Here is a 56,877-nt window from a genome sequence, read left to right as displayed (position 1 = left end):
GGCGGCCTGCAACCGGAGCTGACCCTGCTGCTGGATCTGCCGGTGCGTTGCGGCCTCATGCGCGCTGGCGAGCGCAACCGTCAGGAAGGTCTGGTAGTTTCAGAAGGCCGTTTTGACGCTGAGAGCCTTGATTTTCACGAGCGGGTGCGCCAGGGCTACAGGGTCCTGGCCGAGGAAGAACCCGAGCGCTTCGCCATTATTGACGCCTCGCAGCCGCCCGAAGACGTGGTTTTGCAGTGCCGCTCCGCCATCGAGTCCCACTTGCGGCAGCGCGGTTGGGGATTGGAATAGTTTTTTGCGGCGGGAGCCGCGTTCCGGGCCTTTGCAATTTTGCCGGTTCAGCCTGCCATGCAGGCTTTTGGCGCGCTCCATGCGCCACCAAGGAGAATATATGTACGAATGTTATACAGTTGAAGTTGAAGGCGCGGGCGTGCGCTTTGCCCCCCGTGAAGGCAAGGAACTGGCTTATCTGCCGGGGCAGCCGCCCAAGGGCTACACCCTCATCAACGTCATCGGCGATCCCGGTTTGCTGCACTGCGCCGTTTTTCGCAAGGATGGCGGTGCGGGCGGCTTTTTTGCCCTGCACGATACTGAAGGCGTGCTTTTCATGGCCGTGGCCGAAAGTAATCTGGCCTACGGCATGGGCCTTGCGCACATGGGCCGTATGGTGACCTATGCCCGTTACGGGGCAGATATTTTTGAAGAACTTGGCGAAGGTGATGACTGAAAAAACATTGCCGCCTCTGGTGGCGGCCCGCAGTCTTGGTGTGGTGTTTTTTCCTGCCTTTGACTGGGCCATTTCTGCGACACACCCGGAGCGGGAAGAGCGCCTGCTCTACACACGCGACCAGCTGCTAGAAGAAGGGCTGTTCGACATTCCCGGCATTACGGAATACCGCCCCGCCTTTGCCACGCATGCCCAGCTTGAGCGCGCGCACTTCTGCCTGCCCTCGGCTGCCGCAGTGAGTACGGATTCGCATCTGGCTTCGGCGGGCGGGGCTATCCGCGCGGCCCGGCTGGTGCTTGAGGGGCGTGAAAAGCGGGCCTTTGCTCTGGTACGGCCTCCGGGCCACCACGCCATGCGCGTGGTGCACGGCAACCGTGGCTTCTGCAATATCAATAACGAAGCCGTCATGGTGGAGTATATCCGCGATCATTACCCCCGCCCTGATGGCCGCCCCCTGCGCATCGCCATTGTGGATACGGATGTGCACCACGGCGACGGCAGCCAGGATATTTTTTGGAACGACCCGCATACCCTGTTCATTTCCCTGCATCAGGACGGGCGCACCCTGTACCCCGGATCGGGTTTTCCGCAGGAATGCGGAGGCCCCGGCGCGCTTGGGCGCACCATCAACATCCCTCTGCCGCCCGAAACTTCGGACGAGGGCTATCTGTACGCCATAGAGCATGCTGTGCTGCCCATTCTGGAAGATTTCAAGCCTGACCTGATCATCAATTCCGCCGGCCAGGACAATCACTTCACAGATCCCCTTGCCAACATGAAGCTTTCGGCACAGGGCTATGCGGCGCTCAATGCGGCCCTGCAGCCCCATATCGCCGTGCTTGAAGGCGGTTACTCCATACGCGGGGCATTGCCCTACGTGAATCTGGGCATCTGCCTTGCCCTTGCCGGGCTGGACGCCTCGGATATCCGCGAGCCGGGCTGGACGCCGGAAGCCACGCGTCAGCGGCCGCAAGTGCGGGAATACATAGCAAAATTGTGCGCGCAGATCCGCGATGTGTATTTTCATCCCCCGGCGCAGCCCACGGAAGGCGAGGAAGAAAACGGCTGGTGGGTGCGCCGCAAGCACATCTTTTACGATACGGACAACCTGCGCGAAGGGCAGACGGAAGCCTGGCGGCTGTGCAGCGATTGCTCGGGGCTGGGGCGCATTGAGACTGCCTCGGAACGGGTGCCCCGCTCCCTGTGCATACTGGTGCCGCGCCACGCCTGCCCGCAGTGCAGGAGCCAGGGGCTGGAGCTTGCCGCGCAGGCGCGCAAAAGCGGGCGTTACGCCCATGTGCGCCTGCTGGATGGCGATGTGGCAGATCCGGGCCCTGCGGCCAAAAATGAGAAATAAGGCAGAGTTGACGGTTTTTGCTCCGCGACCTGTTGACGCCGGAACTTTCCTGGGCCATAAGGCCCATTCCGCGCGTGGCGTAACGGCCCTGTCACGCCGCGCGGGCATCATGTTTTCCGGCCCGGGGCATGCGGCCCGGCAACCCTGCGCCCACGGGCGCAATATATGAAAATGGCGGCGCGGCCATGCCGCGCAGTGGTATACCTCTTCCACCACGGAGAAGGAACATGTCTCATATTCTGATTATTGGCGCGGGCGGCGTAGGCAGCGTTGTGGTGCACAAGTGTGCGCAAGTACTCAAGGAAGGCGGATTTTCAAAGGTAACGCTGGCAAGCCGCACCCTTTCCCGCTGCGATGCCATTGCGCAGAGCGTCAAGACGCGCCTTGGCGTCGAGGTTTCCACCGCTCAGGTGGACGCGGACAACGTGCCCGAGCTGTGTTCCCTCATCCGGCAGGTCAAGCCCGATGTGGTCTGCAACGTGGCCCTGCCGTACCAAGATCTGCACATCATGGATGCCTGCCTTGAATGCGGCGTGCACTACGTGGACACCGCCAACTACGAGCCTCTGGACACCGCCAAGTTTGAATACAAGTGGCAGTGGGCCTATCAGGACCGCTTCCGCGAGGCGGGGTTGACGGCTCTGCTCGGTTCCGGCTTTGACCCCGGCGTCACCAACGTGTACGCGGCCTGGGCGCTCAAGCATCAGCTGGACGAAGTGCATGTGCTTGACATCATCGACTGCAATGCGGGCGATCATGGCCAGCCCTTTGCCACCAACTTCAATCCTGAAATCAACATCCGCGAGGTCACGGCGCGCGGGCGCTACTGGGAACGCGGCGAGTGGGTGGAAACCGACCCCCTGTCCTGGTCCATGAATTTTGATTTCCCTGACGGCATCGGCTCCAAAAAGTGCTTCCTCATGTATCATGAAGAACTGGAATCACTGGTGCAGAACCTCAAGGGCATTCGACGCGCCCGTTTCTGGATGACGTTTTCCGAGAACTATCTCAACCACCTCAAGGTGCTTGGCAACGTGGGCATGACCCGCATCGACCCTGTGAAATTTCAGGGGCAGGACATTGTGCCCATCCAGTTTCTTGCCAAGCTGCTGCCCGACCCGGCCTCCCTCGGCCCCCTGACCAAGGGCAAGACCTGCATTGGCGACCTCATGCGCGGCGTCAAGGACGGCAAGGAAAAGACCGTCTACGTGTACAACATCTGCGATCACGAAGAATGCTACGCCGAAGTGGGTTCCCAGGCCATTTCGTACACCACGGGCGTGCCCGCCATGATCGGTACAAAGATGGTGGCTCAGGGCTTGTGGCGCAAGCCCGGCGTGTGGAACATGGAACAGTTTGATCCCGATCCTTTCATGAAGGATCTCAATGTGTACGGCCTGCCCTGGCAGTGCCTGGACGTGACCGGCAAATTTTAGTCAACAAGCTGGTTTGATTGTTGCAAAGACTCCGGTGTCTGCTCTGGCAGGCCCGGAGTCTTTGTTTGCTGACGGGGCCGCGCTGCTTGTCAGCTTGTGGGGATGCAGGTAAAAAAAATCGGGCACGCGAAGCTGCGCCACGTAATGTCAGTTGCAGCTGGCACACATGCAGGGTGAATAGTATAAGGCATATTCAGTGATAATAAGAGCTGCCTGTATTCTTTTTTTGAGTATATCGTGCGCGGGCATGCTCTATGCTGTTTGCTATTCGTCCAGAATAGCGCGTTCAAACGGGTATGCGGCCTTTTTGTTTTTATTCATGACTATTTTCATGTATACGGTCGGGTACATTTTCGAGCTTGCATCAAGCACGCCTGAAACAATCTATCTTTCCTTAAAAATTGAATACCTTGGGGCACCGCTCATTGCAGTGTTCTGGTTTCTTTTTGCTGTTTATTACAATAATTATTCAATAAAGAGCAAGGCTGTGATGTCTTTGCTGTTTATCGTGCCGTTGGCGACAATAGTGATGCTCTATACCAATGAGTATCACCACTTTCATTATAAGACGTTTGCAGTGGATGCCAGCGGACCCTTCCCCGTGGCGGTGACACAGAAGGGCTGGTGGTACTATGTGGATTTTGTTTACAAGATGCTGGTTGCCTTTGCCGGACTGGCTTTATTTGCCTTTTCCTACGGCAAGGCAACGGGCTATCGCAGGCGGCAGGCTAAAACCATCTTTATAGGCGCGCTGAGCCTCTGGATAGGCAATTTTGTGCAGACTCTTGGTTTTGCCCCCTACGGCATTGACATTGAGCCCTTCATTCTCTCGGCGGCCCTGCCCTTGAGCGGCTTTGCCATGTCCCGTCTGCGCATGTTCGACCTCGTGCCCATAGCGCGCGACAATGTCTTCAAGACCATGAGCGCCAGCGTGCTGGTGCTGGACGGCAAACTGCGGGTGGTGGATTTCAACGACAGTGCCGTGTCCATTCTTCCGGCTCTGTCAGAGGATGCCGTGGGGCTGGCGGTCAGGGATGTGTTTCCTGAACAATGTTCGCTTGATGTGGCGGCGCTTGTGCAGAATGAGGAAATGGAGATTGCTCTGCCAGTGGGGGGCGGCCTGCGCTTTTACAAGGTCTCATGCGCCAGGGTTGGCGAGTCAGAAAAAGATTCCGGCCTCATTGTATCCTTGTATGACATGACAGAGAGCAAGGAACTGCTGGAAAAAATGCAGCGCATTGCGTCGCAGGACGCGCTGACACAGGTGTTCAGCCGCTGGTTTTTTATGGAGGCCTTTCAGCGCGAGATTGACCGTTGCCGGGAAGCTGGCGGCAAGCTTGGTTTTATGCTGCTGGACATCGATCATTTCAAACGCGTCAACGATGAGTACGGGCATCTGGCGGGCGACAAAGTCCTGCGCGGCGTCACGGCTGCTCTGAAAGACTCGCTTGGGCATAACGCCCTGCTTGGTCGCTATGGTGGCGAGGAATTTTCTGTGCTGCTGCCAGGTATGGGGCAGGATGAGGCCGTGGGTCTCGCTGAGCGGCTGCGGCAGGTTGCGGCCATGATGGAGGTATCATTTAACGGCACGCCCATAAATGTGACCATTAGCGTTGGCGTTGCCGCCGCAGTCTTTGAACCGGGCACTCCGATGGGCATGGAGAGCACGCAAATCTGCGATGCCCTCATTCTGGCGGCAGATACAGCCTTGTACCGCGCCAAGCAGGAGGGGCGCAACAGGGTGTGCTCTGTTGGCCTTGGGTTCGGTGCAGACGCGTCCGTCTGATCAATCCGCAGCTTACCGAATCACAAGCAATAAAGAATAAAAAACGCCCGCAAGTTCAACTTGCGGGCAGTTATGGTTTTGTGAGGTTTTCGCACCGTAGGTTTCCATTGCAAATCACGGCAATGGACGGAATACCGCGCACGAATCAACCCTGATGCCAGGGGACTCCGTTAGGCGTATTTGCGGCTGATTTCGTCCCCGGCTTTTTCCACTTCTTCGCGCATCTTGGCCCGGGCTTCAACAATGCGTTCGTTGAGCGCAGGGTCGGACACGGCCAGAATCTGGGCGGCGAGCCATGCGGCATTGCGTGCGCCGGCCTTGTCGGTGGCAACGGTGGCGACCGGGAATCCGGGAGGCATCTGCACAGTGGCAAACAGCGCGTCCATACCGCACAGGGCGGCGCTGGAAACCGGGATGCCGATTACTGGGCGCGTGGTGCGGGCGGCAACTGCCCCAGCCAGATGCGCGGCCATGCCTGCGGCACAAATGAACACGCGCGTGCCTTCGGCTTCGTACTGGCTCACCAGTTTCTCGGTGCGTTCAGGCGTGCGATGCGCAGAGCTCACGGTGATAGCGCAGCTCACGCCAAGGCTTTTCAGAACATCCACGCAGGGGCTGACCTTTTCTTCGTCAGACTTTGACCCCATCAAAATGACTACTTGCGGCATAGTCTTACCTTCCTGTGGTGCGGCGCAGCGCGCCGGAATATCCATGCAAAATCAGTTTGTTGCTATTTCCCGGCCAGGCGACGGATGCCCTTTTCGCCAATATCGGTGCGATGGAAACCATCCTGCATGCGCACTTTGGCCACCCCGGCATAGGCGGCCTTTTGCGCTGCGGCCAGGCTATCGCCCAGTGCGGTGACGCACAAAACACGCCCGCCGTTGGAAACGAGCGATCCGTCCTTAACGGCAGTGCCGCTGTGAAAAACCTTTACGCCGGGTACGCTGTCCGCATCTTCGATGCCTTCAATGGACAAACCCTTGGCGTAGGAGCCGGGATACCCCTTGGCGGTGATCACAACGCCAAGCGCCGTCTGGCTGGTCTGGCCGAGTCTTGCCGGGTCAAGCTTGCCGCGTACGGCGTCCAGCATGATGGCAGGCAGGTCGCCGTCAAGGCGCATGAGCAGGGGCTGACATTCCGGGTCGCCAAAGCGCACGTTGTATTCCAGCACCTTGGGGCCGTCGGCGGTCATCATCAGGCCAGCGTACAGCACGCCCACAAAGGGGTGTCCGTCCTTGGCAAGCTCGCGCAGGATGGGCCGCACCGTGAGGTCGGCCATTTCCTCAAGCATGCTGTCGGGCAGCACCGGGGCGGGGCTGTAAGCGCCCATGCCGCCAGTATTGGGGCCTTCATCGTTGTCGAACACGCGCTTGTGATCCTGCGCAGAGGGCAGAGGAACAGCCCGGGTGCCATCGCATACGCAGAGGAAGGAGGCTTCCTCGCCTACAAGGCACTCTTCCACCACTACAAGGTTGCCAGCGTCGCCAAAGGCGCGCTCTGTCATGATTTCGTCAATGGCGTCGAGGGCTTCCTGCACGGTCTGGGCGATGATGACGCCCTTGCCCGCGGCGAGGCCGTCCGCCTTGATGACCAGAGGAGCGCCCACTTTGTTGATATGGTCGCGGGCCGCCTGCGCATCGCTGAACACGGCGCAGTGGGCGGTGGGCACCTTGGCGCGGTTCATGATTTCCTTGGCAAAGGCCTTGCTGCCTTCAAGGCGCGCGCCATAGGCATCCGGCCCGAAGCTGGGAATACCGGCTTCGCGCATGCGGTCAACAATGCCCAGCGTCAGGGGCAGTTCGGGGCCTGGAATCACCAGGTCGATGTGCTCCTTGCGCGCAAAGGCCAGCAAACCGTCCAGGTCGTCCACTGCCACAGGCACGTTAATGGCCCCTTCGCTGCTGGTGCCGCCGTTGCCGGGCGCAACAAAAATGGCGCTGACTTCGGGGCTTTGCAGAATTTTCCAAACCAGGGCGTGTTCGCGGCCACCGGAGCCGATCACAAGGATGCGCATGCTGTCTCCTTACTCCAAAAACTTGTCCGTTTCAGTAAACTGGTTATAAAGCGGTAAAACCCATGTGGGTTTTACCGCTTTAATATTGGCTATTGCCAGAGCCGCGGCAAGGCCGTTGCTCCATATCCGCAGCTCAGCGCCGCAGATAAAAACGGCCCCTCGCGCTGGCGAAGGGCCGCTTACCCCGCTAGTTGGGGCTTATTTCAAAGTCGCTCAAGTCCGCAGGCACGTTGGGGTTGGTAGCAGAAACGTCCAGGGGATAGGCGGTAATCATGCACTGGCGACTGCCGATGCCGAGATCGGGTGAGGTGTTCAGGCCCACCACCAGATCAAGGATGCCATCGTTGTTCACGTCAGCCAGGTCGATTTCTGCAACAGAACCACGGATGCGGCGGGTCTTCCACTTGAGGCCAAGGCCCACGCCGTCCCAGTACAGGGCATGAACTTCGCCCTGAGGGAAGAAGCGGTAGCGGTCAAAGAACTGCGCCGCAGTGGATATGGGCTTGTTGACCAGCAGCGTGTAGTCGCCGGTATTGCCGATGTCGGCAGCGATGAGGCGCATGGGGGCATAGTACTTGCTGGGCAACTGGTAGGCTTTATCCACGCCCAGGCCCGGCATGCCCTTGTAGTGATCCATGCCCGTGGCAGAGCCGGAATAACGTTCCATGGTGGTGTGAACCAGGGTGTTGCCGTGGCCCTGGAAGAGCTTGATGCGCTCGTCGTCGGTCAGCATAACAAGCTGTTCACCCTTGCCGCTCTTTCCGGCGGGCAGCCACACGCAGTTGAACACGGTGGCGCCGGTGGGCAGGTCAAGACGGGTGCCAAGCGTAAACTTGCCGTCCTGCTTGGTCATGATGCGCACGCCGGGGGCAAAGAGCTTGAGCGAATCCCACGCCTGACCCACGAGAGTGGGGCTGTAGGTGGGGGGCACGCGCATGACGCTCACATAGTAAGGAATGCGCTCGGCAATGGTGGTGAACTTGTTGCCCTTGAAGCTGTAAATGAAGGAGTAGGGGCGGTTGCTCGATTCTTCGGTGGTGGTCACAACAAGGGCCATGCTGCGGTCGCGGTTGAGGTCGATGGCGCGCATGGAGAAGTTGTTGTTGGAACGCGAAACCACGGTTTCGCCAATCAGTTTGAGCTGACCATTGGCAGGCCAGCTGTAGATGCGCAGATCGTGATCGCTCAGGATGGCGATTTCATTCTTGCCATCGCCGTTAAAGTCGCCCACGGCCATGTCGACCATGTTGTAACCCAGGCGCTGGGTGCGCAGGCGAGAGCCGTCTTCAGCGCCAGCGCCCTGATAGCGGAACTGCGGGTTCAGGTACACCTGCTGCTGACCAGTTTCGTTGGTGACGATGTCACCATTGGCGGTTGCGCCACGCGGGGAACCAGCGGCGGTGGAGCCGGGGGAGCGCATTGCGGAGGAAATACCAAACACTTCCTGGCTCATGGCCGAGGTCAGGTTTTGCACAGAAGTGGTCAGTTCGCTCACAGGAGCCTGGGCGGTTTTGCTCCAGGTTTTGCCTGCCTTGTCCACGCTGTTCATAACAACGGTGCAGTCGTTGCCCATGACGCTCACAGAGCCCCAGATGGCGTTGTCTGCACCAGAAGAGCGGAGCGCCTGCTGGGCTTCTGCCTGGCTGGCGGCCTTGTTCTGTCCCGCACGGGCTTCAAGCACGCCAGGGCGGTCAAGGCGTCCCTGAATGGTAGCCTGAACAGCCTTGGAAAGGTAAGCGTAGCTCTGGGGGGCATTGACCACAAAGGGCAATACCACAGCGCTTTTCGCGGCGGCGCTGGCAGCGCCCGCAGCAACGGCGACGAGCATCAGGCAGACCGAAAAAGTCAGTCGCATGGCGAATTTCATTCCATTCTCCTTGAGTATTCACGCAAATACCCGGTAAAGTACGGCCACGGGCCGTTGTGGCGGTCAACCGGTACCGACTGTCAAAAGCAGCCCGGCACGTCCGCACTGGCGCACTATACGCACACTTGCAGCGCCGTGCAAGACGCAAGGAGCCTGCGGAGCGCGCCGCAACAGATAAATTCCTTGCGGGAAGGGCGTACTGTCAATAATATGCCGCCATGCCGAAAACTCTTATCCGCTCTTTCCGTCTGGTATGCGCCCCGGAGCAGGTACCCGCAGTGGAGGCCCTGCTGCGCGCCCAGGGGTATGATTTTGAACCGGAACCTTTTTCTCCCCTGTGCCGCCGTCTTGTGGCCGAGCCGCGCCCGCTTGGCGGTTCTCTGGCTGCATTTTTCGGCTACATTTATATACAGGACCGTTCGTCCATGTTGCCGCCGCTGGCGCTGGCTCCCGCTGCTGGCAGCGCCGTGCTCGACATGTGCGCAAGCCCCGGCAGCAAAACCGGCTTTCTGGCCCAGCTTGTGGGGCGCAATGGTTTTGTGCTCGGCAACGAGCCATCGCCCACGCGCCTCGGCACCCTGCGGGCCAACCTGCACCAGCTTAATCTGATGCAGGCCGCCACCTGCTCCTACAGCGGCGATGCCCTGCCTTTACGCCCCGGCTCGTGGGACGCCATCCTGCTGGATCCTCCCTGTTCCGGCTGGGGGACCGCAGAAAAACATCCGCAGGTGCTCAAGCTCTGGCAGGGCGACAAGCTGGACAGCCTCACCGGGTTGCAACGCCGTCTGCTGCGTCACGCCGCCTCGCTGCTGCGGCCCGGCGGGAGGCTGGTCTATTCCACCTGTACGACCAATGTGGATGAAAACGAGGCGCAGGTGTGCTTTGCCGAGCAGGAGCTGGGGCTGGAGCGCGAACATCTTGATCCCATCCCCGGTTTCGTGTGGGAGGAGCTGCCCGGCGGCGAAGGTACCTTGCGCGTGGACGGCGCGCGTTCACAGGCTCAGGGATTTTATGTGGCTCTTTTCCGCAAGCCGGGCCATGCGAATGCGGCGGTTTTGCCCTTTGAAAGCAGCGCATCTGAGCCGCAAACAGCCGTTTTTGAAGTGCCTGCTTCTGCTCCTTCAGGGATGCAGAACGCGGGCCAGCGCAATGGACGGCGTATCGGGCGGAACCGCGGTGATGACCGCGCGGGAAAGCCCGTGGAACGTCCTTCGGGCAGTCCGTTGCCGCCGGAAAGCCTCGTGGGCGCCACCTGCAACCCTGATCTGCTGCCCCCCGGGCGGGCGGTGCTGTATGGTGAACATGTGCGTTTTGTGCCGCCACAGGCCACAGCTCTTTTGCCCTCCAGCTGCGTATGGCAGGGTTCATTGATGGGCAAGCTCTGCGGCGGAACGCTGGATGCCGCGCCGCGTCTGCGTGTGCTCATGCAGTCGCCGCCGGATGCGGCCTCCAGTCTTGTGCTGGATGATGTGGCCGACATCACGGCCCTTTTGAGCGGGCAAAGCCGCCAGACAGGACTGGACGGACGCGAAGCTGGCCTGTGGTGGCGCGACTTGCCTCTGGGCCGCATTGTTCTCAAGCAGGGCAGGGCCATAGCCGGATTCAAATAGGCGCGGATACTGTCAGTTGATGGCTTTCTGTGTTTCCCGCCTTGTTTGCAATCAGGGTTTCGCCATTGCCAGCATCCGTCTGCCCCACACGGCCTGACCGAGGGAAAGCCCGCCGTCTCCGGGCGGCAGTTCGTGGTGGGTGAGGGCTGTGAGGCCCTGCTCCGCCAGCGCCAGCGGCAGCAGGCGCGCCAGCGTGGCATTTTGCAATACGCCGCCGCTGAGGCCCACGCAATTCACGCCCAGTTTGCGGGCCGCACGGCCCGCCATGCCTGCCAGCGTCCGGGCAAGGCTGAGGTGAAAACGTGCCGCAACTTCTGTGGCGTCCATGCCTTGCGCCTGCGCCTGCGCAACGTGGGCAAACAGGCCTGCGCTGTCCATTTCAAGCAAATCGTGCTGCAGCGCAATGCCCACGGGCCAGATCAGCGCGGCCACGTCCTTGTCGCGCGCCTTGCCCTCCAGCGCCGCACGCACATGCTCAGGGGCACGGTTTGCGGCATCTTCAAGGCGGATCGCGGCCTGACCCTCATAACTTGTATCAAGGCACAGTCCCAGTTGCGCGGCCACCGCGTCAAAGAGGCGTCCGCAACTGGATGTGGCCGGGCAGTTGATGCCGCGCCGCAGCATTTCTGCCACAGCGGCAGCGGCCTGCGCCTGTTCCGGCAGCCAGGGGGTGTGGAGTGGCGGAAGAGGAATTTCTGCCTGCTCGCACAGATTGCGCAGGGCCAGGGCAATGCGCCAGGGTTGGCGCACCGCAGCGTCTCCGCCCGGCAGGGCAAAGGGGGACAGGCGGCCCACCCTGTGCCACTGGGCCTGTTCAAGCTCCATGAACAGCAGCTCTCCGCCCCAGACGGTGCCATCATCGCCCAGGCCTGTGCCGTCAAGGCAGAGGGCCAGCGCCGGGCCGTAGTGGCTGTTTTCGGCCAGTACCGCTGCAGCGTGGGCGACGTGGTGCTGCAAGCGCCACAGGGGCAGACCCTCGCGTTCTGCGCGGGCCTCGGCATAGCGGGTGGAAAGAAAATCGGGGTGCGCATCGCACACCAGAGCCTCGGGCCGCACCTCCAGCAGCTTTTCCAGATGCGCTGCCACCTCCTCATAAAAATTCAGGGTGGCGGGATTTTCCAGATCCCCAATGTGCTGGCCCACAAAGGCCTCGGCTCCGCGCGTCAGGCAAATGGTGGCCTTGAGCTCCGCTCCGGTTCCCAGCACGCAAGGGGCGTTTTGTTCCGTCTTGGGCAGAAAAACCGGGCGCGGCACATAGCCTCGGGCGCGGCGGTAGAACAGCGGTTCTGCCAGCTGGCTTGCGGGCGCAGAAGTGTTGTGTGCTGACGTGCCGTGAGCATCCGGACTGGACAGGCTCGGCTGGAGAGTCACCACGCTGTCGTCCACGCGCACCAGAATATCCCGGTCGTGCAGCAGCCATGCGTCCGCCAGATGGGCAAGCCGGGCCAGAGCCTCGCGGTTGCCAAGGCAAATGGGTTCTCCCCCGGTATTGGCCGAGGTCATGACCAGTACGGGCGGCAAGGGCGCGCATTCTGCAAGGCGGCTAAAAAGTACTGCATGCAGGGGCGTGTAGGCCAGCATGATACCGATTTTGCCGGTGTCGGGAGCAACCTCGTCAGGCAAATACGCGGCATCATCCTGAATGTCTGCACCATGTTGCGGCGTGCTGCGACGGGGGCAAAGAACAACGGGTTTTTCCGGGCTTTGCAGCAGGGCCTCGTGTTCAGGCGTAAGGTCGCACAGGGCGCGGGCTGTTGCCAGATCGCCAACCATGAGGGCCAGTGGCTTGTGCGGGCGTGTTTTGCGCCGCCGCAGCTCTTGCAGGCTTTGGGCATTGCGCGCATCGCAGGCCAGTTGAAAGCCCCCAAGACCTTTGAGCGCCAGAATCCCGCCTTGGAGCAGGGTTTGCACGGCCTGCTCCAGAGCTTGCTGCTGATTTTCTGCTGTCGGCGCAGTTTGTCCCTTGCTGGCCGCAGCCGCATCCACAAACCACAGGCGCGGCCCGCACGTTGGGCAGGCCACGGGCTGGGCATGAAAGCGCCTGTCTGCCGGGTCGGCGTATTCCGCGCTGCACCGGGGACAGAGCGGGAAACAGCTCATGGACGTGACGGCGCGGTCATAGGGAATGGAGCGCGTGATGGTGTAGCGCGGCCCGCAGTTGGTGCAGTTGGTAAAGGCGTACTGGTAGCGCGGGTTGGCGGGATTGCGCATGTCGGCGAGGCAGTCGGCGCATACGCCCATATCCGGGCTTACAAGCACGCTGTGCGCTGCCTGCCCTGAGCTGGGAACAATGCGGAAGGCTGTTTCGTCTTCCACAATGGGCAGGTCGTGTTCGTCCACATTGGTCAGCCGTGCCAGCGGCGGCAGTTCGGCGCGCAGACGGCGGCCAAAGCGCTGCACTTCTGCCTCTGCGCCCTGCATTTCCATACGCACGCCTTGAGAGGTATTGCCCACAGTGCCTGTAAGCCCTCCCTCGGCTGCAAGGCGGTAGACAAAGGGACGAAAGCCCACGCCCTGCACCTGCCCGGAGGCCACAAAGGCCTTTCTGACCATCGGTTGTTTGCTCATGCTTTTCAGCATAGCGCAAAGAGCAAAATGTGTCAGCAGGGGGATTGTATGACCGCTCAACAGCGCATGTTTGCTTGCGAGCGCACGGGCTTTTCGGTATTTAGTGGGTTGCTTGCCGCCACGTCATCCTGCCAGAGCGGCATCCAACCCGGCATATCCGGCAATCAGGAGTGTCTATGCCCCCCGTGCGTACCATTGGTTCCCGCATCCGTGGATTTCGCGAAGAACGCGAAGTTGACCTGCAAACTCTTTCCCAGAATACGGGCCTTACGGAAGACTATCTTGAGAAGCTGGAGTCAGACGCCATCTATCCCTGCATCGGCCCCCTGCAAAAAGTGGCCCGCGCTCTTGGCGTGCGCCTTGGCACCTTTCTGGACGACCAGTTTTCGCGCGACCCTGTGGTGAGCAGCATCAATGGTGAGGCCGAAGCCGATGAAGCCCTGCACACCGGGCGCGTCCCCCGCCCCAGCTATACCTACCATGCGCTGGCCAAGGGCAAGAACGACCGCAATATGGAACCCTTCCATATCCGCATTTTTCCCGAGAGCGGTGAACGCAAGACGACCTCGCATCAGGGCGAGGAATTTATCTGCGTGCTCAAGGGCGAACTGCTTGTGGTCTATGGCCGCGAAACCCGCGTGCTCAAGCCCGGCGAAACAATTTACTACAATTCCATTGTGCCGCACTACGTGGGCGCTGCGGGCGACGAGCCTGTGGAATTTCTGGCTGTGACATACAATCCCTAGGGCATGTTTACTTTCTGTTGGTCTGTCAGGGCGCGATTCAAAGCCCTTAGGCCGCACACCGCGTAACAGCGGCGTACTCGCCGCAACACGCCTTTGGGAGGATGCATGGAAGAAAAAGTTCGTGAGCGTCAGGCGCAGTTTGAACTGCGCGAATGGACGTTGGGGCAGGTGCTTGACCACACTGTGGCACGCTTTCCCGATAATGAAGCCCTGGTGTACCCTGACCGCAACTATCGCCAGACCTGGAGCGAATTTGGCGCTCTGGTGGACGATTTCGCCAAAGGCCTGATGGCTCTTGGCGTGCAGAAGGGTGAAAAGGTCGCAGTATGGGCCACCAACGTGCCGTACTGGGTGGCATTGCAATTCGCCACGGCAAAAATCGGCGCCATACTTATTACGGTAAACACCAATTACCGTGAACACGAGCTGCGCTATCTGCTCACCCACTCTGAGTGCGAAAATATTTTTCTTATCGACAGCGTGCGCGACCACGACTATCTGGACACCCTTTACCGCATCGCCCCCGAGCTGCGTTTGCAGTCGCGCGACAGGTTTGTGTGCAAAAGCCTGCCGCACCTCAAGCGCGTATGCTTTCTGGGGGCGGAAAAGCACCGGGGCATGTATTCCGTGCCGGAAATACTCGCCCTTTCCGTCATGGTGGACGAGGCGGAATACGCCGCCCGTCAGGCCCTGCTCCAGCCGTGGGATGTCATCAACATGCAGTACACCTCGGGCACCACGGGCTTTCCGCGCGGGGTCATGCTGACCCATGTGGGCGTGGGGCTGAACGGGTACTGGATTGGTCGCCACCAGAATTTCGGCCCGGAAGACAGGGTGTGTCTGCCTGTGCCGCTGTTCCACTGCTTCGGCTGCGTGCTTGGCGTCTCCGCCGCAGTGAACCACGGCGCGACCATGGTTATTCTGGAGTCGTTCAACGCGCTCAAGGTGCTGGCCGCGCTCGACAGCGAACGCTGCACGGCTGTGTACGGCGTGCCCACCATGTTTCTGGCAGAGCTGGAGCATCCGCTTTTCAAGCGTTTTGACCTTTCGCACATGCGCACCGGCATCATGGCTGGTTCCGTCTGCCCCGAGCCGCTCATGCGCCGCGTGGTGGACGACATGAACATGACGGAAATCACCATCTGCTACGGCCTTACGGAAGCTTCGCCGGTGATGACCCAGTCGGACATTCACGATCCCCTGTCGCTGCGCTGCGAAACCGTGGGCTGCGCCATGCCCGGCATTGAAGTGCGCGTGGGCGACCCCGATACCTGCGAGGAACTGCCGCGCGGCGAGGTGGGCGAAATCCTCTGCCGTGGCTACAACGTCATGAAGGGCTACTACAATATGCCCGACGACACGGCCAAGGCCATCAGCCCCGAGGGCTGGTTGCATTCCGGCGATCTGGGCGTTATGGACGAGAACGGCTACCTGCGCGTGACGGGCCGCATCAAGGATATGATTATCCGTGGCGGCGAAAACATCTATCCGCGTGAGGTTGAAGAGTTCCTTATGGGCATGCCCGGTATTCTGGACGTGCAGGTTGTGGCTGTTCCCAGCCGCAAGTACGGCGAAGAGGTCGCGGCCTTCATCATCCCCCGCCCCGGTGTGGAAATTCTGCCGGAAGACGTGCGCGATTTTTGTCGCGGCAAGGTGTCGTGGTACAAAATACCCAAGTACATTAAAACAATAACAGGGTTCCCGCTTACTGCCAGCGGCAAGATCCAGAAGTTCAAACTGCGCGAAATGGCCGCAGAATTCTGGCCTGAACCTATGCAACGCTGAATATAAAAGGCGCGCCCTGCACTTGCGGGGCGCGCCAATGCAACAGCATCAGGCTGTGCCTGAAAAGTGCGGGCTCCCCTGGGCCGCCATCCGCGTCACGAACCGGGCAGATAGTTTGCCGCCGAATAAACCTGCATAAACAATCCCGCTCCGCGCCAATCTCCGGCTTCAGCCGTCAGCCCAACCGTGTGCCCAGCCCCTTGCCATAAGACATTTCCCAAGCCATTGAACAGGCATGCGGCCATCCCCGGCGATAGTGCCGCCAGCCTGCGAATTTTTCCACCATCGGGCCAAGGCCCGTCACAACTACAATCAGGTCAAAGAGCGTTATGAGCAATCAGGAATTTTCATTGAATACAGAGTCCCCGCTTTCCATGTCCGCCATGCCCGAGGGCGGCCCAGCCGAACCTGCACCATCTGCGGCGTCCTCAGCAGCAGCGCCTGCACCCACGGCGGGGCAGTCCTGCGCCTGCCCGCTGGCCCAGGTTCCGGCAAACGTATGGAAGGATCTGTTGCGCCGTCCGTTCCGCAAGCGGCATCCGGTCATCTTTTGGGGGCTGATACTGCTTTTGCTGGCAGGTGTCGGCGTGTTTGGCGCTGCCCTCGGCAGCAACGGCCTCATGAGCGGTCAGCGCATAGCCCTCGTGTCTGTTTCCGGCCCCATCATGGATCCGGAACCTGCCCTTGAGTGGATACGCAAGGTGGAGCGCGATCCCATGATCGCGGGCGTACTGCTGCGCGTTGATTCGCCTGGCGGCGGCGCTGCGGCATCGCAGGAAATTTATAGTGCCGTGCGCGAACTGGCCCGCAAGAAGCCCGTGGTTGTCAGCATGGGCTCTCTGGCCGCTTCGGGCGGGTTGATGGTCAGCATGGCGGGGTCGCGGGTGTTTGCCAATGCCTCCACCGTGACAGGCTCCATTGGCGTCCGCATGGACATCCCGCAGTTGCAGGGCCTTATGGGTAAAATAGGCGTGGGGCAGGAGACCATAACCACCGCCCCCTACAAAGACGCCGGTTCCTACATGCGCCCGTTGAGTACCGAGCAGCGCGACTACTTTAAAAAAGTGCTGGACGACATGCACCAGCAGTTTGTGGACATAGTGGCCGATGGGCGGCACATGGAGCATGCCCGCGCCGCCGCGCTTGCCAGCGGCAAGATTTTTACCGGGCGTGAGGCCGTGCAGCTTGGGCTGGTGGACGAACTGGGCGGGCAGCAAACGGCTCTGGCCTGGCTTTCGGAACAGTGCGGCGTACCAGCGGAGCGCAAGCTTGTGACCCGGCCCAAGGAAGGCGGCTGGCTGCCGCGCAGCCTCAAAACCATGCTGGGAGTAGACCTGAGCGCACTGGGCAGCCTTTCTTCCAGCAGCCCGGTGTTTCTTTATCAGTTTTAGGGTGCAGCGTTACAGATATTGCCAGCGCAACACGCTCTGACAATAATAGTTAACAAAGCTGTGGTATTATGAGTATTGCGGGCGGCTGTTCTAGACAGCCGCCCTTCCTTGTGCGATACTTCCGCCCGAAAAATACCGCGCACTGCGCGGACATTTCAAGGAGCTTGTCCATGAAATATGCGCTGTTGGGTTCATTGATGGCCTGTGTGCTGTTGGCGGGCCTGTGCGGGGCGGCTGCCGCTGCGGAAAAAAAATTTAACCATTTCAGCATAGATTTGCCCGCCAAGTGCTCGGCAACAGAAAAAGAAAGCATCGTAACCGTTTCCTGCGGGCAGGATTCATTCTTTTCCATGGGTATTTTCACCAAGGCGGAAACCGGTAATCTGACGCCCAAACAGTTTGCCGAAAAGCAGTCGGCCAGGCTTAAAGGCACGGCGCCTTCAAAGGCTGACGATGGCGGCGGCTGGACGTTCCAGGCCATGTCCGGCAGGGTCATGACCCATGCGGACGTGTCCACCGAGGGTGACCTGACCTTGCTGTTTATCAGCGATGTGAGCGACGCGGACTGGCCCGATGCCCTGCAGAAGGCCTACGATTCCCTGCGCGGAGCCGATGACCGTGCGGACGCCCTGATCCAGAAGTCACTTTTTGAGCGGGAATAATCCTGAGTCGGCCGCTCTTTTAATCAGCTTGCCTTAATCGCAAAGCCCTGCGGGATAAACCCGCAGGGCTTTGTTTTGCACGGCTAATCGCCCTCAATACTGCTGCAAGCGGCTGAGGCGACCTTGTTGCGCCCACTGTTTTTTGCGGTGTACAGGGCTTTGTCCGCTACTCTGATGAGTTCTTCGCAGGCCATGTGCCCAGACAGGGCGCTGGCTGCATCGAGCGCCGCAACGCCGATACTGATGGTCACATGCCCAAAGGCGCTCTGGCTGTGGGGAATGCCCAGGGCGCTGACGGCTTCGCGCACGCGCTCGACAACCATTGTGGCGCTCTTCTTGCCTGTCTGGGGCATGATGATGGCGAATTCTTCGCCGCCGTAGCGGAACAGTTCATCACCTGGCCTGAAAAGCGCGGCGCTCATGGCCTTTGCCGCACGGGCAAGGCAGTCATCCCCGGCAAGGTGCCCATAGGCATCGTTATACAGCTTGAATTTGTCCACATCGACCATGCCAACGCACATCTCGCCGCCTTCCCGCGCAAGGCGCGCCACTTCCCTTTGCAGGGATTCATCAAAATGGCGGCGGTTGAACACGCCTGTCAGGTAATCCTTGAGATTCATCTCTTCCAGTTGGCGATTGGCGGCCTCCAGCCGGCGCTCCAGCCCCTTGCGCAGACTTATGTCGCGCAGCGACACACAGATGGAGTGAATCTCGCCGCAGGCGTCGGGCAGGGCGTAGATGGACATGACATAGTCCTTGCCGTCCCAGATAATCTCCTGCTCGGCAATGGTATCGCCAGAAGGAAGTACCCTGAAAGCCTCGTCCACCATATCAATGGAAGGAATGCCCGCTTCAAGAATGTGGGCGCGCACCAGCATGTTGGCGGGCTTGTTCGCAATGCTGGCATACTGCGCGTTGACCGCCAGCAGTTGCCCATCCCTGTTGACGATGCAGAGCGCCATGAAATCGTGCGCAAACACTTTCTCGAAAATGGGCGCGAAGTCTCCGTGCATGTCCACAGAACCTATGCTGTGTTCTTCGCCTTCAAAGCCGAGAAGTGTGCCGCAGGCACTGCGTAGAGGTTTTATGTTCAGGCTGGTAACCGTGTGCGTACCCTTTGGGCACACATAGCGCACGGTGCAGCCTGTGAGCGTCCTGGGCTCGGTAGAAGCAAGGGCGCGGCGCAGCATGGCGGCATCATACGGGTGCATGCAATGAACCAGAGGTCTGCCCGCGAGTGATCTCACGGGCAATTCCAGCAACCGCTCCTTTGCCGCATCCACATGGCAGTAGTTCAGGTCTGGGTCAACGACCCAGCAAAAGGATTCTCTGGTGGTTTTTTGCATCGACACGGTTCCCCCTCCTTTGCCGCCCGGACTGGTTCAGGGGCATTGCCCCTGCTGCGCGAACTGCGGCAAAGACTCTGTCGATTTCAACGCCAGAATATACATAAGGGAACCCTTTTGCCAGAGATTTCGGACAGAAAGGCGAGTGCTCAAGAAATATCGAAGATGCCAAATACGTGGCGGGCACAAAGCTTGTGATTATAGACACAAAAAGCGGACGCGTACAAAAAAAATATGGAAACCATAATTTTATGGCGCGAAAATTGTGGCGAAAATTGTGATCAAGTCACATTTCAGGGGGCGAGATATCTGGCGCGGGGTGACTTGCGGAGGGGCAGAATGCAGGCAGAGAGTGCTGAAATCTGGCAAAAATCAATGGCCGGAGTAATCCAGAACATTGTTCAGCGGAGCGCTGTGGCTTTCAATATGTCCGTGGTTGAAGGTGTGGCGATAAAGCCGCCAACCCTCCATATCAAGCACATCAAGTTTTCCCTTATGTTCCGGGCAGAGATGTTCTCCAAGTACCGCCAGCACTTCATCCACGGGAAAGTACATGCCTTCAAAAGAAATGCGGGCCATGTCGCCATCACGCTCAAGAACAGGCACGTCATCTTCATCCGGCATGGCATCGACGCAGGCCTGTTGCAGTGCCGCGTAAAAATCATCGTTCACAGGGTACACATGCCCGTAAACCTTGAGCAGAGGGGATCGGCTCATGGTTTTTCGGCCATGTCGCCAGCCGTGGCGGGCGGTTGGGGCGTGACGGCATCAGCAGCGGGCCGGGTATCCACCTGACTTGAAGGCGTAAGGCACATCTGCTGTCCACGGGCGGCGGCCAGGCCTTCGCAGTCGCCCAGAGCGCAGGCGGCGGCCAGGTCCTCGCACATGCCGGGTTCGTTGCTGCGCAACATGCGCAATGCGCCGCGCGCTCGCAAAAGCCGGACTTTATCCGAAGTGTGTGGAAAAGCATCCGTGGTTGCTTCCAGCACCGCGCTCAGGTCATCTTCGGCAAGGGCCAGTTGCTGCAAGCGCCAGTGGGCAAGTGCGCGGATGTACCGTGCGCGGCCAAGGTCTGGGGCAAGCTCCAGTGCTGCAGTGCAGGAAGCGATACTGCGCTGCGGCATGCCTGCCTGCAAAAGTGCCTCACCCAGAAGTAGCTGAGTAGCTGCGCTCTGCGGCAGACTGACGGCAGCTTTTTCAAGGACTGCCAGAGATTCTGCCGAGGTCAGCCAGCCCTCGGGCGATAGGCGCAATGTATCCAGAGCCGCAATGGCGGCGGCAAGAGTGTCTGCCAGAGCATCAGCGTTCTGCTGCGCGTTCTGTTGCGCCGCCTCCTTGGTGATGTCTTCGGGGGTAGGCATGGGCGGGTGCTGGGTCAACTGCCCTGGCGGTGTAACCTTGGCAATGTACCACGTACCGCCAGAACCGGGGGACGCATCGCCGGAGCCGCCGGTTCCTGGGAGGGCATCGGCGGCGGCGATCGCCTGAGCGACCTGCCGGGCGTTTGCCGTTGTGGTCATCAGGTCGGCCAGCAGTAAACGCCGCACTTTCAGGGCATCAGGATTGCGCAGCAGCCGCAGCAGCGTTTCCGCCGCATCGGGCCGGCCCAGCAAGGTGACTGTGATGCTTTGCGCGCCGGAATCCCCGCCAGCGGCAGCATGGTCAACCTCTGTCAGCGGGGTGTACAGTTCTGCGGCCAGCGCGGTGTATTCGTTGAAGTCGGTTATGCCCATGCGGATATCGCGCCTGTTAGGCAGGGCTGTTGCGGCAGTGTGCAGGGCATCCAGAAGTGCGGTGGCTTCCGCGCACAGCCTTTGGGCATGCGGGGGCAGGGGGGCGGCAGGGCAGTGCGCGCTGCGAAGAACGGGCGAAGGCAGGGGGAGGGGGCCTGGTCTGGAAGCAGAGGGGCCGTTTTCCAAAGGCGAGAGCGGATCAGGCGCGGGAGACGAGGAGCTGGCACTTTCGGCTGGGGTATTGTCAGCCGTGTTGCCGTTGGTGCCCTTGCCCTCGGTTGCTGGCGTGTCAGCAGCGGAGATTGCCGCCGGAGGGCCGGACGTGTGTTCTGCTGCGCATGCCGCACCGCCGGTCAGCAAGACCGGCGGCAGGGCAAAAGTTCCCAGCAGAGCCGCCAGGGGCAAGCTGGAAAACAATGTACGCAAGGCCCGCATGGGCTTATTTTTTTGCCTCGATGGTCTGGACAATCTTGTGCGCCATGGGCTTGACCAGGTCGCGCAGAGTTTCCAGCATCAGGTTGTCGGCAGCACTGCCCGAGGGCAGGCCGGTGCGCGACTGCGAAGCGTTGAGCGATTCACGCAGGATGCGCGCCTGCCGGTTGGCAAGCACGTAGTTTGCGCGCAGCGATGTGGACATGTCGGTGGTGGACGTTTCGCGGATGTTGGCTTCATCGACCTGGCCAGTGACCATAAAGTCGGGGTTGCCTTTACGCGCTTCGTTCACGCTGATGGAATAGGAAACCTGCATGCCGTTGCGCGCAAGTTCATCGGCCAGAGCCTTGCTGATCCACTGGGCGACATTGTCGGTGGTGACAAACGCGCTGCTGTCGCGGCGGGTGCCGATGACGGTCTGATCCATGCGTTTGTCTTCAAACATCACAACGGTCACACGGGGTGCGTTGGGAGAAGGAAGCACCGAAGCGTCCAGAGAGGGCGGCGGCAGGAGTCGGACATTGTTGCTCGGCCCGCAGGCTGCAAGCAACGCCAGCAGGGATACACAAAGAACAATGCGTAAATGTTTCATGACGGCCTCACGTAACTTGTATAGAAAATCTCCAGAATACTCGTTACTACGTATACGCAAAATTTGCCTTTTGCAAGGTTTGCAGGTCTGCCTGCGCCGGATTGTCAGATACGGACCGCATGCAGCCGCCTTGCAGGCAGCGGCCCAGCATGCTACAGCCTGTCTGTTGCGCTCCCCATCCCCATGAGGAGCAGATTTTGCTATATCCCGCGCGGTGCGCGTTTTTTTCAGGAGCGGCTATGATTGACCTCAAACTGGTGCAAAAGCAGCCCGAAGTGCTGACCAAGGCTTTGACCGACAGGCATTCGGATCTGGATGTTCATGAATTTCTGGCGCTGGACGCCCGCCGCCGCGCCCTGCTGACCGAGGTGGAAACCCTCAAGAGCCGCCGCAACGCGGCCTCTGCCGAAGTGGCCGCCAAAAAACGCGCGGGCGAAGATGCCACGGCTCTGCTGGCCGAAATGAGCGGCGTTTCCGAACGCATTAAGGAACTGGACGTTGAAACCGCCCAAGCCAAGGCCGATGTGGAAACCTGGCTCATGCGCGTACCCAACCTGCCTGACGCCGCCGTGCCCGTGGGCAAGGATGAATCGGAAAACGTGGAAGTGCGCCGCTGGGGCACGCCGCGTGAATTTGATTTTGAGCCGCGCGAGCATGGGGATCTGGGCGTGGCCCTTGGCGGGCTTGATTTTGAGCGCGCCGCCCGCCTGACCGGCAGCCGCTTTGTGGTGTCCCTGAACTGGGGCGCGCGCCTGGAACGCGCACTGGTGAACTTTTTTCTAGATCAGCACACCGTGGCCGAAGACTATATTGAAGTCTGCCCGCCCTACATGGTCAACCGCACCAGCATGACAGGCACGGGCCAGTTGCCCAAGTTTGAGGAAGACCTGTTCAAGCTGCGCGAGTGGGAATACTATCTGATCCCCACTGCCGAAGTACCGTTGACCAACCTGCACGCTGGCGAAGTGCTGGATGAGGCCGATCTGCCCCGCGCCTACTGTGCGGCCACGCCCTGTTTCCGCTCCGAGGCGGGCAGCGCGGGCAAGGATACGCGCGGTCTTATCCGCATGCACCAGTTCACCAAGGTCGAGATGGTGCGTTTCGCCCATCCTGACGACAGCTTCAATCAGCTTGAGATCATGCGCGGTCATGCCTGCAACCTGCTGGAAATGCTCGAACTGCCCTACCGGGTCATCACCCTCTGCACGGGCGACATGGGCTTCAGCTCTGCCAAGACCTATGATGTGGAAGTGTGGCTGCCCACGCAAAAAACTTTCCGCGAAATTTCTTCCTGCTCCAATTGCACGGATTTTCAGGCCCGCAGGGCCGATATCCGCTTCAAGCCCAAGGGCGGCAAGGCCATGTTCCTGCACACGCTCAACGGTTCCGGCCTGCCCACGGGCCGCACCATTGCCGCCATCCTTGAAAACTGCCAGCAAAAGGACGGCAGCCTTGTGCTGCCCAAGGTGCTGGTTCCCTACATGGGCGGCAGGGAAGTTATTGAGCCGAAATAAACGCACGTTGCCAGATGTAAAAAACGGGTGCTTCCATCAGGAGGCACCCTTTTTTTGCGGTCAAAAATAATTTGGAGCGGCAGTCAGGCCATATGTTTTTTCCTGCGCCGCAGCACGGTAGCCGCCAGCGCCATGTTGGCGATGAGGCTCAGGCCCAGCAGAATACGCGAGGGCATGGCAAAGCCGCCCGGCCCCGCATCGTGCCCGCTGTCTGCGGCTGCGGCCCCCTGAGCTGCGCTGATTTCCACCGGGTGTTCAACCCTGTGCCCCATGTTGTCGGCCATGATGATGCGCCAGCGGCCCGGCGCATCAGGCATGAAGGCAAATCGCCCCTGTGCGTCCGTGCGGCCATTCTGAAATTCCACCTTGTCGTCCGCGGGGCTGTACACCTCCACTTTGGCATAGGTGGGCTGCTCGCCGCTGGAGTAGGCAAACTGCACAAGCACCACGCCGTCATGTCGGGTGTCTGCCGCATACAGGGCATGGCCCGAAACCTGGGCAGCGGTGCCTGCCAGGAGCAGCGCAACCGCAAGACAGATGGCGGCGCAGCGCCCCAAAAGAAAAATGCGCATATAACTATCCTTGCCTCAAGCAGGTGCGGGAATGCGCACAGGCGGGAGAAAGCTAACCTTCCCCCGCCTGCATGCGTGTGGATATGGGGCTACTTTACGGGGAACACATAGGTGGCGCGCAGATGGTGCTCATCTGCATCCGTGCTGGGGGTCTTTTCCACCACAGTGGTGCGCAGCATCCACAGGGCGGGCTTGTCCACGGTAAAGGAGGCCTTGCCCTGCGCATCGGTTTGCGCCTTGGATTTGTAGGTATCCTGATCCTTGCTGAAGGCATCGTGGGTCAGGCCCACAGTGGCATTGGGCACGGGCTTGCCGCGCAGCAACACCTGTACGTTCAGGGGGGCGCCGGGCTTGATGTCTGCGGGGTTGGTCAGCAGCACAAGTTCCAGATCCTGGCCAAGTGCCTTGCCGAACAGGGTGTCGTTGCTGGCGGGATTGAGCAGGGTCTTGGCGAATTTTTCATACTTGCCGGAGGATTTGACCTTCATGCCCTTGGCTTCAAGGGCGGCGCGGCTGCCTTCCATTTCACCCTGCGTTGTTTCGCACCATATCTGGGGCAGGCGGTGGCCCACCAGCATGGCGGGGCCGTTCTGCGCGAGGGTGAAGTCGCCCACCAGCGAAACGAGCGCCTTGTCTTCCACAAGGGCGATGTCGGTTTTTTTGTCGCCCTGCAAGAGGTACAGACGCACGTTGGCGGGGTTTTCGGCTTCTTCGCTGACCATGAACACATGGGCTGCCTGCGCCTGCATGCGGGTTTTCTGCCCGGCTGCAGGGGTTGCCGTGTCGGGCTTGAGGATGAATTCGTGGGCCAGGGCGGCAGAGCTGGAAACCATAAGACCCATAATGGCCAGAGCGACGCAGAGGTGCGAACGGATATGCATGGTGGGAGAGCTCCTTTGGATTTTGTATTACGAAAATATAATATATGCTACAATTATGCGTATGTTTTTGCAAGTCGTAACACTAAAAGACGCAAAAAAGCCCGCAAATGCGGGCTGTAAGGAGCGGCGGCAATGCTTGCACTACACTGTGGCGAGTATCTGTAGCGCGGCCAGATGTTCCAGTTCTTCAGCCAGGCACAGGGCTTCGGCCAGGGTGCGCCCCAGGCAGCACAGGCCATGTCCGGCCATCCACACGGCATCCTTGCCGCTGGCAGCCAGAGCCACGGCGTCTGCAAGTTTTGCAGTGCCGGGGGGCAGAGCAGGGGCAAAGCCCAGCTTGGCCCGCCATACTTCGGCTTCAAAAAGGGGCAGGCGCAAAAAGTCCTCCTGCCTGCCCGCCAGCCGCAAGCTCAAGGCAAGCAGACGGCGAGGATGGGTGTGCAGGATGGCACTACAGTCTGGGCGGGCGCGGTAGATGGCAAGGTGCATGCCCGATTCTGTGGATGCTGGCCCGCCGGATACAACAACGCTTGTGGCGATGTCCATAAGGCAGCAGTCGGCGGCGGTCAGCCTGCCTTTGGCAGCGCCGCTGCGCGTGACGCAGATCAACCCTGGCGCGTGGCTGCCGAGCCTGCGGCTGGCATTGCCGTTACAGCCGGACAGCAGGCCCTGCTTCCATGCATCGCGGCAGACGGAGCGGAATTCTTCAACCAGCTCTAAGGGAATGGAAGGTTGGTTTTCTGTAGTAGGCGCGGCTGCAGACCGCTGCGAGGTGGTGCTCATGCGGGGTTTCCTTTGTTTTGCCATGCGCGCAGGTCAAGCTGCGAAAGGTCGCCCTGCTGGCTGGTGTCCACGCTGTTGATAAGGCGAACCATCAGGCGCTGCAGGGCCTTGTGGGCCGGATTGAGCGAAAAGGTCAATCCCTCAGGGGCTTGTGAGGGCAGGTATTTGCGGCCCATTTTCAAAGGGATGACCCCCTGTTCGTAGAGCAGGAGGTACAGAAGGTAGGCCTTGGTGCCGGAAATATCCGAGGTGTGGCTGGAGAGCTTGCCGCGCTCCTGCTCCGGGTCGATGAATTCCGGCTCTGTGCCGTGATGGCGCAGGGCATCCTGCTGGGGAGCGTATGCCAGGGTATAGCCAGCCCTGCGGGCACGCCAGCTGTACTCAAGGTCTTCATAACCATAGCGGCCAAAGCCTTCGTTCCAGAAACCAAGCAGTTCGTGGACAGCGTGGGGAATACAGGCGCAGGCTCCGTTGCAGCAGATGACCTCCAGCGAGGGCGAACCATCGGCCAGAGTCAGGGGCGTACCCTCATGCTTTGCGCACAGCTTGTATCCGACCATGCCCAGGCGGGGATTGTCGGTCAGCATGCGCATGAGGCGGTTCAGCCACTGCGGGTCGAGCACTTCCACGTCATTATCAAGTTTGACGTAAAAATCCGCGTCGGCGGCGTCGTCCCAGGCGAGGTTGGAGGCCACGGCCACGCCCATGTTGCGGCGCAGCAAGTGCAGGCGCATGTGCGGATGCGCCGAGGCCAGCGATTGCAAAAATTCTTTTGTGCCATCGGTGCTGCCGTTATCTACCACTGTGAGCCCATAGCCCGGCGGGGTTTTTTGCAGGAGGCTGGTGAGACAGAGCCGCGTAAGCTCAAGCCTGTTCCAGCAGACTACGCCGATATGAGCGCGCATGTCAGGCTTCCTGCCCTTTGCGTTCAAAGTGGTCAAAGCCGTGCATGTCCGCCAGGTTGTCCAGCGGCTCGTTGTTGCACACAATGCCGCCGCCCGAGGTCACAACACCGACGCTGGTAAGGCGCGGTATGGCTGCATGCAGGGGGGGCAGCATGTCGGGCGCGCACGAACCCAGCAGGGCGTAATCCTCGCCGCCCAGCAGGGCCTCGTGTACGGGATTTCTGCCATGGGCTTCGGCATAGCTCACTACTTCCGGGTGCAGTTGCCCACGGGCCAGCATAATTTCCGCCCCCAAGCTGCCGCGCGAGACCTGTCCCGCCGCGCTCAGCTCGCCCGTAAGACCAAGCAACCGGGGCAGATCACGCATGATGCCGTCAGAAACATCCATGAGTGCAGGCGGGCGGGCGTTGAACCCGGCCCGCGCCAGCATGAGGCCCGCGTCCACCTGCGGCTCGGGGTGCAGGTGTGCCGCGCAGGCGGCGGGCCATTGCTCCAGGGCTGCCCGACCCTGCGTTTCAAGGGCCTTGAGCCCCACGCGGGCAAGACCGAGCCGCCCCACCACAAAGAGCACATCGCCGGGCATGCTGCCGCCGCGCACAAGAAAGGTGCCTGGGTCGGCGGGCTCGCCCCACACGGTCACAGAAATATGCAGACGCTCGCAGCCGGAAAGATCGCCCCCGGCCAGCACCATGTTGTGCTGCTTGGCAAGACCTGCCATGCCGGAGAAAAACGCGTCCAACCACGGTTCGTCCACCCAGCCAGGCAGGCCGAGGCACAGGGTAAAGGCCACGGGCCGCGCCCCGCAGGCCGCAAGATCGCTCACATTGACGGCTAGCGCCTTGTAGCCTGTTTCTTCAGGGGTAAAATACGAACGGCGAAAATGCACGTCTTCCAGGAAAAGGTCGCTGCTCACGGCCAGGGGCTTGCCGCCGCGCAGCACGGCGCAGTCATCACCCCTGCCCAGCAGCAGGGAAGGCCCGGTCTGCGGAAAGTGTCTGCCAAGACAGGCCAGAATGCCGTCTTCAGAAAGAGAGCCATGAGAAGCAGGGGATGCGTGGGGCGGAACCATATCAGCTCTCCAGAATCAGATATTCGCTCAGGATGACCTTGAGGCCGAAGCCGGGGAAATTCACCTGTACCTTGTCCGGCGGCAAATGACGCACGATCTTGCCGCGCCCGAAAATACGGTGACGGCAGTAGCACAGTTCGCCATCGCCTGCGGCCTGCGGCCTTGAACTCCCCTGCGCTGCCGCAGGGGCGGACGCGGGGGTCGCAAAGGGAAAAGTCTGCTTGCCCGAGCCGCTTGCTGGCGCATTCACCGGCGCATCGTCTGGCGCAAGCTGGCAATCGTCATAGGCATCGTGGCTCGGCGGGCGCTGCGGACGCGGCAAAAGCCCGCCCGAAAAGCCTTGCGCGCCGCCAAGGCCGCCAGCAGGAGGCATGGCAGTTTTGCGCCCAAAGCCCACGCCGCCAACGCTGCGGCGCGAGAGCGTACCGCCGAAGCCTTCAATCCACTCTTCAACCATACCGGGCGCAAGCTCGCGCACAAAGGGGCTTTGGCTCACATGCTGACTGCCACGCTCGGCCCTGTTGTAGAGCGAGGCAGGGGCGTAGAGGTCAAGGCACTGGCGCGCGCGGGTGCAGGCCACGTACATGAGGCGGCGCTCTTCTTCAAAATCTTCTGGCCGGGCCAGAGCGTGGCGCGAAGGAAAGCGGTCTTCCACCAGATCAATGATCAGGACGGCGTTCCACTCCAGCCCCTTGGCCGAATGCACTGTGGAAAGGGTGATCTTGCCTTCGTTGCTGTCGGCCTCGTCATCGTCCGGCGCTTCAAGGGCCAGATCTGCCACAAAAAGATCCAGTTCGCTGTAGCCGGAGGCCATCTGGATGATTTCTTCCAGCCCTTGCTGGCGGCGGGGCCAGTCTTCCGGGTAGAGGGCCTCGAGGCGAGGGCGGTAATGCTCAAGAACGGACGACAGCGTGGCCGAGGGCGGCATGGGCCGGGCGCGCAGGTCGTCCACAAAGCGCATGTCTTCCAGAAAACCCGGAAACTTGGCAAAGGCTTTTTCTGTGGATTTCTGGTCGCCGCTACGGGCCACGGCATAGAGTTTTTCCACCGTCTTGGGGCCAATGCCGCTGTGCTGGGCCGCCACGCGGGCAAAGGCGGGCAGGTCGAGCGGGTTGAGCAGCAGGCGGGCGTAGGCGATAACATCCTTGACGTGGGCAGCCTCGGTATAGCGCAGCCCCCCGTATTTGCGAAAGGCAATGCCCGCCTGATTGAGGGCCATTTCCAGATTATAGGAATGGAAGCCCGCGCGGAACAGCACCGCGATTTCGTGCGGCAGATGGGTAGCCAGCAGTTCTTCAACCCGGCGCACCACCAGCTTGGCCTGACTCATGTCGCTGAGCGGGGTCACAAGGCGTACCGGGTCGCCGCCTTCCTTGCGCGTGAACAGATTTTTGCGGAAAGATTCTGCGGCGTGGGAGAGCAGGTTGTTGGCCACATCCAGCACGGGCTTGGTGGAGCGATAGTTTTCTTCCAGCCGTACAACACGCGCGCCGGGAAAAAGCGTGGGGAAGTCCAATATGTTGCGCACATTGGCGCCGCGAAAGGCATAGATGGACTGGGCTTCGTCGCCCACGGCCATGACGTTGCCTGGGGGGCCGTCCAACGGCCCTGCCAGCAGGCGCACAATGCGGGCCTGAACCAGGTTGGTATCCTGATATTCGTCCACAAGAATATGGCTGAACCTCTGCCGCAGCGAGGCGGCCGCCAGCGGATTTTCACGCAGCAGGGCCTCAAGCTCGAACAGCAGATCATCGTAATCCAGCAGGCCCTTGTCGCGGCGGTAGGCATTGTAGGCATCACCCAGCCGTGCCAGACCATCGGCATGGGGCAGCAGGTGAAAGGCCTCGCGCCGCAGCACTTCGTCCAGCGGCAGCTCCTTGTTGCGGGCCTTGCTCAGTAGCCCCACAATGCTCTGGGTCTTGGGAAACGACCTGTCCCCCTTGCCCAGCTTGAGCTGATCCTTGCAGTGCTTGACCGCCTCGTTGATGTCGGCGGAGTCCATGACTGTGAAGGGTCTGTCGCCAAGCCATTCGGGTTTCCAGCGCCTGAGCGCCCCAAAGCCAAAGGCGTGGAAGGTGCCGCCCTGCACGCCCGCAAGCCCCTGATTGAGCAGCAGGCCCGCGCGGTGCAGCATTTCCTGCGCGGCCTTGCGGGTAAAGGTGAGCAGGAGCATGGCGTCAGGTTCGATGCCGTGCTCTGCCAGCCATGCCAGACGGTAGACGATGGTGCGGGTTTTGCCGCTGCCTGCACCTGCCACAACCAGAACCGGGCCATCGCCGCAGGTGGCTGCCTCGTACTGGGCTTCGTTAAGGGCTTGAGCGTAATCAATCATGGGCGCAGGGTAGCATAAGGCGGCAGCGCATACCAGAGCCGCACAGGGGCATTCCCCGCCCTTGACTTTGCCAGCGTCCGTCCCGAATATCGCGCAAAGAAAAGAAAAAGGACGAACATGCGCATTACGGAAAATGATTATATTGTGGGTGCCGGCGCAAGGCTGCCCCGCCGCCGCAGGCTGTTTCTGGCGCTCCTGCTGGGCATGATGGCCGCTTTTGGCCCGCTGTGTACTGATACCTATCTGCCAAGCCTGCCCGCGCTGGCGGCAGACCTTAATATCTCCACGGCAACAACGCAGTTGACCATCACGGCCTGTCTGCTGGGCATGGCCCTCGGGCAATTGTTTGTGGGGCCCATTTCAGATTCCACCGGGCGGCGCAAGCCGCTGTTCATGGCGCTGATCTTTTTTACGCTGGCTTCCATCTGTTGCGCTGCGGCCAAAACGGGCAATAGCTTTATTGCCCTGCGGTTTGCGCAGGGGTTGGGCGGGGCAGGGGGCATTGTGCTGGCCCGCGCCATGGCTTGCGATCTGTTTCGCGGGCCGGAGCTGACCAACTTCATGAGCCTGCTCATGGCGGTCAACGGCATTGCGCCCATTACCGGGCCGCTCCTGGGCGGCTGGCTGGCGTCCTTGAGCGGCTGGCCCCTGATTTTTTATTTTCTGACGGGTTTTGGGGTGCTGCTGATCGTGCTGAGCGCCATAGGCCTGTCGGAAACTCTGCCGGAAACCATGCGCCGCGAGGGTGGTTTGCGCGCTTCGTGGAAGGCCATGGGCGAGCTTTTGCGGCAAAAACCCTTCATGTGTTATGTGGGCGTGCAGGGTTTCACCATGGGCGGATTTTTTGGTTACGTGGCGGCCTCGCCCTTTGTGCTGCAGGGCATGTACGGCATTTCGCCGCAGGGCTACAGCGTCATTTTTGGCTGCAACGCCTTGAGCGTCATGTTTGTTGCCCTTGCCACGGCCCGGCTGTCGCGCCGTTTTGGCGAAGCCCGTTTGCTGCAAATCGGCAACACGCTGCGTTGCGCGGCCTGCCTTGGCGTACTGGCCGTGACGGTGATCGCGCCAGCTTCCCCCTTGCCGCTGCTCGTGGGGCTGTTTTTCATGATCGCCCTCCAGGGCATGACGCTCCCCACCAGCTTTACGCTTGGCATCAGCGCGCAAAATGTTGGCGCGGGAACGGCCTCGGGCATTCTGGGCGTGGCGGTCTTTATTTTTGGCGCGTGCACCTCCCCCCTTGTGGGGCTGGCCGGGGGCGATACCGCCGTGCCGCTGGGCCTCGTGAGCGCCTGCACGGGGCTTGCCGCCGCAGTGCTCGGACAAGTTGGCAACAGCGAAATGCAAAAGCGCGCCGTACGGGAAAAGCAGGCCTGAGCACGATCATTTCTGGCAGGGAGCGGGCGGCATTGTTGCTGCAAATCAGCCCGCCGCATTGACGCGCTGTAGTCTGATGTTTACAACAAGTGGCGCTTGCGCTTTTTTTCGCCGCGCAGGGAGAATCGGATTCATGGATTGGGATGCCCGTCTTTATGACCAGAGCCACGACTTTGTGGCAGCCTACGGTGAAAACCTGCTGGGGCTGCTGCCCGATGGTTTGGGCTTTGTTGTTGACGTAGGCTGCGGCACTGGCGCACTGACAGAAGCCTTGACCGCCAGAGCCGCCCGCGTGGTGGGCATTGACGCCTCGCCCGACATGATCGTGCAGGCCAGGATGCGTCTGCCGCGAGTGGAATTTCTGGTAATGGACGCCTGCGACATGCCGTGGAACGGCTGCGTGGACGCGCTGTTTTCCAACGCCGCGCTGCACTGGATAGAAGATCAGGAGCGCTTGACCGCCGTCATGGCGCGGGCGCTGCGCCCCGGCGGCCTGCTGGTGTGCGAATTTGGCGCGCAAGGTAACATCGGGCGTATCCGCGCTGCCTTTGGGGCGGCCTTTCAGGCCGCGCTGGTGGGGGAGGGCATTGGCCCGGCGCATCTGAACAGCGAGCGTTTTTATTTTCCCTCGGCGCAGGAATATGCGGCCCTGCTGAGCCGCCACGGATTTTCCGTGCGGCTGGCGGAAGAATACGACAGGCCCACCCCTCTCAAAGGCGGGGAAGAAGGCCTTGCCCGCTGGATGGCCCAGTTTTTTGCCCAGGATCTGGATTGCGTGGCCCCAGAGGCTCAGGAAAAAGTTTTTGCCGCCGTGGCGGATGCCCTGCGCGCATCCATGTGGAATAACGACGGTTGGATTGCTGATTATCGGCGGCTGCGGGTCGTGGCCGTAAAACACTAAGGGAGTCTCCATGCCCGAAGCTCAAGAACAATTTCAGAATGGCGTTGCCAAGGTTCTGGAAGCCGTAATGTTCGAGAACTGGCTGCGTTTTTATTTCATCTCTGAAAAGCCCGATGCTCCTGCCGCTGCGGATGGCCAGCCCGCACTGTTCATCGCCGTGCCGGTCAAGGCCATGGAACGCATCAGCGAGATGTTTCCGCGCCTGCTGCCACTGGCAGAAGACATGAATGGTCAGGAAGTGACCTTTGAAACCTCCCGCCGCGCGGTCTGTAATTTCGTTCTGGCCCATGTGGACGGTCAGGTCATGCCCCGCGATTCTGCGGCCATGATTTTTGAGAGCGCCACCTTCCAGGTGCAGATGCAGCTTTTCAACGCCTGGGTGCAGATGCACGAAGCACAGCTTGACCGCAACTTTGTGGATTTTGGCGGCTGGCAGAAACTCTTTGACGAATGGCGCAATACGCCCGCCGCGCGCGAACTGGCCGAAAAGCTTTCCCTTTCTTTGCAGGGTGCGGCTGTTGCCCCGGGCAAGGATACTGTGCAGTAGGCTGTGCAAGAAAATATTTTGTACAGTTTTGCGCCTTCCAGGCAGGGCGCAGGTACGAGGGGTTAAACATTTTTAACGCGCCCATTGCGAGGCTGTAAAAAATTACCAATAAAAAGCAGCATGTTATATGATTATTCGTATGCTGCTTTTTGTGGCACGGCCATTGCAGCTTGGAAAGTACCTTCCTTTCTTTTGCTGACAGTCTCCTCCAACCAAAACGGCCTGCCTCCCCAAGCGGGCCGTTTTTTTATGTCAAATCACGGCAGGATCACATGCAAGACAAGTTTCTGGCTTCTGAATATCCCCAGTCTGCGCCGGAGCAAGCAGGGTTTCACATTATCCCCGTTCCTCTGGAGCAGAGCGTTTCTTATGGCGGCGGCACGGTCAAAGGCCCTCAGGCTCTGCTTGCCGCCTCGCATCAGCTTGAAGCCTGGGAATGCGGATTCGCACCTGGCGAGTCAGGTTTTTTTACCGCTCAGGCCGTGGACTGCGCTGGCCCCATAACCGACACGCTTGACCGCATAGAGGCCGCTGTGGCCCATGCCATTGCCTGCGAGGCAGTGCCTGTGGTGTTGGGCGGCGAGCATACCGTGACGCTCGGGGCCTTACGTGCGCTGGCCCGGCAGGCTGAAAAAACGGGCGAACCCTTTGGCGTTGTGCAGTTTGACGCCCACGCCGACCTGCGGCCCCAGTATGAGGGCAGCCCCTTTTCACACGCCAGCGTCATGTACCGCGCCGTGGCCGACCTCGGCCTGCCGCTCACGCAGTTTGCCGTGCGCGATTTCTGCCGGGAAGAAGCCGAGATCCGCAAGAAGTTCAACGTCACCCATTACGACGCCTACTTCCTTGCCCGCGTGGGCCTGCCGGAGCTGCCCCTGCCCGAGGATTTCCCCAAGAACATTTACATCACCTTTGATGTGGACGGGCTTGATTCGTCCATCATGCCAGCAACAGGAACGCCCTCGCCCGGCGGCATCAACTGGCGCGAGGCCCAGTACATGCTGGAACGCTGCGTGGCGGGTCGCCGTGTGGTGGGACTGGACGTGGTGGAACTGGCCCCCATTGAGGGCCTGCACCATGCGGACTTTACGGCTGCCAAGCTTACCCACCTCATCATGGGTCTGGCCCACGATGCCAACCAGAAGGAGGCTCAGTCATGAAGAACACCATAGTTACCTTCCGCGAGGCCAAAGGGCAGGAAAAGCTCGTCATGCTGACGGCTTATGACTACAGCACCGCGCGGGTCATGGACATGGCCGGGGTGGATGCCCTGCTTGTTGGTGATTCGTTGGGCATGGTGATGCTGGGCTATCCCGACACGCTTTCCGTCACTGTGGACGACATGGTGCGCCACTGCGCCGCCGTGGCACGCGGTGCGCAAAAAGCCCTTGTGGTCTGCGACATGCCCTTTATGAGCTACCATGTTTCTGTGGAAGAAACCGTGCGCAACGCCGGGCGGCTCATGACAGAAGGCCGCGCCCAGGCGGTCAAGCTTGAAGGCGGCGCGGAATTTGCCGCAGAAGTGCGGGCGCTGACGCGGGCCTCCATTCCCGTCATGGGGCATCTTGGCCTCACGCCGCAATCGGTGAACGCTTTTGGCGGGTTCAAGGTGCAGGGCAAAAGCATGGCTGCGGCTCAGAAACTGCTGGACGATGCCCGCACCCTGCAAGAAGCCGGGGCTTTCGCCCTGGTGCTGGAATGCGTGCCCGCGCCCCTGGCCGAGCGCGTGACCCAGGCCCTGTCCATCCCGGTTATCGGCATCGGCGCAGGCGCTGGCTGCGATGGTCAGGTGCTGGTGTGGCAGGATATGACGGGCATGACCCTGAGCCACCTGCCGCGCTTCGTCAAACGCTTTGGCGAAGTGGGCGCGAGCCTGCGCTCGGCGGTGGAGGCCTATGCGCGTGAAGTGCGCGCAGGCGCGTTCCCCGGCGAGGATCACGGCTATCCCCTGCCGGAAGGCATGGAGAAGACGCTGAAAAAGTTGAAATAACGCTGCCTGTCACAGATATTTGAAAGCAAAACGCCCGCAATTGCGGGCGTTTTGCTTTTTCCGGCTAAGGCGATCTCAGCGCTGGTGAAAATCCACAGGAACGCGCACACGGGAGCCAGCCTTGTTGCTGAACAGCAAAAAGCCCTGCTCCAGACCGTGCAGATAAAGGCGGCGTGTGATGTCCACATCCTTGCGGCAATACGTGGCGATATCTTCCAGCCTCCCTTCTTTCCACCATTGCAGGGCTTGCAGACCGTCGGCGCTCTTGGGTTCGCCCAGGGTGGCCTGGCCCAGATTGTCCAGTGGAAGGCGGTAGTTCAGGCGTTCGTACACGCGCTGCAAAAGATCAAGACTGGGCAGGGTGCGCAGATCAAAGAGCGCAAAGGGCGAGAGCACGGCGTAGTCAAAGCGCAGGCTGTTGAAACCCACCACAAGGTCGCTCGCGTGCAGGCGCTCGAACAATGCGGGCAGCTCTTCCTGCTGGTAGGAGAAATAGTCGTCCGCCTTGCTGTCGTAGGCCACGGCAACGCTCACACCCATGCGGTCGGCCCGGTTCCAGCCGCCCACCTCGGCGGCGGAACGCCGGGTTTCCACGTCAAAGACCACAAAATTTTTGGGCGGCGGCACGGGAATGTGCGTCAACAGGCCTGCGGCATCAAAGGTAGTTGTTCTTTGTGCGCCCGGTGTGCCGCTGGTCGCCCCCTGCGGTGCGGGGGTGCTGCCGCTGGAGCCGGATTGCGCAAGGCCGTTAGCGCCGAACAGACTGTTCTGGTTGTCCGGCGCGGAGTGCTTTTTGCTCATGGATTCTTCCTCCATTGCAGTGTGCGCGGCTTCGGTCTGGCTGCCTTCATTGATGAAATCCAGAGCCGAAACCGCAGGCCGGGGCGCTGCCGCCAGGGCAGAGGCTGCGTCCAGCGATTCCATATCCAGCCTGTCAGGGGCGGGGCTGATGCGCAGGTTGCGGCACAGGGCATCGCCTTCCGTGCCGGGGGCCAGCATTTCGCGCAGCAGCTCCAGCGCGCCGATCTTGCTGATGGGTCTGTTGCCGGATCCGCACTTGGGCGAATGCACGCAGGAGGGGCAGCCGTCCTCGCAGGGGCAGGCGGCAACAGCCTTGAAGGTGGCTTCCAGCAGGGCCCGCGCATCGGGAAAGGCCTGACGCGTCAGGCCCGCCCCACCCGGCAGTCCGTCATAAATGAATACGCCCGACAGCCCGGTCTGGGCATGCAGCGGGGTGGAAATACCGCCAAAGTCGTTGCGGTCGGCCATAATGAGCAGGGGCAGCAGGCCGATGGCAGCATGCTCAAGGGCGTGGATGGAGCCCATGTAGTGCAGAAAGCGTTCTTCCAGCGAGGCGCGGATGCTGTCTGGTATGACGTACCAGAGGCCTTCGGTTTCAAAAACCTGCGGCGGCGCGGAAAGCGGCGTGATGGTGAGCAGGCGGTTGCCAGATGTAGAACGCTTCTCATAACCGGTCACGGTATCGGTGATGCGCAGGCGGCCACGGCAGACAAGCACGCGGCCCAGCGATGTCCGCTCGACTTCTTCAAGGATATCCGTGCTTTTTTGGCCGCGCGTGCGCGTAAACCACGAGACCTTGGCGGCCTTGGCCACAATGCGGGCGCGGGCCGGGTCCATCTCTTCAATCACGTAGCTGCGGCCCCTGTGCAGGTAAACAGCGCCGGGGTGCGTCTCCTGCCATGCGCGAAAGCCATCCACCGAGCCGATGATCTGGCCGTCCTGATCTTCAATGCTGAAGGTCTGGCCTGTGCCGCGCAAATCCACATGCCGCTGGGGCCGCTTGCGGGCGGCCAGCAGTTGGGTGCCGTCCGCAGATTGCAGCAATAGTCCCTTGGCGTTGAGCGCGCGGGCGGCGGCGCGGGCAGCAGGGCTTGCCAGCATGGCTTCGCCGGGGGTGAGGGGCATTTCTGCCGCCGCGCATTCCAGATGGCGGGTCAAAATGACCTCGTTGTCCGGGTTGACCACGGCTTTTTCCGCAGGGCGGCTGAAAAAATCTTCGGGATTGCGGGCAAAATACTGATCCAGCGCATCCTCGCCCGCCACCACGATAACGGCGGATTCCTGTTGGGCGCGGCCTACGCGCCCGCCGCGTTGCAGGGTGGCCATGACCGTGCCGGGGTAGCCCACAAGGATGCACACGTCCAGCCCGCCAATGTCTATGCCCAGTTCCAGCGCGCTGGTGCTGACCACGGCCAGCAACTCGCCCGAGGCCATGCGGGCCTCGATGCCGCGTCTTTCCTCTGGCAGAAAGCCCGCGCGATAGGCGGAGATTCGCTCGGAAAATACGCCAGATTGTCCGGCCCACAGGCTGATAAGTTCTGTCATGCGCCGTGAGCGGCAGTAAACTATGGTGCGCAGGTTGCGGGCCAGCGCCGCCTTGAGCAGGTCGATGGCGGCTGTGGCAGGGCTTTGCTCCGGATTGAGAAAAACAAAGTGCCGTGGGCCCTGCGGTGCGCCGGACTGGTCAATAACCACTGGCGCATCTGTTATACGGGCGGCAGGAGCGGAGGACGGAACCTGCGCCGGAGAATCCAGACCTGTAAGGGCAGGCGTGGCTGCTGGCGCATCCGTGCCGGTCAGCGCTGCTGCCAGTTCGCCGGGATTGCCCACGGTGGCCGTGCACAGCACATAGACGGGCCGTGCGCCGTAGCGTCCGGCAATGCGGTTGAGCCGCCGGAACACCTGGGCCATGTGCGCCCCAAACACGCCCCGGTAGGTATGGGCCTCGTCCACAACCACATGGCTCAGACCCGCCAGAAATTCCGCCCACTGCTCGTGGTGGGGCAGAATGCCGAGGTGCAGCATCTCTGGATTGCTGATAAGCACCGTGGGCGGGTTACGCCGGATTTTGCGCCGAAAATGGTCGGTGGTGTCGCCATCATACAGGGCGGCAGTGGGGCGGGCCTCCTTGGGCCAGCCCTCCACCAGAGCGTTGAACGCGCCAAGCTGATCCTGCGCCAGAGCCTTGAGCGGGAAGAGATACAGGGCGCGGGCGTCACGGTCGCGCAGGTAGCGGTCGAGCACGGGCAGGTTGTAGATAAGGCTTTTGCCGCTGGCCGTGGGCGTGGCCGCAACAATGGAATGCCCGGCGCGGATGTGGTCTGTGGCAAGGGCCTGATGGCTGTAAAGCTCGTTGATGCCGCGCTGCTCAAGGGCACGGCTGATGGCAGCGGGCCAGGGCAGGCGCGTGGGCGCGTAGCATGGCTCCACTGGCGGAAAGAGCTTGTGGCACGTGACCTGCGCGCCCAGCTTTTCCGAAGCCAGCAGCGCCGTGATATATTCCCCCACAGACACCGTGCAGCGACCTATTCCGCAGTGACGGGCTGCTGCGCGCTTTCGCCGGGCTTAAGGCAGCGCAGCACGCGGGCGGGCGAGCCAGCGGCAAGGCAGAAGGGCGGCACGTCGCGCGTGACCACGCTGCCAGCGCCTATGATGGCCCCCTCGCCAATGATTACGCCCTTGAGGATAAGGCAGTTCATGCCAATCCACGCATAGTCGCCAATAGTTACCGGGCGGTCGCCTTCCATGCCGGGTTCTGTGGCGCGGGCTTCCGGCGGCCAGTGGGCGTGAAAGTCGGAATCCACCACAACGCAGTTGGGGCCCACCATGACCTGACGCCCAAGGCGTATGACCTTGGAGCGCGCGGTGATGGACGTGCCGCTCAACTGGCAGCCGGGGCCGATTTCAATGCTGGCTCCGGGGCCGAAGGTGCGCAGCCGCACGGGATGGGCCAATGCCGCAGCCGTGGCCCGCCGCCAGGAAGAAATAAGGCTTGCGCCAGCGCCAATGCTCATGCGGCTGCCCGGCCAGCGCAGCAGGCCCACAGGCCCGTGGGCCGACACGCCAGCGCCCACCTGTACGCCCAGCGCAAGGGCCTTGAGCCGCAGACGCAGGGTGCCCCAGAACGCGCCGTTCACGCGCATGATCTGCAAACACAGGTAGCTTATGACGTTGGAAGGGGTGAGGCCCCGTTCCAGAACTTTTTTCAGGATGCTCATGGCTTGTCCGTTGTTGACGTGTGCCGGAAAGGGCGTGGAGGCAAGCGACCCTCCCGCTGCAAGGCATCATGCCAGAGTCGGGCCGTATGGTCGAGAGGAGCGGCTGGAGCCTGCCGCGCTGGATATTGAGGGGCGCGATAGCCGCAGGTTGCCAACGGCATCTTTTCTTGACGCTGGGCCTGATGATCAGTAAATTGAAAATGAATGTTATTTTTGGCTAGGCAGTTTTTTAAAGGTTTCCCGGAGGCGCAATGGATTCAGTTATTCCTCTCACGTCCCTCAAGGTGGGCGACGTGGCTCGTATTGTCAGCATCAATGCCCGGGGTGAACTTGCGCGGCGCATCCGCGACATGGGGCTGGGCTCGGGTATGCCTGTTTCTGTAGTGGGCTATGCGCCCCTGCGCGATCCTCTGGCCCTGCGTTGCGCAGAAGTTACCATTGCTCTGCGCCGACGGGAGGCCGGGGCCATCATGGTGCAGCCCGCTGAAGCAAACAACTAAGGCGCTTGCTTTCAGTCCTGCCAGACGTGCGTGTTCAGACGCTCTGCTTTTTAGCGGGGCGTTTTTTTATACTGCTAAGGCAGGCAGCCGCCTGTGATCAGGCATCTCTGCGTGTGCTGAGCGGCGGTGCCAGTTCTGCAACAGTGGCTGAATCCAGTGTGTTGGGATCGTGATCTTTCACAAACTGCGTGGCGAAATCCACAAATGTGGCGGCAGCGTCCGAGAGTTTGCGCGCGGCAGGCAGGTACATCTGCATTTCCCGGTACAGAACTGGGGCGTGCAGAAGGGTAGCCACAAGGCCATAGCCACGTGCCAGCATCAGTGAAAACCGTCCAGCCAGCGCAACGCCGCAACCTGCTGCGGCCAGGGCAAATGCCGTTGGCATCTGGTTGACCACATGACCAATGGTAAACGGCGGCTGCGTACCCACATCTGCGGCGATATAGCCCACTGATTCCCTGCCCACCGCAACCACGGGAACCTTCTTGACCTCGCTCCAGGTGCTGTGCCGCCCTGCCAGTGGGTGATCCGGACGTGAGAGCATGCTCACAGGGGTGGTAAAAAAATGGCGGGCGATAATGTCTGTCTCCGGCAGTCGGGCCGGGCCAAAACCGACTTCTGCATCCCCTTGCTGTATACTTGATTGCACCAGCGCCATGGGCTGATCCACCAGCTCAACCCGTATGGCGGGTTGGGCCCTCTTGAAGTGCGCGAGTAGCAGTGGCAACAGTGTGCAGGCGATAAGCGGCGCGCCCACAACGCGCACTCTGCCCGCGCGCAGGCTGCTAAGATCTGCGGCGTATTTTTCCATAAGCAAAAATTCGTGAAAGGCTTTTTGGGCCAGCGTGTGCATCTCCCGTCCATCGGGGGACAGTGAGACGAAGCGCGATGTACGGTCAAAAAGCGGTACGCCGACCTGTGCCTCAAGATCCTTGATAAGGTTGCTCACGGCACTTTGGGTTATGTGTAAGGAAGCCCCTGCAGCAGTGAAGCTACGCAGGTTTGCAACCGTCAGAAATGCCTCAATTTGACGCAGCGTCAATTGCATAAGTTTTTCCTGTCATTTAGCTGTTTCAATAACTTTATCTTATTAATCGACAAATAAAAACAATTTTACCCATCTGGATTTACGCAGCATAGTCGTGACAATAGAAACTCCATATAGGCAATACCGGTAGCCTGCAATGGAAACGAACTGATTGATAACGGCGCAATATGATTACAGCAAAAGCGCATTGGCTGCTCATAGAGAAATCGCCAAAGGGAGAGTATATGAGTGAAAGCGTTATTTCCCCTGCAAATGCAGTAAAAGATGTGGGCGAAGAACCGACAAAAAAGCGGTTCATCGTTGTATTCTGTCTGTTCATCGGGATATTCATAGCATACCTTGACCGCGTTAACGTCTCGGTCTTGGCCGCCAACGATCCTTTTCTTATTGAAATGGGCATCAAAGGCGCACCCGTTCAGATCGGCATGATGATGTCCGTATTTCTTGCGGCCTATGGCGTCGCAAACGTGCTGCTGGCTCCCATAGGCGACTACCTGGGGCCGCGCAAATCCATGATGCTCTGCATCGGCCTTTGGACGGCCTCTCTGTTCCTGGGCGGCGTTGCCTCTACGTTTGCGATCATCATCGCCAGCCGGATCATACTTGGTGTTGGCGAGGGCATGTACTACCCGCTGCAAAGCGTTTTTGTAAAAAACTGGTTCCCCAAGCATGAACGCGGGCGGGCCAACGCCGCCTGGGTTGTCGGGCAATCTGTCGCACCAGCTCTGGCAATGCCGTTTTTTGCTTATCTTATTGGAAACTACGGCTGGAGGGCCAACTTCCATTTCTGCCTCGTGGTGGGCTTGATCCCTTTGTACCTGCTGTGGCGGCATACGGCGGATACCCCGAGGCAGCATAAAAGCATCAACAATGCAGAACTGGCCCATATTGAAGCAGGGCAGGAAGTTACGGCTTCCAAGGAAGTTGCGTTGCCCTTGGGGCAGCGTCTCAAGGGATTCATCGGCAATTACCGGTACTGGCTTTTGGTTTTTTGGTACTTGTGCCTCCAATGCATGTACTGGGGCCTGATAACCTGGTTGCCGAGCTACCTTAAAACAGCCAGAGGGTTCAGCTGGAGCGAAATGGGCTGGCTGGCGTCCTTGCCTTTTGTGCTTTCCATTATTTTTAAGGTGTCGTGCGGATTTTTGACGGACAAGATAGGCAGAAGCGCGCCAATTCTTATGGCAGCCATGTTCTTTGCCGGTTGTTGCGTTTATCTGGGGGCAGTCGCCGAGCAGAAATACCTCTCGGCTGTGTTGCTGTCTCTGGCTGTGGCATTCTGCACCATGGGAACGCCGGTGGCCTGGACGTTGCTGCAGGGGCTGATTCCCGGCTCGTCCATGTCCACGGCGTCAGGCATAATGAATGGCCTTGCCAACGGGCTTGCATCGCTTGCGCCCGCCATGATCGGATTTTTCATAAGCACTACCGGCCAGTACAGCAGCGGGCTGCTTTGCCTTGTGTTCACAGGGGCGGCGGCGACCATCGCGGCGGGTATTCTTGCGGTCAAGCGTTATTAGCGGCACAGTTCACAGGAGAATAATGATGAAGATTACGAGCATTGATATTATTGATGTGGCCAATGACTTCAGTTCCGCTACGAGCAAATGGCGCCCTGTTGTTGTGAAAGTTAATACGGATGAAGGCATCAGCGGTTTTGGCGAAGTGGGCCTTGCATACGGCGTGGGCGCTTCCGGCGGGCTTGGCATGGCGAAAGATCTGGCCCAGATACTCATTGGCATGGATCCCATGTGCAACGAAGCAATCTGGGAAAAGATGCTGCGCAAGACATTTTGGGGACAAGGCGGCGGCGGTATTTTTTCCGCTGCCATGAGCGGCCTTGACCTTGCCATGTGGGACATCAAGGGTAAGGTGCTTGGCGTCCCCCTGTATCAGCTGCTTGGCGGTAAGACTCGCAGCAAGATACGCGCTTATGCCAGCCAGTTGCAGTTTGGCTGGGGGGCAGGGCAGGACAAAGCCATGCTTGTTGATCCCCAGGCCTATGCCGAAACTGCGCTTATAGCCCAGGAAGAAGGCTATGATGCCCTTAAGGTGGACGTACTCGCCATGGACGGGCAGGGCAACTGGAACCAACAGGATCTGTCAGGCGTGCTGCCCGACAAGATACTGCGCAGGGGCTATGACCGTCTTGCAGCCATGCGTAAGGCGGTTGGGCCGGATATGGATATCATTGTTGAAATGCACTCCTTTACGTCCACCACTGCGGCTATCCAGTTTGGCCGCATGATCGCGGAGCTTGGCGTGCTGTACTACGAAGAACCCGTCATGCCTCTGAACCCCAAGCAGATGAAGAAGGTTGCGGACAATGTGCCGATTCCCATCGCTGCTGGCGAGCGCATTTACTGGCGCTGGGGTTACCGTCCCTTCCTTGAAGAGGGTTCGCTGAGCGTCATCCAGCCCGATATCTGCACATGCGGTGGCCTCACTGAAGTAAAGAAAATTTGCGACATGGCCCACGTCTATGATGCGACCGTGCAGATTCACGTGTGCGGCGGCCCCATCTCGACCGCTGCGGCCCTGCACATTGAGGCGGCTATTCCCAACTTCATGATCCATGAGCTGCACCGCTACGCTCTACTTGAGCCCAATACCAGAACCTGCGTGCACAACTACATGCCTGAAAGGGGTATGTACTCTGTGCCAGAACTGCCCGGTCTGGGCCAGGAACTGACGGCGGAAACTATTGCGGCTTCAACGGTTGTAACGGTGAAGTAAGTTATACTTTCTGTCAGAGCAGTGAATAAAAGCCGCACGGATTGAATCCGGGCGGCTTTTTGTATGCCAAGAAAGGTTCTTTTGGATATTTATGACGTCTGCCCATAAACGCAGGTGCGGTTGCGGCCTGCGGCCTTGGCTGCATACAGGGCGGAATCTGTCTGCCGCACAAGCATCTGGCCTCCTTCTTTTTGTTCCTCCAACGGCGTGAGGCTGCTCACTCCCAAACTGACCGTCACCATGTCGCCCACTGGCGAACTGGGGTGGGGCATCCGCTCGCGCGCCACCTCCGCATGTACGCGGGCAGCCACGGCCTGCGCCGTTGCGGCGTCCGCACCGGGCAGCAGCAAGGCAAACTCCTCCCCGCCGTAGCGCGCGCAAACATCCGTGGAGCGTGCCGCCCGGCTCATGGCGGCGGCAATGCGGCGCAGGCATTCATCCCCGGCCTGATGGCCAAGACTGTCATTGTAGCGCTTGAAGGTATCCACATCCAGCATGATAAGCGCCAGCGGCGTGCCGCTTTGCAGAGCATACAGCCACAGGGAATGCAGCTTGTCGTCAAAGGCGCGGCGGTTGCCCACGCCAGTGAGGCCGTCCACCAGCGACATTTTCTGAAAGTGGTCGTGCTCCGAGGCAAGTTTTTGCGAGCGTACTGTGGCGAGCGACAGGTAGGTGCCCAGATTTTCAAGCGCTGCGGATATGTTGCGTAGTTCGGTGATAAAGCTGTGTTTGGGCGGCTGGCTGGCAGAGCCTGTGCCCAACTGGTTGAGAAAGACCATGATGCTTTGCAGTGGGCGCGCAAGGTGCAGGCGCAGCAGGGCAAAGAGCAGGACCAGCCCCGCGCCCAGCAGCAGAAAGCCCATGAGCAGGCGGTTTTCAAATTCGTGCGCCAGCGTAGCCGTGCGGCGCAGTTGCAGCAGCATGTCGTCAGTTACTGGCTGTGCCGTTGCCAGTTCCGCTATGGCGGCGGAAAGCTCCGCCAGCGCGGCGCTGGCCTCCGGCTCCGCTGGCTTCGCGGTCAGTGAGGGCAAGGCAGCCAGTGCGGATTCTGCGCCTCGCAGGCGCGCCATGTTGCGGCTGTCGGTCAGTTTGTCGCTCTCGGCCAGGGTCATGAAAAGCCCGTAGGTTCGGGTGCCGGACACGCTGACCTCCCTCGCCATGCTCATAAAATAGAAAAAGCTGGCGGTAAAAAGCAGGGCCATCACCGTCAGGCCCAAGGCAATATATGCGCGTATGCCCATACCGGGCGCGCTTTCTGTACGTTTAATCATCATGCGTTCATCCAGAAAAAGCGGTACGTCTGATACACGCCCACAGCCATGCCGAAGGCCAGCAGCGTATTGAAGGCAATGCTGAAGGCCACCCACTTCCAGCTTCCCGACTCCTGCCGGATGACAACCAGAGTGACAAAGCAGGGGGCGTAGAGCATGACAAAAACAAGCAGAGCCAGGGCCGTGCCCTGATTCCACGTGGGGTCGGCGCGCAGCAGTTCCGCCAGAGAGGCGGGGTCTTCCGGGTCTTGCTCCCCAAGGGCGTATGCCGTGCCCAGTGTGGAAATGATGGCCTCCTTGGCGGCAATGCCGCCGATAAGGGCTACATCGGTGCGCCAGCTGAAACCCGCGTAGGACGTTGCGCCTTCAAGCCATGTGCCAAGGCTTCCGGCAAGGGTGTGGCGCAGGCGTTCGGCATCCAGTTCTTCCTGCACTTTTGCAAGGGCTTCTTCCTGACTGGCGCGTGCTCCCGCAGGCAGGTCTTCGCGTTCAAGGCCAGCGTTCAGGCGGGCGATTTCGTTTTCAAAAGGCAGGGCCGTTTGCGGATCAAGAGCCGGAAAGGTCATGGCCGCCCAGATCAGCATAGACAGCGGCACAAGCACCGTGCCCGCCTTTTTGAGGTACATCCAGGTGCGCTCCCAGCAATGGATGCAGATGCCGCGCACGGTGGGCATGCGGTAGGGCGGCATTTCCATGACCAGAGGAGTCGCTTCGCCGCGCAAGACGGTTCTGCGCAGCAGCAGAGCCACGCAAAAGGCCAGCACCCACGAGAGCATGATGATGGCAAACATCATGTTGGCGGCACTGTGCGGAAAAAACGTGCCCACCAGCAGCAGATACACGGGCAATTTGGCCCCGCAGGCCATGTAGGGCAGGGTGAGCATGGTGGCCAGTTTTTCCTTGGGGCTGCGCATGGTGCGGGTAGCCATGACGCCGGGGATGGCGCAGCCCCCTGCAATGCCGCCGGAAATGATATAGGGCATCACCGAAGCGCCGTGCAGGCCGAAAAACTGGAACACGCGGTCGGCAATATAGGCCATGCGCGCCATGTAGCCGCTGTCTTCCACAAAGGCGATGAGCGCAAACATGATGAGCACCAGCGGCACAAAACTGAGCACTCCGCCAACGCCCGCGATCACGCCGTCAACCAGCAGGGAAGAGAGCAGGCCTTCGGGCAGTGTGCCCCGCACCGCGCCAGCCAGCGCGCCGAACGCGCCCTCCAGCCAGCCCTGCGGGTAGGAACCAAGGACAATGGTGATCTGAAACATGGCGTAGAGTACACCAAGCATGATCAGCGCGCCCCACACTGCGTGGGCCAGTATGCGATCGAGCCTGTCCGAGAGGCTGAGGCGGTGGCGCTTGCCGGTTTTAACAACGCAGGCGGCGGCAATTTTGCGCACAAAAGCGCTGTGCCCGTCGGCTATCAAGCCTTCCGCATCGCGGCCAATGCTGCCCAGTTCTTCCTGCACAAAGCGGCAAACCTGGGCCATGTCGGCCGCAAGGTCTGCATCCGCCGCCAGCAAGGCTGCCACGGCTTCCGCATCATCCTGGAGCAGGCTCAGGGCCAGCCAGCGCGGCGCACAGTGGGCATAGGGCGAGGATGCCATGCCCTGGCTTTCCGCAATGCGTTTTTCCATGGTTTCCAGTATGGGGTCGAGCAGGGGGCCGTAGCTTATGTGCAGGGCAGACCCGTGGATTTCGCTGGGCGAAGCTGTGGGGATGCCTGGCTGCTGGCTACTGTTTTCTGCATCAAGGGCAACCTGACGCGCCGCAGAAAGGGCCTCGCGCAGGCCATTGCCCGAGGGCCCGACCGTGGGCACGGCGACGGCTCCCATGAGTTCCGACAGGCGCAAAAAATCAATGCTGATGCCAGCCGCCCGCGCCTCGTCCATCATGTTGCAGGCAATGACCACAGGCAGGCCCATCTCGCGCAACTGGGTCGTGAGCAACAGCCCGCGCTCCAGAATGCCAGCGTCCACAACGTTGATGACCGCCTGCACCGCGCCGCCCAGCAGCACATTGCGCGCGACCACCTCTTCCTGCGAATAGGCGGAAAGCGAATACGCGCCGGGCAGATCCACAAGTATGATCTCCTGCCCTTCGTGACGGATAAAGCCCTCTTTTTTTTCAACAGTCACGCCACTATAGTTGCCCACATGCTGGTGCGCGCCTGTGAGGGCATTGAAAACTGTGGTCTTGCCGCAGTTGGGATTGCCCGCAATGGCAAGCCGCAGCGAATAGGCAAGGCCGCCGATGAGTGTGCGGCCATTGCCGCCTCGCACCCCGACGGCTGCGGAAAAGGGTTCCGGCATGCTGTGCGCTCCTGTCATCGCCGCACCGGAACAGCCGGGGTGGCTCAATTTGAATGGAATTGAAATCTATTTTCAAGTTGTGGTGAAGTCAAGCGCCTTTCCGGTATTGACATGCGCTGGGCATCGAATAATATATGTATATACATGAAAATGCGGAGTACCCATGCAGCTGCCTTGTCTCTTTCTCCAAATCCGAAAGGCGGATCGGCAACTCAATCAGCTTTACGGCAAATATCTGGCGCGCAAGGGAATGCGTATGACCCAGTATGGTTTGCTGCGGGCTATTGCTGGTCTGGAGGAGCCTTCGATAACGGAGATTGGCCGGGTTTTGGGCATTGACCAGACAACAGTGACCAGAAATGTGGAGAAGCTGGAAAAAATGGGGCTTGTTGCGAGTGCCCCAGGACCGGCTGATTCCCGCAAAAAGATCATGCAGTTGACGGCCATTGGTACAGACAGCCTCAAAGAAGCCCACCCTCATTGGGAAGAGGCGCAGCAGCTTATGATTTCAGAATTGGGGGACGATGATGTCCAGGAGTTGCTGCGACTGTTGCTCAAGGTTTCCCGTATTGCAGAAAAGGAAGGCGCCTAGCGCAGACTGCAAGTCATGGGAATATCGGGGCTTGGTACATCAATATTCATGTATATACATATAAATTAACAGGCCAGGAGATGCCATGCGTAAAGTAGTTGTAACAGGCTTTGGGGTCATATCTTCTTCAGGAAACGACTCTGAAACCATGTGGAAGAATATTAGTTCCGGAAAATCCGGCATCAGGTATATGGACGACTCTGCGTTTGCTGAATCCCCTGTGAGGATCGCCGGGAAGGTGGACGAATTTTCGGCAGAGACATATTTTTGTGCAAAGGACGCAAAAAAATACGACAAATATATCCAGTTTGCCGTTGCTGCGGCCGTGCAGGCAGTTGAAATGTCTGGTCTGGAAGGCGCCGATTGGGATCCGGAACGCGCCGGGGTTTATGTGGGTTCTGGCATCGGCGGCATAGAAACGATCATGAAAAATCATGAAGCCTTTCTGAACAAGGGGGCACGGCGGGTTTCGCCATTTATGATTCCCATGATGATCGTCAACATGGCTTCGGGCGTGATCGCCATCAGGACGGGCTTCAAAGGGGCGAACTATGCGCCTGTATCCGCTTGCGCCACGGCCAACAATGCCATCGGCGAGGCTTTTTTAAGCATTGCGTACGGTCAGGCGGATGTCATGCTGGCGGGCGGGAGTGATGCGGGCATTCAGCCGTTTTTGCTGGCGGGTTTTTCCAGCATGAAGGCTCTTTCAACCCGCAACGATATGCCGGAACAGGCCAGCCGTCCTTTTGACAGCGGGCGTGACGGCTTTGTCATGGCTGAGGGTGCTGCTGTGCTGCTGCTGGAAGAAGAGGAACATGCCCGCCGCCGTCAGGCAACAATCCTTGGCGAGGTGGTTGGTTATGGTGCAACGTGCGATGCAGGGCATATCACATCGCCAGACTTTCAGGGCGGAGCGCGGGCCATGGAAATCGCCATCCGCCAGTCTGGCGCTTCCGTGGCAGAAATTGGCTATATCAATGCCCACGCCACAGGAACAAAGGAAGGCGACAGGTCTGAAGCCGCAGCAATCAGGAGCGTTTTTGGCGACAGCCTTAAAACGGTAAAGGTCAGCGCCACTAAGTCCATGACAGGGCATCTGTTTGGGGCGGCTGGCGGCATTGAAGCCATCATTACCCTTGAGGCTTTGCGGCATGGTCTGTTGCCGCCGACAATAAATCTGGATGCACCCGATGGCGAGTGCGATATTCCGCACGTCTGCAACAAGGCCGAGCAGACGTCCACTCGTTATGCGCTCTCCAACTCTTTTGGTTTTGGGGGGCATAACGCTTCGCTCGTCTTCAGGAAATATGAAGAATAGACCGTAGTAAACGTGCAAAACGGCCCGGCAGATGCCGGGCCGTTTTGCACAATGTGATGTCCCCGCTAGCCCTCGTCAAGCAGGGCGGAGCGGATGCGGCACACGCCGCAACGGTCGCCGGAGGATGTGGGATAGCCGCATTCCGTGCACGGGGCCAGCTCCAGGCCTTCCTCCGCCTCGCGGCGGGCAAAGACGGGCCGCCCGCGCGAGAGAAAACCCTGATAGAAATCCAGCTTGCGGCCGGGCATGGCGGCCTCGAGATTCTGCATCAGCCCCTTGAGCGTGGTGAAGCTCGCGCCGGGGCTGTACGGGCAGGGCGCGTAGTGGTTTTCTATGCCCATAAGAAAGGCGTAGTTGGCCGTTTCAAATTCCGAGAGCCGCCACAAGGGTTTAACCTTGCGCGAAAAGCCGTGTTCGCTCTCCAGCCGTGGCCCCTGATCTGAAAGATACGAGGTATCCCAGCGCAGGGTGTTGCTGAAGAGGCGGGCCACTTCATCGTCCAGGTTATGCCCGGTGGCGAGAGCGTCAAAGCCTTCGTCCAGGGCGACCTTGTTGAAGAAATGACGCTTGATCTTGCCGCAGGCCGAGCAGATGGGCCGGTGCAGCCTTTCCTTGACCAGCGGGATGGACAGGCCTTCTGCGGCCATTTCCTTGACCATCAGCTTGAGGCCGTGCTTGGCGCAGAAGCGTTCAACCACGCCGCGCGCCGCAGCGGAAGAAACCGGAATGTCCAGATCAATGTGCAGGCCGGTTACGTTGTAACCCTGGCGAGAGAGCTCAAGCATGAGCGCCAGCGAATCCTTGCCGCCAGAAAGGGCCACCAGCACCCGTTCATCGCGGGTAAACAGCTTTTGGCCTTCAATGCCGCGTTCCACCTGACGGGCAAAAAAATCCTTGTAACAGTCGGGGCAAAAGGCAGCGTTGTGGCTGCGCAGGGCCACCACGGCCTCGGCTTTGCAGATTTTACATTTCATACGGTTCCTGTATGTGTTTGCGGTATTATCCCACGTTCAGGCGGCATGCTGCCGCCACTGGCGCGGGGCGCGCTGATGGTCGCTGGTTGTTTATGACTGCTCTGGGGCTTGCGGCTTGCGGTTTTTTTCAAGCCAGCCAAGCTGGCTGCACCAGCCTTCGTGCCGGGTGCAGGTTGCAAGGGCAAAGGATTCATGGCTCAGAGCGGGCCGTAATGCATTGCCCGCTTCCACAATACGGCGGCGCTGATCGGCATCGGTCATGACGTTTATCATGCATTCAGCCAGCGACTGCGGATTATTTTCTTCAAACATGCAGGCGGCATCGGGGGCGGCGGCAAGCCGCTGGTCGTGCAGGGCGCTCTGCCCGCAGATGACAGGCGTTTGGGCCGCTAGCCCTGCCCCGAGTGTTTCCGGCAGTTCGTCCGGCGCGGAGCCGGGTGCTATCCATGCATGGCAGGTGCGCAGCAGGTGCGGCAGGCTTTGCTCGTTGAGCAGGCACAAGCGCGACTGCACTCCCAGTGATTCCGCCTCGTCCAGCACTTCCTGAAAGCGGGGGCCACCCCCGGCGGCACGTACTTCCCATGGGGGTAAATCGCGCCGCTGCCAGATGGCGGCCATGGCCCGGATGACAATATGCGCGCCCGAGCGGGGCGTGAGGGCATCACCCATGCAAAAAACAAAACGCTGATCCTCTGCGGGTTCTGCGGGCCATTCGGGCGCAGGTTCAAAACCTTCAATGCTCATGCCCGGCGCGGCCAGCGTGAGCGTGTCGTCCGTCAGGGGCAGCGTGCGGTTTTTGGGGCCGCGCCACGCCGTTTCGCCCTCGGTGATGCCGCTGGCTTTGGCAATGCGGTCGCGTACATAGGTGGAGCCGCAGAGTATTTTGTGGGCTGCCAGCATTCCCTTGCCAAAGCAGACTTCCGGGCGCGGCGCGCGCAGCAGGAATGCATGGCTCAAAAGGGTGGAGGACGGGGGACGCATGGTCAGCACCCGGCGGCCAAGGGGCATGCCGCCTTCGCCAAAAGTCTGCACCAAAAGGTGCTTGTGCTTGCGCTGCCAGAGCCACAGGCGCAGGAAATCCATTGGTCCGCCTGCCGTGAGTATGGGCAGGTTCAGCGCGGCGGCGCGGCGGTGCAGGCGTGAATTTTTCTGGCACAGCAGCATGGGGGCCAGCCTGCCGCCGTCACGCATGGCGCAGGCCAGGGCCAGCGCGTGGTCTTCTTCCAACCGGGCAAGGCGCATGGGCGCGCCCATTTCTGTCCAGTGGCGCTGCTCTTCGGGGGAGGCGGGGCCGTCAGTGGTCTGTTGCAGGGCAATAAGCAGAACACGCATCAGAGGGGCGCGCCTTTTTTCAGCATATAGTCCAAAAGGACATCCTTGAGCCAGAGGGCCACAGGGCCGGGCTTGCCAGCATGCGCGCCATGGCCCACGGGCTTGCCGTCAAAATGGGTGATGCCCACGCAAAGGGTGGAGCTGGTGAACAACAGCATTTCACTGGCGCTGTCTATGGCTGCGCGGGGAATGGGCATCTGCACGACAGGCATGCGTTCTGCGGCGACTTCCATGGCGGCCAGCAGGGTGGTGCCGGGCAGAATGCGCCTGATTTCAGGGCAGAGCAGGCGACCCTGCGCGTCCACAAGGCCCACGTTGGCCACGGCCGCCTCGCCCATGATGCCGTTTTCGTCAAAGGTCACGGCCACGTCCATGCCCTTCTGGCGGGCTTCCATGGCCATGAACACATTGGGCAGATAGTTGGTATTTTTGATGCGGGCCAGATATTCCTGCTTGGGCGGGATGGCGCTGGCAAAGGCTGTAAGCCCTTTTTCGTAGAAGGCCGCCGTGGGCAGAGCCTTTTTGAGGGCCACAATATACAAACCAGCCTGAGGGCATTCGGCGGGCGAAATGCCGAATCCGCCGGGGCCGCGGCTCAGAAAAACGCGCAGATCGCCATTGTCCACGCCTGCGGCAAGGGCTACGTCAATTATGCTCTGGCGCAGGGCATCCCAGGTGCAGGGCGGCGTGATGGAAAGAGCCGCAGCGCCGTTCACCAGACGGGCCAGATGCGCGTCCAGCCCAAAAATTGTGCGCTGGCGAAAACTGATGCTTTCAAAAAGGCCGTCGCCGCGATGGCAGATATGGTCATCAAGGGGCAACAGCAGAAGACGCGGGTCGGTGCAGATATGCCCCACCCGGTGGTCATAAAAAGCGAGAACCTGCTCCGACCCTGGCCTGGGTGCGGAAAGCAGGGCCTTGAGATATGTTTCAGCATCTACAGCTTGCACCGCAAAGGCCTCCAAAGCGCGTGGGCGCGCGGGTCTGCGAAACCCGCGCGCCCGCAGGCAATTACTTCAGGAACACGTTTTTGTCGGTCACGCGCAACAGGTCGCGCTTGATCAGTTCTTCGCCGATCTGCACGGCGTTGAGGGCTGCGCCCTTGCGCACGTTGTCGGCCACAATCCAGAGGTTCAGGCCGTTATCAATGGTTTCGTCCTCACGGATGCGGCCCACGTAAGTTTCATCCTCGCCCACGCAGTAGGAGGGCATGGGGTACATGAGTTCGCGGGGATTATCGACCACGCGCACGCCGGGAGCCTGCGAAAGCATGACGCGGGCATCCTTGGCTGTGAGTTTCTTTTCGGTTTCAATGTTCACCGATTCGGCGTGGCAGTAGAACACCGGCACGCGTACACAGGTGGCCGTAACCTTGACCGAAGGATCTTCAAATATTTTGACGGTTTCATGAACCATCTTCATTTCTTCCTTGGTGTAGTCGTTATCAAGGAAGACATCGATGTGCGGCAGCGCGTTGAAGGCAATGCGGTAAGGATAGGTATTGCACTCCGGGTCGCGTCCGTTGAAAAGGTCGCGCACCTGGCGTTCCAGTTCTTCAATACCCTTCTGCCCGGTGCCGGAAACCGCCTGATAGGTGGAAACCACAACGCGCTTGATTTTGACGGCGTCGTGCAGGGGCTTGAGCACCACCAGCATCTGGATGGTGGAGCAGTTGGGGTTGGCAATGATGCCGTTGTGGCCCTCAAGAGCGTGGGCGTTGACTTCCGGCACCACCAGGGGGCAGCGGTCGTCCATGCGCCATGCAGCGGAATTGTCCACCACCACGCAGCCAGCCTTGGCCGCATGCGGGGCAAATTTTTGCGAAGTGCTGCCGCCGGCGGAAAAAATGGCCAAATCAATGCCCTCAAAGACATCTTCTTTAAGCTCTTGCACGGTCAGCTCTTTGTCGCCATACGGCACCTTGGTGCCCGCGGAACGGGCGGACGCAAAGGCGCGTATTTCAGTGGCGGGAAAGTCCCTTTCGTGCAGGGTCTTGAGCATTTCACGGCCTACGGCGCCTGTGGCGCCTACAACGGCTACAGTCAGCTTCTTGCTCATGGTATTTCGCTCTCCTTGGGCGATGGGCGGCGGCTCGATGCCTCCAAAAAGGTGAGCGCGTACTATACCCGGCAAAAAGGCAAATGTGAAGGGCATGGCGGCCCTGCTACGGCGCTGCCTCGGGCTTTTTTGCGCTTTTTGCGGTTGGTGCTGCTGGCGGATTGAAAAAACCAGCCCGCCGCTTTCGCAACAGGCTGGCCAAAAGGGAGGCTGCCGGAAGCGCTCTAGAATTCCAGATTGCCCGGAGTACGCGGGAAGGCAATGACGTCGCGGATGTTGGTGGTGCCGGTCAGCATCATGAGCAGACGCTCGAAGCCAAGGCCAAAACCGGCATGGGGCGCTGTGCCGAAACGGCGCAGATCCATGTACCACCAGTAATCTTCGGGATTCTGGCCGAGTTCCTTGATTCTGGCGGTCAGACGGTCAAGGCGTTCCTCGCGCTGCGAGCCGCCGATGAGTTCGCCGATGCGCGGCACCAGCATATCCATGGCTGCAACAGTTTTGCCATCTTCGTTCTGGCGCATATAGAACGCCTTGATTTCCTTGGGGTAATCATACACAGCCACAGGCTTTTTAAAATGCTCTTCGGCCAGATAGCGTTCGTGCTCGGTTTGAAGGTCCGTGCCGAATGAAACAGGGAAGGCAAAGTCCTTGCCGCATTTTTGCAGGATTTCCACGGCTTCCGTGTAAGAAACGCGGGCAAAGGGCGCAGCCACCATGCCCTTGAGGCGCTCAATGAGGCCTTTGTCCACAAAACTGTCAAAGAGCTTGAGGTCGGATTCGCAATGGACGAGGGCGTGTTCGATCACGTGCCGGGTAAGGCTTTCGCCCAGTTCCATGAGGTCTTGCAGGTCGGCAAAGGCCATTTCCGGCTCGATCATCCAGAATTCGGCGGCGTGGCGCGGCGTATTGGAATTTTCGGCGCGGAAGGTGGGGCCGAATGTGTACACGCGCCCAAGGCCCATGGCGAGGGCCTCGGCCTCAAGCTGGCCGGAAACAGTCAGGTTGCACTGGCGGCCAAAAAAATCGGTGGCCACATCCTTGTCGCCGGGTTCCAGGCTGGTGACGCGGAACATTTCGCCCGCGCCTTCGCAGTCCGCCCCGGTGAGCACCGGCGTATGCACCCATGAAAAACGGCGGCTCTGGAAAAACTGATGCACAGCCTGGCCCGCTTCGGAACGGATGCGGAAGGCAGCGCCGTATTTGTTGGTGCGGGAACGCAGGTGCGCGATTGTGCGCAAAAATTCGTCAGAATGGCGTTTTTTCTGCAAAGGAAAAGTTTCGGGATCAGCCAGGCCGAAAACAGTAACGCTCTGCGCCCTGATTTCCCACAGCTGGCCCTTGCCGGGCGAGGCCACAAGCTCACCCGTAACGCTGATGGCGGCGCCCGTGGCGGCCTGATCAAGCTGCTCGTGGGCAGTGGTGCCCGCGTCAACAATGCACTGCATGTTGCCGAGGCAGGAGCCGTCGTTGACCTCCACAAAGGAAAATTCCTTGGCATCGCGGCGGGTGCGGATCCAGCCGCAAATGGTGATGGAGGCTTGAGCCTCGGTCGCTGCGAGGGCGTCTATTATAAGGGTTCTTTGCATGGCATGTTCCTTGTGATGCGGCAATTTGCAGACACTGTAGCCCTTAGTGCGGCACAGCTCAAGATGGCGCGCACAGTGAAAGCCCTGTGCTGGATTCGCCTTGCGTTAAAACACCCGCACAAGCCATGCGCCCGCAAAAAGCAGGGCAATGCCCGCAAGGCGCAGTGGCGAAACAGGGTGCTCGGGAAAGCCCACGAGGGCATAATGGTCAAGCAGCACGGAGGCCACCAGCTGGCCCGACAGCATGACGGCGGTCATGGTGGCAGCCCCCAGCCGGGGGGCAAGAAAGATGGTGCAACTCACAAAAATTGCGCCAAGCACGCCGCCTGTCCACATCCACCACGGAACAGCGGAAAGCTGCGAAATGGAAGGCCATGTATGCCGTGCCGCCAGGCTGTATACCCACAGCGCCAGCGTGCCCACGGCAAATGAAACAAGTGCGGCCTGCATGGGTTCGCCCAGAAAGCGCCGCAACAAGGTGTTTATTCCCGCCTGCACAGGGAGGCAGCAACCGGCCCCAAAAGCCAGCAATAAAAGAATGTGCTTCATGAAAAAATCCTTTGATCGGTGTCATTACCCCGATGGGCTTGAACGCGTTAAAAAGGCGGCAGGCAAGGCCAACCGGGTCAGGGCGCGGACTATATACATTTTTGCCCGCTTGCGCATGAAAAAATACCCGCTTCACCTTTTTCTAAAGATTATATAGAATGGATCAAGGTCAAGAACAAATCAGTTTCCTGCGGGCGTTCTGGTGGCCTTGCCCCGGCATTCGCTGACAGCGGGTATATTCTGAAATTGAGGGATAGGCATGAAAATTTTTTTTGGCGTTTTTACCCTGATATGCATTCTGGCGCTCACGGGCGCGGCCTATGCGGCTACCCCACAGGCAGGCAAACCCGTGCAGGACAAGCCCGAAAAGACCGTTGACCGCGTGACCACGGTCAGCGTGTCGCTGGAAGGCACAGACAGCATCGGCGCGCGCCTCGGCACCAAGCTCAAGGAGCGCTTCAACCAGAGCAGCCTGTTCACCCTCAATGATGATGAAGAAAAAGACATCCCCAAGCTCTACGTCATGGTGAGCACGCAGCCTGAATTTGCTGGTCGCCCCGCTGTGGGTTCCGTGTATTCGGTATGCTGGGTGTTCAAGCAGGGCCGTGGTTACCTTGGCTACCTGCTGGCCCGGGATCTTGGCACGGCGAGCGTGGAAGATGTGGACGGTCTGGTGGACAAACTGGTGGAACGTACTGACGGCATAGCCGCCAAGTACAGCAGCCTGTGGAAGTAACTAAAGGCCAATGCTTGGCGCTTGCAGCAAAATGCTGACGAGCATTGAGACTGGTGAATTTTATCGGCTGACCTGACGGCTCGAACCACAGCCGCGAGTGAATGCCCAACGAACAAACTTCCTTCCAACCCCGCGCGCGCCGAATTTGTGGCGCAAATAAAAAGGCTTCCCACGTGGCGGGAGGCCTTTTTATTTATAGCGGCAAAATAGACGCGTACCAAAAGCCCACTGCAGGGATTACGTCGCTGCGCTTTCGCTGACTTGCTTGGCTGTATCCGCTTCGTCAGCCCAGGCTTCAGGGGTTTCATCATAAAAGCGGTAGCAGTTCTTGCCAGCCTGTTTTGCCAGATACTGCGCATTGTCCGCGCGGTGCAAGGCCACATCGTAAGACGCCTCGGTGCCGTCAAACAGATAGATGCCTATGCTCGTGGTGATCTCCACGCGCTGACCCTCGTGCTCGATAAATTTGTGCAGTTCTGCAAGCAGGGCCTCGGCCCGCTCCTTGAGCGCTACTCGGGTTATACCCCTGACAAAAACGCAGAATTCATCGCCGCCGAAACGGCCCACAGCATCAGCATTGCGGAAGATGCGCTTGAGGGCATCGCTGGCTTCAAGCAGGGCGGCATCGCCCCTGACATGCCCAAAGGTATCGTTAATCAGCTTGAAATTATCCAGATCAAGGAACAGGAGCGCGTCTGTCTTATCCTGCTGCGGCTTGGCAGGCATGGCTGCGCATATTTTGTCGCGGAAGGCGGTCTTGTTCAGCAGATCCGTCAAACTGTCGCGCTGGGTGCGGCGCTCAAGCTCGGCACGGCGTCTCACTTCTTCATCAATATCAACAATTTTACCCACAAGGCGCAAGGGTGCGTCTTGCTTGCTGATGCGTGTGGCCTGCACTCGGCACCAGATATAGCGCCCCT

Annotated in this window: 48 protein-coding genes (2 of these 48 cut by a window edge); 22 read left to right on the top strand and 26 right to left on the bottom strand. The window is 60.1% G+C overall.

All coding sequences use genetic code 11. The annotated features are described in order from the left end of the window. The 5 genes from tmk to QZ383_RS13360 all read left to right on the top strand — a co-directional run. Positions 1–291 carry the 3' portion of a dTMP kinase gene (gene tmk, locus QZ383_RS13380; protein WP_291446153.1) on the top strand. It extends 363 nt beyond the left edge of the window, so the window shows 291 of its 654 coding nt (coding positions 364–654); its start codon lies off the left edge, out of view; the stop codon is at positions 289–291. A gap of 100 nt (positions 292–391) precedes the next feature. After that, positions 392–727, top strand: coding sequence for a hypothetical protein (locus tag QZ383_RS13375; protein WP_240825349.1), 336 nt, complete (start codon positions 392–394; stop codon positions 725–727). Beyond that, positions 720–2,084, top strand: a complete 1,365-nt coding sequence (locus QZ383_RS13370) for a histone deacetylase (RefSeq protein ID WP_291446151.1) — start codon at positions 720–722, stop codon at positions 2,082–2,084. The genes QZ383_RS13375 and QZ383_RS13370 overlap by 8 nt, the downstream gene beginning before the upstream one ends. Before the next feature lie 227 nt (positions 2,085–2,311). After that, positions 2,312–3,520 carry a saccharopine dehydrogenase family protein gene (locus QZ383_RS13365; protein WP_291446149.1) on the top strand — a complete coding sequence of 403 codons (1,209 nt, stop codon included), beginning with the start codon at positions 2,312–2,314 and terminating at the stop codon, positions 3,518–3,520. 196 nt (positions 3,521–3,716) lie between these two features. Beyond that, the gene (locus QZ383_RS13360) at positions 3,717–5,306 is read left to right on the top strand and encodes a histidine kinase N-terminal 7TM domain-containing protein (protein WP_291446147.1); all 1,590 of its coding nucleotides are present in this window, start codon (positions 3,717–3,719) and stop codon (positions 5,304–5,306) included. Positions 5,307–5,476: 170 nt separating this feature from the next. Here QZ383_RS13360 and purE read toward each other — a convergent pair whose 3' ends face one another. The 3 genes from purE to QZ383_RS13345 all read right to left on the bottom strand — a co-directional run bounded on the left by purE (position 5,477) and on the right by QZ383_RS13345 (position 9,190). Continuing rightward, positions 5,477–5,974, bottom strand: a complete 498-nt coding sequence (gene purE / locus QZ383_RS13355; protein WP_291446145.1) for a 5-(carboxyamino)imidazole ribonucleotide mutase — start codon at positions 5,972–5,974, stop codon at positions 5,477–5,479. Between the two features lie 62 nt (positions 5,975–6,036). Beyond that, on the bottom strand, positions 6,037–7,323 hold the full coding sequence (gene purD / locus QZ383_RS13350; RefSeq protein WP_291446143.1) for a phosphoribosylamine--glycine ligase: 1,287 nt from the start codon (positions 7,321–7,323) through the stop codon (positions 6,037–6,039). A 187-nt stretch (positions 7,324–7,510) separates the two neighbouring features. Then, positions 7,511–9,190, bottom strand: coding sequence for a VCBS repeat-containing protein (locus QZ383_RS13345; protein WP_291446141.1), 1,680 nt, complete (start codon positions 9,188–9,190; stop codon positions 7,511–7,513). Positions 9,191–9,408: 218 nt separating this feature from the next. Between QZ383_RS13345 and QZ383_RS13340 the strand changes: the two genes are divergently transcribed. Then, on the top strand, positions 9,409–10,800 hold the full coding sequence (locus QZ383_RS13340) for an RsmB/NOP family class I SAM-dependent RNA methyltransferase (protein WP_291446139.1): 1,392 nt from the start codon (positions 9,409–9,411) through the stop codon (positions 10,798–10,800). Positions 10,801–10,851: 51 nt separating this feature from the next. Here QZ383_RS13340 and QZ383_RS13335 read toward each other — a convergent pair whose 3' ends face one another. Further along, a complete protein-coding gene (locus QZ383_RS13335; RefSeq protein ID WP_291446137.1) occupies positions 10,852–13,368 on the bottom strand; it encodes a carbamoyltransferase HypF in 2,517 nt (838 codons plus the stop codon). A gap of 176 nt (positions 13,369–13,544) precedes the next feature. Between QZ383_RS13335 and QZ383_RS13330 the strand changes: the two genes are divergently transcribed. The 4 genes from QZ383_RS13330 (at position 13,545) to QZ383_RS13315 (ending at position 17,952) form a co-directional block, all read left to right on the top strand. Further along, entirely contained in the window at positions 13,545–14,114 is a 570-nt protein-coding gene (locus tag QZ383_RS13330) for a cupin domain-containing protein (RefSeq protein ID WP_240825337.1), read from the top strand. Positions 14,115–14,219: 105 nt separating this feature from the next. Further along, complete coding sequence (locus tag QZ383_RS13325) at positions 14,220–15,899, top strand: AMP-binding protein (protein ID WP_192112587.1); 1,680 nt, start codon at positions 14,220–14,222, stop codon at positions 15,897–15,899. A gap of 350 nt (positions 15,900–16,249) precedes the next feature. Continuing rightward, positions 16,250–17,290: a signal peptide peptidase SppA gene (gene sppA / locus QZ383_RS13320; RefSeq protein WP_291446133.1), complete on the top strand. Its 1,041-nt coding sequence runs from the start codon at positions 16,250–16,252 to the stop codon at positions 17,288–17,290. Between the two features lie 170 nt (positions 17,291–17,460). Beyond that, entirely contained in the window at positions 17,461–17,952 is a 492-nt protein-coding gene (locus QZ383_RS13315; protein WP_291446131.1) for a hypothetical protein, read from the top strand. Positions 17,953–18,035: 83 nt separating this feature from the next. Here QZ383_RS13315 and QZ383_RS13310 read toward each other — a convergent pair whose 3' ends face one another. From QZ383_RS13310 to QZ383_RS13295, 4 genes are all read right to left on the bottom strand, one after another. Next, positions 18,036–19,298 (bottom strand): diguanylate cyclase, encoded by a 1,263-nt coding sequence (locus QZ383_RS13310; protein WP_291446203.1) that lies wholly within the window; start codon positions 19,296–19,298, stop codon positions 18,036–18,038. Between the two features lie 372 nt (positions 19,299–19,670). Then, entirely contained in the window at positions 19,671–20,015 is a 345-nt protein-coding gene (locus QZ383_RS13305; protein WP_291446130.1) for a hypothetical protein, read from the bottom strand. Next, on the bottom strand, positions 20,012–21,457 hold the full coding sequence (locus QZ383_RS13300) for a translation initiation factor IF-2 (RefSeq protein ID WP_291446128.1): 1,446 nt from the start codon (positions 21,455–21,457) through the stop codon (positions 20,012–20,014). The genes QZ383_RS13305 and QZ383_RS13300 overlap by 4 nt, the downstream gene beginning before the upstream one ends. A gap of 13 nt (positions 21,458–21,470) precedes the next feature. Next, positions 21,471–22,055: a hypothetical protein gene (locus QZ383_RS13295; RefSeq protein WP_291446126.1), complete on the bottom strand. Its 585-nt coding sequence runs from the start codon at positions 22,053–22,055 to the stop codon at positions 21,471–21,473. 239 nt (positions 22,056–22,294) lie between these two features. Between QZ383_RS13295 and serS the strand changes: the two genes are divergently transcribed. Beyond that, complete coding sequence (serS, locus tag QZ383_RS13290; protein ID WP_291446124.1) at positions 22,295–23,569, top strand: serine--tRNA ligase; 1,275 nt, start codon at positions 22,295–22,297, stop codon at positions 23,567–23,569. Between the two features lie 83 nt (positions 23,570–23,652). Here the strand turns inward: serS and QZ383_RS13285 are convergent, their stop codons facing one another. The 6 genes from QZ383_RS13285 to QZ383_RS13260 all read right to left on the bottom strand — a co-directional run bounded on the left by QZ383_RS13285 (position 23,653) and on the right by QZ383_RS13260 (position 30,111). Next, positions 23,653–24,141, bottom strand: a complete 489-nt coding sequence (locus QZ383_RS13285) for a hypothetical protein (protein WP_291446122.1) — start codon at positions 24,139–24,141, stop codon at positions 23,653–23,655. A gap of 89 nt (positions 24,142–24,230) precedes the next feature. Continuing rightward, a complete protein-coding gene (locus QZ383_RS13280; protein WP_291446120.1) occupies positions 24,231–25,022 on the bottom strand; it encodes a DUF4198 domain-containing protein in 792 nt (263 codons plus the stop codon). Positions 25,023–25,163: 141 nt separating this feature from the next. Continuing rightward, the gene (locus QZ383_RS13275) at positions 25,164–25,805 is read right to left on the bottom strand and encodes a class II aldolase/adducin family protein (protein ID WP_291446118.1); all 642 of its coding nucleotides are present in this window, start codon (positions 25,803–25,805) and stop codon (positions 25,164–25,166) included. Then, positions 25,802–26,710 carry a glycosyltransferase family 2 protein gene (locus QZ383_RS13270; RefSeq protein WP_291446116.1) on the bottom strand — a complete coding sequence of 303 codons (909 nt, stop codon included), beginning with the start codon at positions 26,708–26,710 and terminating at the stop codon, positions 25,802–25,804. The genes QZ383_RS13275 and QZ383_RS13270 overlap by 4 nt, the downstream gene beginning before the upstream one ends. 1 nt (position 26,711) lies before the next feature. Then, entirely contained in the window at positions 26,712–27,779 is a 1,068-nt protein-coding gene (gene thiL / locus QZ383_RS13265; protein ID WP_291446115.1) for a thiamine-phosphate kinase, read from the bottom strand. 1 nt (position 27,780) lies between these two features. Beyond that, complete coding sequence (locus tag QZ383_RS13260; RefSeq protein WP_291446113.1) at positions 27,781–30,111, bottom strand: ATP-dependent helicase; 2,331 nt, start codon at positions 30,109–30,111, stop codon at positions 27,781–27,783. Between the two features lie 117 nt (positions 30,112–30,228). On the opposite strand from QZ383_RS13260, the gene QZ383_RS13255 reads away from it, so the two are divergent. The 5 genes from QZ383_RS13255 (at position 30,229) to panB (ending at position 34,923) form a co-directional block, all read left to right on the top strand. Continuing rightward, positions 30,229–31,485, top strand: coding sequence for a multidrug effflux MFS transporter (locus QZ383_RS13255; RefSeq protein WP_291446111.1), 1,257 nt, complete (start codon positions 30,229–30,231; stop codon positions 31,483–31,485). A 133-nt stretch (positions 31,486–31,618) separates the two neighbouring features. Then, complete coding sequence (locus QZ383_RS13250) at positions 31,619–32,386, top strand: class I SAM-dependent methyltransferase (RefSeq protein ID WP_291446109.1); 768 nt, start codon at positions 31,619–31,621, stop codon at positions 32,384–32,386. Positions 32,387–32,396: 10 nt separating this feature from the next. Beyond that, entirely contained in the window at positions 32,397–32,933 is a 537-nt protein-coding gene (locus QZ383_RS13245; protein ID WP_291446107.1) for a hypothetical protein, read from the top strand. A gap of 272 nt (positions 32,934–33,205) precedes the next feature. Further along, a complete protein-coding gene (gene speB / locus QZ383_RS13240; RefSeq protein ID WP_192112600.1) occupies positions 33,206–34,093 on the top strand; it encodes an agmatinase in 888 nt (295 codons plus the stop codon). Further along, complete coding sequence (gene panB / locus QZ383_RS13235; protein ID WP_192112601.1) at positions 34,090–34,923, top strand: 3-methyl-2-oxobutanoate hydroxymethyltransferase; 834 nt, start codon at positions 34,090–34,092, stop codon at positions 34,921–34,923. Before speB ends, panB begins: the two co-directional genes overlap by 4 nt. A gap of 75 nt (positions 34,924–34,998) precedes the next feature. Here panB and QZ383_RS13230 read toward each other — a convergent pair whose 3' ends face one another. Both QZ383_RS13230 and QZ383_RS13225 read right to left on the bottom strand, forming a co-directional pair. Further along, positions 34,999–38,238 carry a DEAD/DEAH box helicase gene (locus QZ383_RS13230; RefSeq protein WP_291446105.1) on the bottom strand — a complete coding sequence of 1,080 codons (3,240 nt, stop codon included), beginning with the start codon at positions 38,236–38,238 and terminating at the stop codon, positions 34,999–35,001. 11 nt (positions 38,239–38,249) lie between these two features. Next, positions 38,250–38,942: an acyltransferase gene (locus tag QZ383_RS13225; protein WP_291446103.1), complete on the bottom strand. Its 693-nt coding sequence runs from the start codon at positions 38,940–38,942 to the stop codon at positions 38,250–38,252. 251 nt (positions 38,943–39,193) lie between these two features. Between QZ383_RS13225 and QZ383_RS13220 the strand changes: the two genes are divergently transcribed. Next, positions 39,194–39,442, top strand: a complete 249-nt coding sequence (locus QZ383_RS13220; protein WP_291446101.1) for a FeoA family protein — start codon at positions 39,194–39,196, stop codon at positions 39,440–39,442. 97 nt (positions 39,443–39,539) lie between these two features. On the opposite strand, the gene QZ383_RS13215 is transcribed toward QZ383_RS13220, so the two are convergent. Then, positions 39,540–40,490: a LysR family transcriptional regulator gene (locus QZ383_RS13215; protein WP_291446099.1), complete on the bottom strand. Its 951-nt coding sequence runs from the start codon at positions 40,488–40,490 to the stop codon at positions 39,540–39,542. Between the two features lie 224 nt (positions 40,491–40,714). On the opposite strand from QZ383_RS13215, the gene QZ383_RS13210 reads away from it, so the two are divergent. Both QZ383_RS13210 and QZ383_RS13205 read left to right on the top strand, forming a co-directional pair. Next, positions 40,715–42,010: an MFS transporter gene (locus tag QZ383_RS13210; protein ID WP_291446097.1), complete on the top strand. Its 1,296-nt coding sequence runs from the start codon at positions 40,715–40,717 to the stop codon at positions 42,008–42,010. Positions 42,011–42,032: 22 nt separating this feature from the next. Further along, positions 42,033–43,226 carry a mandelate racemase/muconate lactonizing enzyme family protein gene (locus tag QZ383_RS13205; RefSeq protein WP_291446095.1) on the top strand — a complete coding sequence of 398 codons (1,194 nt, stop codon included), beginning with the start codon at positions 42,033–42,035 and terminating at the stop codon, positions 43,224–43,226. Between the two features lie 89 nt (positions 43,227–43,315). Here the strand turns inward: QZ383_RS13205 and QZ383_RS13200 are convergent, their stop codons facing one another. Both QZ383_RS13200 and feoB read right to left on the bottom strand, forming a co-directional pair. Next, positions 43,316–44,500, bottom strand: coding sequence for a diguanylate cyclase (locus QZ383_RS13200; protein WP_291446093.1), 1,185 nt, complete (start codon positions 44,498–44,500; stop codon positions 43,316–43,318). Then, on the bottom strand, positions 44,497–46,809 hold the full coding sequence (gene feoB / locus QZ383_RS13195) for a ferrous iron transport protein B (RefSeq protein WP_291446091.1): 2,313 nt from the start codon (positions 46,807–46,809) through the stop codon (positions 44,497–44,499). The genes QZ383_RS13200 and feoB overlap by 4 nt, the downstream gene beginning before the upstream one ends. A 163-nt stretch (positions 46,810–46,972) precedes the next feature. Here feoB and QZ383_RS13190 point away from each other — a divergent pair, with 163 nt between their 5' ends. Together QZ383_RS13190 and fabF are read left to right on the top strand one after the other, a co-directional pair. Further along, a complete protein-coding gene (locus QZ383_RS13190; RefSeq protein WP_291446090.1) occupies positions 46,973–47,401 on the top strand; it encodes a MarR family winged helix-turn-helix transcriptional regulator in 429 nt (142 codons plus the stop codon). 85 nt (positions 47,402–47,486) lie between these two features. Further along, entirely contained in the window at positions 47,487–48,719 is a 1,233-nt protein-coding gene (fabF, locus tag QZ383_RS13185) for a beta-ketoacyl-ACP synthase II (RefSeq protein WP_291446088.1), read from the top strand. 65 nt (positions 48,720–48,784) lie between these two features. Here the strand turns inward: fabF and QZ383_RS13180 are convergent, their stop codons facing one another. From QZ383_RS13180 to QZ383_RS13155, 6 genes are all read right to left on the bottom strand, one after another. Beyond that, positions 48,785–49,693 (bottom strand): ATP-binding protein, encoded by a 909-nt coding sequence (locus QZ383_RS13180; RefSeq protein WP_291446086.1) that lies wholly within the window; start codon positions 49,691–49,693, stop codon positions 48,785–48,787. Between the two features lie 90 nt (positions 49,694–49,783). After that, positions 49,784–51,025, bottom strand: coding sequence for a glycosyltransferase (locus QZ383_RS13175; RefSeq protein ID WP_291446084.1), 1,242 nt, complete (start codon positions 51,023–51,025; stop codon positions 49,784–49,786). After that, the gene (locus QZ383_RS13170; RefSeq protein ID WP_291446083.1) at positions 51,025–51,975 is read right to left on the bottom strand and encodes an aminotransferase class IV; all 951 of its coding nucleotides are present in this window, start codon (positions 51,973–51,975) and stop codon (positions 51,025–51,027) included. Before QZ383_RS13170 ends, QZ383_RS13175 begins: the two co-directional genes overlap by 1 nt. A gap of 61 nt (positions 51,976–52,036) precedes the next feature. Next, positions 52,037–53,083: an aspartate-semialdehyde dehydrogenase gene (locus QZ383_RS13165; RefSeq protein ID WP_291446080.1), complete on the bottom strand. Its 1,047-nt coding sequence runs from the start codon at positions 53,081–53,083 to the stop codon at positions 52,037–52,039. A gap of 224 nt (positions 53,084–53,307) precedes the next feature. Then, positions 53,308–54,672 (bottom strand): asparagine--tRNA ligase, encoded by a 1,365-nt coding sequence (asnS, locus tag QZ383_RS13160; protein WP_291446078.1) that lies wholly within the window; start codon positions 54,670–54,672, stop codon positions 53,308–53,310. A 105-nt stretch (positions 54,673–54,777) separates the two neighbouring features. Continuing rightward, positions 54,778–55,221, bottom strand: coding sequence for a DMT family transporter (locus tag QZ383_RS13155; protein ID WP_192112617.1), 444 nt, complete (start codon positions 55,219–55,221; stop codon positions 54,778–54,780). Positions 55,222–55,480: 259 nt separating this feature from the next. On the opposite strand from QZ383_RS13155, the gene QZ383_RS13150 reads away from it, so the two are divergent. Further along, the gene (locus tag QZ383_RS13150) at positions 55,481–55,957 is read left to right on the top strand and encodes a hypothetical protein (RefSeq protein WP_291446076.1); all 477 of its coding nucleotides are present in this window, start codon (positions 55,481–55,483) and stop codon (positions 55,955–55,957) included. A 237-nt stretch (positions 55,958–56,194) separates the two neighbouring features. Here the strand turns inward: QZ383_RS13150 and QZ383_RS13145 are convergent, their stop codons facing one another. After that, positions 56,195–56,877, bottom strand: partial view of a diguanylate cyclase gene (locus QZ383_RS13145; protein WP_291446074.1) — the end only. Its footprint extends 2,161 nt past the window's final position; the window shows 683 of its 2,844 coding nt (coding positions 2,162–2,844); the start codon falls outside the window, past its right edge; the stop codon is at positions 56,195–56,197.

This window comes from Desulfovibrio sp., from assembly GCF_019422935.1.
In the GTDB taxonomy this organism is placed as follows: Bacteria; Desulfobacterota; Desulfovibrionia; order Desulfovibrionales; family Desulfovibrionaceae; genus Desulfovibrio.
The sequence above is the reverse complement of the archived record's forward strand: the minus strand, read 5'-3'. Positions and strand labels throughout refer to the sequence as shown.

What these genes read in the sequence shown, in the direction of transcription:
- QZ383_RS13375 (WP_240825349.1), top strand. Translation starts at nt 392, where the DNA reads ATGTACGAATGTTATACAGTTGAAGTTGAAGGCGCGGGCGTGCGCTTT.
- QZ383_RS13260 (WP_291446113.1), bottom strand. Translation starts at nt 30,111, where the DNA reads ATGATTGATTACGCTCAAGCCCTTAACGAAGCCCAGTACGAGGCAGCC.
- QZ383_RS13225 (WP_291446103.1), bottom strand. Translation starts at nt 38,942, where the DNA reads ATGAGCATCCTGAAAAAAGTTCTGGAACGGGGCCTCACCCCTTCCAAC.
- QZ383_RS13310 (WP_291446203.1), bottom strand. Translation starts at nt 19,298, where the DNA reads ATGCAAAAAACCACCAGAGAATCCTTTTGCTGGGTCGTTGACCCAGAC.
- QZ383_RS13270 (WP_291446116.1), bottom strand. Translation starts at nt 26,710, where the DNA reads ATGCGCGCTCATATCGGCGTAGTCTGCTGGAACAGGCTTGAGCTTACG.
- QZ383_RS13340 (WP_291446139.1), top strand. Translation starts at nt 9,409, where the DNA reads ATGCCGAAAACTCTTATCCGCTCTTTCCGTCTGGTATGCGCCCCGGAG.
- QZ383_RS13180 (WP_291446086.1), bottom strand. Translation starts at nt 49,693, where the DNA reads ATGAAATGTAAAATCTGCAAAGCCGAGGCCGTGGTGGCCCTGCGCAGC.
- QZ383_RS13285 (WP_291446122.1), bottom strand. Translation starts at nt 24,141, where the DNA reads ATGCGCATTTTTCTTTTGGGGCGCTGCGCCGCCATCTGTCTTGCGGTT.
- speB (WP_192112600.1), top strand. Translation starts at nt 33,206, where the DNA reads ATGCAAGACAAGTTTCTGGCTTCTGAATATCCCCAGTCTGCGCCGGAG.
- QZ383_RS13220 (WP_291446101.1), top strand. Translation starts at nt 39,194, where the DNA reads ATGGATTCAGTTATTCCTCTCACGTCCCTCAAGGTGGGCGACGTGGCT.
- QZ383_RS13280 (WP_291446120.1), bottom strand. Translation starts at nt 25,022, where the DNA reads ATGCATATCCGTTCGCACCTCTGCGTCGCTCTGGCCATTATGGGTCTT.
- QZ383_RS13330 (WP_240825337.1), top strand. Translation starts at nt 13,545, where the DNA reads ATGCCCCCCGTGCGTACCATTGGTTCCCGCATCCGTGGATTTCGCGAA.
- QZ383_RS13305 (WP_291446130.1), bottom strand. Translation starts at nt 20,015, where the DNA reads ATGAGCCGATCCCCTCTGCTCAAGGTTTACGGGCATGTGTACCCTGTG.
- QZ383_RS13370 (WP_291446151.1), top strand. Translation starts at nt 720, where the DNA reads ATGACTGAAAAAACATTGCCGCCTCTGGTGGCGGCCCGCAGTCTTGGT.
- QZ383_RS13255 (WP_291446111.1), top strand. Translation starts at nt 30,229, where the DNA reads ATGCGCATTACGGAAAATGATTATATTGTGGGTGCCGGCGCAAGGCTG.
- QZ383_RS13175 (WP_291446084.1), bottom strand. Translation starts at nt 51,025, where the DNA reads ATGCGTGTTCTGCTTATTGCCCTGCAACAGACCACTGACGGCCCCGCC.
- QZ383_RS13165 (WP_291446080.1), bottom strand. Translation starts at nt 53,083, where the DNA reads ATGAGCAAGAAGCTGACTGTAGCCGTTGTAGGCGCCACAGGCGCCGTA.
- QZ383_RS13345 (WP_291446141.1), bottom strand. Translation starts at nt 9,190, where the DNA reads ATGAAATTCGCCATGCGACTGACTTTTTCGGTCTGCCTGATGCTCGTC.
- QZ383_RS13245 (WP_291446107.1), top strand. Translation starts at nt 32,397, where the DNA reads ATGCCCGAAGCTCAAGAACAATTTCAGAATGGCGTTGCCAAGGTTCTG.
- QZ383_RS13210 (WP_291446097.1), top strand. Translation starts at nt 40,715, where the DNA reads ATGAGTGAAAGCGTTATTTCCCCTGCAAATGCAGTAAAAGATGTGGGC.
- QZ383_RS13150 (WP_291446076.1), top strand. Translation starts at nt 55,481, where the DNA reads ATGAAAATTTTTTTTGGCGTTTTTACCCTGATATGCATTCTGGCGCTC.
- QZ383_RS13190 (WP_291446090.1), top strand. Translation starts at nt 46,973, where the DNA reads ATGCAGCTGCCTTGTCTCTTTCTCCAAATCCGAAAGGCGGATCGGCAA.
- feoB (WP_291446091.1), bottom strand. Translation starts at nt 46,809, where the DNA reads ATGCCGGAACCCTTTTCCGCAGCCGTCGGGGTGCGAGGCGGCAATGGC.
- QZ383_RS13205 (WP_291446095.1), top strand. Translation starts at nt 42,033, where the DNA reads ATGATGAAGATTACGAGCATTGATATTATTGATGTGGCCAATGACTTC.
- purD (WP_291446143.1), bottom strand. Translation starts at nt 7,323, where the DNA reads ATGCGCATCCTTGTGATCGGCTCCGGTGGCCGCGAACACGCCCTGGTT.
- QZ383_RS13200 (WP_291446093.1), bottom strand. Translation starts at nt 44,500, where the DNA reads ATGATGATTAAACGTACAGAAAGCGCGCCCGGTATGGGCATACGCGCA.
- QZ383_RS13250 (WP_291446109.1), top strand. Translation starts at nt 31,619, where the DNA reads ATGGATTGGGATGCCCGTCTTTATGACCAGAGCCACGACTTTGTGGCA.
- purE (WP_291446145.1), bottom strand. Translation starts at nt 5,974, where the DNA reads ATGCCGCAAGTAGTCATTTTGATGGGGTCAAAGTCTGACGAAGAAAAG.
- asnS (WP_291446078.1), bottom strand. Translation starts at nt 54,672, where the DNA reads ATGCAAAGAACCCTTATAATAGACGCCCTCGCAGCGACCGAGGCTCAA.
- QZ383_RS13335 (WP_291446137.1), bottom strand. Translation starts at nt 13,368, where the DNA reads ATGAGCAAACAACCGATGGTCAGAAAGGCCTTTGTGGCCTCCGGGCAG.
- QZ383_RS13295 (WP_291446126.1), bottom strand. Translation starts at nt 22,055, where the DNA reads ATGAAACATTTACGCATTGTTCTTTGTGTATCCCTGCTGGCGTTGCTT.
- fabF (WP_291446088.1), top strand. Translation starts at nt 47,487, where the DNA reads ATGCGTAAAGTAGTTGTAACAGGCTTTGGGGTCATATCTTCTTCAGGA.
- serS (WP_291446124.1), top strand. Translation starts at nt 22,295, where the DNA reads ATGATTGACCTCAAACTGGTGCAAAAGCAGCCCGAAGTGCTGACCAAG.
- QZ383_RS13325 (WP_192112587.1), top strand. Translation starts at nt 14,220, where the DNA reads ATGGAAGAAAAAGTTCGTGAGCGTCAGGCGCAGTTTGAACTGCGCGAA.
- QZ383_RS13155 (WP_192112617.1), bottom strand. Translation starts at nt 55,221, where the DNA reads ATGAAGCACATTCTTTTATTGCTGGCTTTTGGGGCCGGTTGCTGCCTC.
- thiL (WP_291446115.1), bottom strand. Translation starts at nt 27,779, where the DNA reads ATGGTTCCGCCCCACGCATCCCCTGCTTCTCATGGCTCTCTTTCTGAA.
- QZ383_RS13275 (WP_291446118.1), bottom strand. Translation starts at nt 25,805, where the DNA reads ATGAGCACCACCTCGCAGCGGTCTGCAGCCGCGCCTACTACAGAAAAC.
- QZ383_RS13365 (WP_291446149.1), top strand. Translation starts at nt 2,312, where the DNA reads ATGTCTCATATTCTGATTATTGGCGCGGGCGGCGTAGGCAGCGTTGTG.
- panB (WP_192112601.1), top strand. Translation starts at nt 34,090, where the DNA reads ATGAAGAACACCATAGTTACCTTCCGCGAGGCCAAAGGGCAGGAAAAG.
- QZ383_RS13215 (WP_291446099.1), bottom strand. Translation starts at nt 40,490, where the DNA reads ATGCAATTGACGCTGCGTCAAATTGAGGCATTTCTGACGGTTGCAAAC.
- QZ383_RS13315 (WP_291446131.1), top strand. Translation starts at nt 17,461, where the DNA reads ATGAAATATGCGCTGTTGGGTTCATTGATGGCCTGTGTGCTGTTGGCG.